Origin of the sequence: Bifidobacterium callitrichos DSM 23973 (genome assembly GCF_000741175.1) — a bacterium.
Lineage (GTDB): Bacteria > Actinomycetota > Actinomycetes > Actinomycetales > Bifidobacteriaceae > Bifidobacterium > Bifidobacterium callitrichos.
Window position 1 is genome coordinate 1 of sequence record NZ_JGYS01000022.1, and the last position, 57,671, is coordinate 57,671.

Here is a 57,671-nt window from a genome sequence, read left to right on the forward strand (position 1 = left end):
TCCCGCCTGCGACGCTCGTTGGCGACGACGCGCGCCGCCTCGGCCAGCTCCCGTTCGATCGAGGGCGATCCCCGCGGCGGCGCGGACGGGCGTTCTCACGCGCATGGTCGCGCGCCTCCTTGCGCTCGCCGGCGACGGAGCCGGGAGTCGGGAACCAGCGCAACTGCACGAGCGTCTGCGCGAGGTTCCATAGGTTGTTCATCATCCAGTAGAGCAGCACGCCGAACGGGAGCGTGAACCCGGAGATGACGTAGATCGCGGGGAACAGGAACGCGGTCATCCGCTGCGTGCGGAACTGCGGCGATTCCATCGTCTCGCGCGGCGTGTTGCGGTGGATGAGGATCCATTGCATCGCGAACATCGTCAGGCACATGATCGCGACGACCGTGACGATGACGGCGCGCGAGCCATCGCCCGACGCCGTGCCGAACGATTCGGACAGGCGTACGCCGGCGATCGACGACGATTCGACGTCGTCCGCGAGCGCCCGGTCGAGTCCGCCGAGCGGCTCGGACGCACCGGACGCGATGGCCGGCAGCGATTGCAGCACATAGTAGAGGGAGCACAGGATCGGCGCCTGGATGAGCGCCGGCATGCACGAGCCAAGCGGGTTGGCGCCGGACTCCTGCTGCAACGCCATGATCTCGCGCTGCATCGCCTCCTTGGAACGCGGGTCGCTGTGCGAGGCGTACTTGCGTTGGATGCGTTGGATCCTGGGCTGGATGGCCTGCATGGCGCGCATGCCGTGCATCTGTCGGACGAACAGCGGGATCAGGCATACGCGGATGACGACGACGAGGCACATGACCGCGAGACCCCATGCGGTGCCGGGGCCGTCGGGCATGCCGAGGGCGGTGAACAGGGTGTGGATGAGGGTGAGCAGCTGGGCGATGACCCATTCGATGGGTCGCAGCACCTGAAACAGGAAATTCATGGGATTCATGGGAAAACGCTTCTCCGATGCAAAGGACAAAAGGATCTGAACCGTTGGCGAACCGACGAAATGGGTCGGCGGGAATATGGCCTGTGCCGCGGCGCAAGCCATGCCGGGCAAGGCGAAAAATCACAGAGAAATGTTCAGATCCGAGGATCGGGAAGCGTATAGCGCGCCCAGCTGGGCACCCACTGCGGGCGCGACCATGAGCGCACGGCGTTCATCACGCGGGTGTCGAAGCGGAAATCACGCGGTAACGGCCGACGTGCGGCGATGGCGCCCGACGAAACGGACACGCATACGACGCGGCATACCGCAGCCGCGAGGACGGTGACGACACACGAGACCACCAGCGCGGCGATCAGGGTCAGACCGGAGGCATGCGGCGCAATCACACGGAAGGCGATCTCGAAGGCGACGGCGGGCAGCAGGAACACCGCGAAGACGGCGAACAGCATCAGGTACGCGGCATAGCCCAGCCGCGTGCTCACCCTGATGCCGTCCATGCCTGTCGTGCCCTCCATCCGATTGCCTGATTGTCCGACCACCCGATTCGATCGACGCCGCCCAGTATACGCCTACAGGTCGCGCGGGGCGTTGCGGAAGTCGAAGAGGACGCCGTCGGCGAGCTCGCAGATCTCGGGCCAGTCGGCGTCGGAGGAGTCGTCGTGCATGGCCCAGACCGTCATGCCGACGGACTTGGCGGAGCGGATGGCGACGAGCAGATCCTCGAAGACCGTGCAGTCGGCGGGTTCGACGCCGAGACGGCGTGCGGCGAGCAGGTAGACGTCCGGACGGTCCTTGCCGACGTCGTTGGCATCGTCGACGGAGACGATCTCGTCGAACAGGTCGAGCATGCCGACGTGGCCCAGCGCCGGTTCGCGCAGGCGCGGCGGCAGGGAGGTCGCGACTCCAAGGCGCACGCCGCGGGACTTGAGCTCCCTCAGGTAGTCGAGCGCGCCGGGCTTGGCCTCGACCTGCGTGGCGTAGGCGACGCGAGCCATCTCGTCCCACTCGTCCATGAGCTGCTCCGGCGTGTCGTTGAGACCAAACCGCGCGATCGTGTATTCGGCGATCTGCCGGAACTGCATCGGCGCGACCTTGGCCATGTAGTCGTCGGGCACGGGGATGCCGCGGCGGGCGAGGAAGTCGATGTCGACCTGATCCCATACGCCCATCGAGTCGAGGAGCGTGCCGTCCAGATCGAAGATCGCGGCCTTGCGCGATCCCCTGTTATCAGCAGTGGTCATAGATCGCTCTCCTTGAGCAGTTCGCGGGCGTGGTCGAGGGATGCCTCGGATTCGGAGCCGGAGAGCATGCGGGCGATCTCGCGCACGCGGGCATCGTCGCGCACCTCGGCGACGGTGGTGACGACGCCGATCGCGTCATCGTCGGCGTCCGGCGGCTCCTTGGTGACGACGAACTGCGCGTCCGCCCAGGAGGCGACCTGCGCCAGATGGGTGACGACGATGACCTGCGAGCTTGCGGCGAGACGGGCGAGGCGACGCCCCAGTTCGACGGCCGTCTTGCCGCCGACGCCGGCGTCGACCTCGTCGAAGATGAACGTCATGTCGGCGTTCGCCACGCCATCATGTCCGGCGCGCATGTCCGCGGCGGACAGCTCCATCGCGAGCATCAGACGGCTCAGCTCGCCGCCGGACGCGCTCTTGCCCATCGGCCTTTCGGGCGCGCCCTCGTACGCGGTGAACAGGAACGCGATGTCGTCGCCGCCGTTCGCGTCGAGCGGATCATCACCTTCACGCGGAGTGACGGCGATGCGCAGCGACGCGCCGTCCATCGCAAGCGAGGACAGCTCCCCAGTGACGCGCGAGGCGAGTTCGTCGGCGGCCGCTTGCCGCGCCCGTCCGAGCTCGCCGGCGGCCGCGAGCGCGGCATGGTAGAGCCGCGTGCGCTCGCCCTCCAGTTCGGCGAGCTTCTCCGGGGATGCGTCGAGGTCCTCGATGTCGAAGACGGCCTTGTCGCGCCATGCGATGACGTCCTCGATGGTCGGCCCCCAGCGGCGGGTGAGCTCGTCGAGGTCGTGGATGCGGGCGTTCAGCGTGTCGAGGTCGACGTCGCCGAGATCCTCGTCCAAATGGCCGGACAGGGAGAACACGACGTCCGCGAGGTCGGCGTTGAGCGATTCGAGCCGATCGGCGAGTTCGGTGAAATCGCCGGAGGCGTGGATGGCGCGCAGCGCCTGCGCGGCCTGCAGCAGCTGTTCGGAGGCGCCGACGGTTTCGGGGTCGCCGTCGAAGCCTACCTGTCCGGGGTCGAGGGCTGCGAGCGCACGGGAGACCCCTTCGGCGATGTCGGCGGCGTTCTCGATCCGATCGCGCTTGGCCTTGAGCTCCTCGATCTCGCCGGGGTGCGGGTCGGTCTCGTTGATGCGCGCGATGGATTCGCGCAGGTAGTCGGCCTGTTGCCGGGCGGAGGACTCCTGCGAGCGCAGGCGTTCGAGGCGGTCGTCCATGTCCGTCAGGGCGCCGAACGCCGTGCGGTAGGCCGCGAACTCCGCCTCGTCCGCGGCGACGTGGTCGAGGAACTCCCGCTGACGTGCCTGCGAGGCGATCCGCAGCTGTTCGGCCTGACCGTGGATGGTGACGAGGCGCCCGGCGACCTTCGCCAGTACGGAGCGCGGCACGGTCTTGCCGCCGAGTACGGCGCGGGAGCGGCCGTGGACCGGCACGGTGCGGGCGAGGAAGAGTTCGTCGTCCTCCGGTTCGACGCCGGCCTGACGTGCGATCGCCGCGGCGTCGAGCGAGTCGTCGTCCTCACCCTCCCCCGTGCCGTTCGCGGACGTGTCCCCGGACGGCGACAACGCGAAGATACCCTGCGCCCATGCCTTGTCGGCGCCGGGCGAGACGCGCTTGGCATCGGCCGGACCGCCGGAGATCAGCGAGAGGGCCGACAGCAGCATCGACTTGCCGGCACCGGTCTCGCCGGTGATCGCGGTCATGCCCGCGGCCGGCGCGATGATCGCGGAACGGATGGGGCCGAGCGAGCGGATGGAGAGCTCCTCAAGCATCAGCTGACATCCTCCGATCGGGTTTTCTGCCCGTGGGCGGCCTGTTCTCGCCATCCGACGACCGGCAGGTCGAACTTGGTGACGAGCCGGTCGGTGAACGGCGCGCCGGAGAGCCTCGCAAGCCGCAGCGTCCCGCGCGAGGCGCGCACGTCGACGCGCGTGCCCTTCGGCAGGGCGCGCTGGCGGCGGCCGTCGCAGCAGATCCAGCCGTCGGACATCGAATCGTCGAGGATGGTCATCGTGAACGTGGAGTCGGCGCCGATGATCAGGGGCCGCGCGAACAGGGCGTGCGCGGCGAGCGGCACGAGCTGGAGGGCCTTCACGTTCGGCCACATGATCGGCCCTCCCGCGGAGAACGCGTACGCGGTGGATCCGGTGGGCGTCGAGACGATGACGCCGTCGGCGCCGAACGAGCTCATCTCCACGCCGTCGACGCTGATGGACAGTTCGACCATCTTGCCGCGGTCGGCGCGTTCGAGCGTGATGTCGTTCAGCGCCCAGTTCTCGATCGGCCTGTCGGCGCCGGGCAGCCACACGTCCACGTGGGCGATCATGCGCTCGTCGATCGAATAGTCACGTTCGGCGATGCGTCGGATCGCCTCGTCCATCTGGAAGCTCTCGAACTCGGCGAGGAAGCCGACATGCCCCATGTTGACGCCGATGATGGGCGTGCGCGTGCAACGCACGAGTTCGGCGGCGCGCAGGATCGTGCCGTCACCGCCGAGCACGACGACGATCTCGGTGTCCTCCCCCACGACCGGCGGCTGCACGTCGAACGCGGGCGGCTCGAGGTTGTCGACGATTCTGACCTCGAAGCCGGCGTCGCGCAGCTGGCCGACCGCTTCGGACACCACCGTGCCGCTTTGACGCAATCTGGTGTGAGTCACCACCACCGCATGACGGACACCGGCCATCGCATCCCCTTTTCCCGTGAAGCACGTCAAGAATTCGGACAAATGTTTCAATACGCCTCAATCCTAACCGACGCGAGCGAAGAGCGGAACACGCTGGCCGGGATGTTGTTGCCTATCACCTCGCCGGCACCAGGCAGACGCAGCCAACGCACGGTGGGGAGCATGGGGCATACAATGCGAGGCGTAAGGAATCCGTTAGCAAGGTGCATCGCGCACGCCGCGCGAGAGGGAGACGAATGACGAACCCCGTCTTTGACGAATCCTCCTCGAACCGCGAATCCTCGCGCGGCTTCGCCTGGTGGTTCTCCGGCAATTCGTTCGCGAAGGCCGCCGACGAGGACCGGCGCACGCACGCACGCGGCTTCGTCCAGCACATGGTCTCCCGCCCGGGGCAGCTGACCATACTGTACTTCCTCGTGCTGGTGGTCGTCTCGACCACCCTGCTCATGATCCCGCCGTCCACGCCGAGGGGCGAGACGACGACGTTCTCGACCGCGCTGTTCACCGCCGTCTCCGCACTGTCGACATGCGGCATCTCGATCGTCAACTCGACGACGCACTGGACGCTGTTCGGACAGGCGGTGCTGCTCGTCTCCGTCCAGCTCGGCGGCATCGGCGTGATGACGTTCGCCTCGCTGATCACGCTGGCGATCAACCGGCATATGAAGGCGGCGCAGCGGCTGCTGACCGCCACCGAACTCGGCACCACGAAGCTCAGCGAGATCCGGGGCGTGCTGAGCGTGGTCCTCACCGTCTCCCTGATGATCGAGGCGATCACGTTCGTGGCGCTGTTCCCGGGCCTGCTCAACGTCAATTCGGGCGACTGGCGCAAGTCCCTGTGGGAGTCGCTGTTCTTCGCGGTCATGTCGTACAACAACGCGGGCTTCACGCCGGACAACGCGGGCCTGCACGTCAACAGCTGGGGCGTGGGACTGCCGATCATGATGTCCGCGTTCTGCGGCACGCTCGGCTTCCCGGTGATCCTCAACCTGATCCGCTGCGGCCGCAGTCATCTGCCGCCGCGCAAGTGGAGCCTGCACACGAAGATCACCCTGATGGGCACATTCCTGATCGTGGCGCTCTCCCTGACCTGGTTCCTCCTGGTCGAATGGGACAATCCGTTCCTGTTCAAGGACGCGGACGTCAACACGCGCATGCGGTACGCGATGGTCGCGGCCGTCATGCCCCGCTCCTCCGGATTCGACCTGACATGGGTGCCGCAGGTGAGCGAGCCGACGAAGGTGTTCATGAGCGCGATCATGTTCATCGGCGGCGGCAGCACGTCGACGGCCGGCGGCATCCGCGTGACGACGTTCGCGATCATCCTGCTCGTATGCCGCGCCTCGTTCACCGGGCGCAGGGACGTCAACGCGTTCCGCAGACGCATCCACACGCGCGTGGCGATGACGGCGGTGAGCATCACCACCACGTGTCTGATGCTGGTGTTCGTCTGCTCGCTGGCGCTGATGCTGGTCTCCGGCGCGTCGCTAACCGACGCGCTGTTCGACTCCTGCTCGGCGTTCGGGCTGGGCGGGTATACGGTGGGTGTTGCACGCGAGGACAATCCGGCGGCGCTGGCCATTCTCGCCGCCGCGATGGTCGTCGGCCGTCTGGGGCCGATGACGATCGCCTATTCGATCAGCCGTCCGCGATCGCCCGAGGCGATACGATATCCAAGCGAAACGGTGGTGGTCGGATGACGGACGACGGAACCTGGCTGACGAGACTGGTCGGAAGGATCCAAGGGACTTCAGGCAAGGCACAGGGCAAACCACGAGGAAAGGGGCAACCGATGGCGAAGACAGGCAAGAGCGTGCTGGTCGTGGGGCTGGGACGCTTCGGCAGCGCGGTGGCGACGACGCTTGACGCGGTGGGTCAGGACGTGCTCGCCGTGGACAAGGATCCGGAGCTGGTGGCACGCTGGTCGGCCCGCCTGCCCGTGATCCAGGCGGACATGACCGACGTGCAGGCCATCGAGCAGATCGACGCCTCCCAGTTCGACACGGCGGTCGTCGCGATCGGCGACAGCGTCGAGGCGTCGGTGATCACCACCGGCAACCTGCTCGACGCCGGCGTGATCGACCTGTGGGCGAAATCCGTGTCCGTGGAGCATGCGCGCATCCTGCAGCGCATCGGCGCCCGGCACATCATCAACGCCGAGACCGACGCCGGCAAGCGCGTGGGTCATCTGGTCTCCGGCAACTACCTCGACTACATCGAGATCGAGGGCGCGCACACGGTCGTCAAGATCCACACGCCCTCGCATGTGGCCGGCAAGTCGATCGAGGATGCGAAGGTGCACGAGCGCTACGGCATCACCGTGGTCGGCATCAAATCGCCGGGCAGGGAGTTCCAGTACGGCTCCAAGGAGCTCATCATGCACCGCAACGACGAGCTGGTGCTCATGGGCAAGGAGGATCAGATCGACAAGTTCATCCGGGGGTGACGACCGCTTTTTCACGCGGGGGCCGGCTCCCCTGACAAGGGGAGCCAAGGGAATACGTCCACTCTTGCAGGGACTATCCGACGGAGACGGCCTCCTGTGGGTAGTGGATGACGGTGTCGTCCTCGGAACGGGTCTTGTTGATCGCGTAGGCGATGGTCATCGGACCGATGCGGCCGAACGCCATCACCACGGCGAGGATGTAGAGCGACGTCGTGCTGCCGGCGTCGGCGACCCCCAGCGTGTATCCGCCGAGACTGAACGCGGAGCACGTCTCAAACAGCGTGTCGGTCAGCGATCGTCCGGTCACCTGCATCAGGGCGATCGAGGCGACGAGCACCACCGTCGCGCAGGACATCGTCACGCTCACCGCGGTTTTGAGCACTCGGTCCGGGATATGGCGGTGGAACGCGTTCACCTCGCCGCGTCCGCGGAACGTCGAGATCATCGTCATCACCAGCAGGACGAACGTGGTCACGCGGATGCCACCGGCCGTGGATGAGCTGCCGCCGCCGATGAACATGATCAGACACATGTACACCTTCGTGGTCTCGCTCACCTGCGGCACCCACGACAGGTCGAAGCCGGATGTGCGCGGCGCCACGGCCACGGACAGCGCGCCGCGCAGACGGGTGGGCACGTCCGCATTGCCGAACAGGAACGGGTTGTTCCACTCGTCGAGCAGGAACCACGCCAGCGAGACGCCGACGATGATGAACGTCGCCGACAGCGTGATCTTCGTGTTGAGCGTCCAGAACCGCGGACGGATCCGGTAGCGGAACGAACGCAGCAGATCGAGGATCACCGGGAAGCCGAGCGTGCCGCAGAAGGCGCTGATCAGAATCGGCAGGCCGACGCCCCAATGGTCGACGTGCAGACCGGCCGCATCCGGAGTGAACCCGGTGTTGTTGAACGCGGCGACCGCGTAGAAGAGCGATTCCCACGCCGTGCGCCGCCATCTAAAATCGTTGAGCTGCAGGAGCGGGGGGAACAGCACGAGGAAGGTGATGAACTCCATGAGGACCGTGGTGCCGAGCACGATGGACAGCACGCCGCGCGTCTCGCCGATCTTCGAGGTGCCGAGCTCGTGAGCCGTCACCAGCTGCTGGGAGACGCGCAGCCGCTGGTTGGTGACGATCATGATGAGGGATGCGAACGTCATCACGCCGATGCCGCCCATCTGGATGGCGATGAGGATGATGGCCTGACCGAAGATCGTCCAATGCTCGGTCATGTCGACCACCGGAATGCCGCAGGTCGACAACGCGGAGATCGCGGTGAAGAACGCCACATGAAACGAGGTCGATCCCTCCTGGCGAGAGGATGCGGGCAGGAGGAGCAGCATGGTGATGGTGAACGTCAGCAGACCGAAATAGCTGATGGTGAGGGTGCCGGGCCGCGCCAGCATCCGTTCGCGCAACGGCTCGCGGTGCTGCGAACGGCGGCTCCCCGCCCCGTCTGCCAATCCCAGGGACAATCCCGAGGAGAACCACCATGACAGTCCTCGGGATGTGTCGCCGTTCGCCTCGCTCTCATCGAAATCATGGTCGGACATGGCTCCATCGTGACTCGAGGCGTGGATGAAGAGGCCGGACCGGGGTTCGTCAGGAGCGGCAGACGGCGTAGAGCAGCCATTCGGCGTTGCCGTGGGTGCCTTCGATGGGGCTTGGGACCGTCGCCACGACGTCGAGCCCGTGTTCGCGCGCGCATGCGACGATGTCGTCGAGCGCCTGTCTGCGCAGGGCCTCGCTTTCGACGATGCCATGCCGGTCGAGTCCCTCGCGGCCGACCTCGAACTGCGGTTTGACGAGCAGCACGACGCGCGCACCCGGTGCGGCTATGCGGGCGATCACCGGAATCACGTACTTGAGGGAGATGAAGGAGACGTCGGAGACGATCATCGCCGGACGGTAGGGCAGGTCGTCGACCTCGACGTCGCGGATGTTGACGCCGCTCATCTCGATGACGCGCGCATCGCCTGCGACACGCGGGTCGAGCTGGCCGTGGCCGACGTCGAGCGCGATGACATGCGCGGCGCCGCGGCGCAACAGCACCTGTGTGAATCCGCCGGTGGATGCACCGATGTCAAGACAGTCGAGACCCGTGGGGTCGGCAAGGCCCTCGGCCGCGAACCGGTCGAAGGCGCCGACGAGCTTGTACGCGCCTCGCGAGACGTAGTCGTCGCCCTTGTCGACGACGATGCGCATGCGAGGCGTATCGCCGTCAGCGGACGACGTGTCGGCGCCACCAGCAGTGGCGGCGGCGCCGACCGCGAACGACGGCTTGGTCACGACCCTGCCGTCGACGGTGACCTTGCCGGCCCTGATGAGCCGCTGCGCCTTGGAGCGCGAGTCGACCACTCCCCCGGCGACGAGCCACAGGTCGAGTCGGTCGGGCATGTCGGGCATGTCGCCGGCCGGGCCGGACGCGTTGAATTCGACGTCACCCATGGTGCGCACCCCGCCCGTGGGACGCATCCGGACCGCTGCCGATCGCGTCGAGTTCGTGCTGCAGATCGTCGAGCACGCCGCGCAGCGCGTCGATGCGTCGATCGTCATCCATGCTTCCGATGTCGGCGAGCTGCGGGAACCGTTCGATCAGCGGATCCCGCAGCGACCGTTCGTCGTCGGGGTTGGCGGGAGTCACGCTCACAGCGAGAACTCCGGCAGGTCGATCGCGCTCATGTCCGTGCCCGAGTCGGCGGCCTGCCATGCGGCGCAGACGGCGGCGCGCAGCGCGTCGACCGAGGTCGCGTCGCAGACGGTGATCGTACCGGAGGCGGCGTCGAACGCGGCGCTCGCCTCGCCACACGTCCAGCGGCCGCCGCCCTGATCGACGGGCTCGGGCATGACCTCGCCCAGCGCACGCAGATCCGGCGCGATGTAGGTGGGGCGCAGATGCGCGGGGCGCGAGCATGAGCTCGTGCGGGTTGGTGACGCCGGTGAGTACCGCGAGCGAATCGTAGCCGCCGCGGTTGCCCGCCTCGATGTCGGTGTCGAGACGATCGCCGATCGCGATCGAATGCTCCTTGGGCACGAGATCGAAGCCCTCGGAGGCGTTGAGCTCGCGCGCCTCGTCGTACATGAACGATTCCGGCTTGCCGGCGGAGGCGACCGGTTCGACGCCGGTGGCGGCGATCACGGCGCGGATCATCGAACCGCAGCCCGGGGCGATGCCGAGCTCGCGCGGAATCGTCAGGTCGCGGTTGGTCACGAAGTACGTGGCGCCCGCCTCGACCGCAAACGCGGCGTTGGCCATCATCTGCCAGGTCATCTCCGGGAACCATCCCTGGATGACGGCGGTCGGATGCGCCTGCGGGTCGTCGGTGACGACGAGACCGGCGCGGGTGACCTCCTCGCGCAGGTGCTCGGCGCCGACGACCAGCACCGTGGAGCCGGCGGGCACGGCCTTGGCGACCATGCGCGCGGCCACCACGGACGAGGTGATGACCTGCCAGGGTTCGACGTCGAGGTCGAAGCCCCTGAGCTGTTCGGCGACGACCCTCTGGAAACGCGACGAGTTGTTCGTCGTGTACTCGATGGTCATGCCGGCACGTTCGGCCGCACGGATCGAGTCGGCGGCGTATTCGACCGGGTTCTTGCCACGGTAGACCACGCCGTCAAGGTCGAGCAGCGCAAGCTGGTAGGCCTCGGCGAGCGGCTTCGTGGTGCCTTTGAGCAATCGCGTCGTCATGCCGGTCTCGCTCACGCCTCGGTCTGCTCGGTCGACTCGGCCGGCTCGGCCGTCTCGGAGGATTCCGCCTCGGCGTGCTCCTCGACCTTCTCCGTCTCGTCGGATTCGGGCTCGTCGTCCGATTCGGCGCCGTCCACGGCCTCCTCGGCCGGGGCCTGCGTCTCGTCCTCGTCGGCGGATTCGCCGTCGACGCTCTCGGCCGACTCGTCGCCATGGTTGGCGTCGTCCTCGGACTCGTCCTCGGGCGCGTATTCGGCATCCTCCTCGGTGATGCCGAGCTTCTCGAGGATCTCCGGATCCTCCAGATGCTCCAGATCGTGGTCGATGACCACGTCGTCGCTCTCCTCGTCCTCGTCGAAGTCGGCGTACTGGTCCTCGAGCTTCTCAATGACCTGATCGAGGTCGATGGCCTCGTCGTTGCGTCCGGCCTCCTCGAGGAACAGCTGCTCGGCCTGCAGCGCACGCATGCGGTAGGCGCCCGGCAGACCCTTGGAACGGCCGAGGGTGTGCACGATCTCGATGGCCTTGTCCCACAGCTTCAGGTCGGCGAGCGCGCCGGCGTAGACGAGGAACATCTCGGCCTTGGACTCGCCGCGCAGCATCTTGGCGTCGTCGGAGGAGACGATCTCGATGGCCTTCTTCGGGTTGCCGAGACCGCGCTCGCAGTCGGCGATGAACGGCAGGTAGTCGGTGAAGCCGTTCATGCGATACGCGGTGCGGAACTCGCGCAGGGCGAGCTTGTAGTCGCCCTTGCGGTAGGCGATGAAGGCGAGCGTCTCGCGTGCGAAGTCGATGCGGGAGGCCTGCTTGGCGGCCCACTGGGCGTGCTCGAGCGCGGCTTCCGGATCGTCCTCGATGAGCGTGTAGGCGGCCAGGATGTGCAGGCCGATGTTCTCGGCGTGCTCCTTGGACAGGCCGCGCAGACGCTCGCGCTCGTCCTTGGAGAGCATGGCCCACACGAGGCCCTTCGGCATCTTCGGCTCGTTCGGACGACGATCGGTGTACGGGTTCTGCGAGGGGAAGCTCATCGTGCCGTCGGAGTTGCGGCGCGGACGGCTCATGTACTCGGTGCGCTTGTGCTCGCGGTATTCGCGCTTCTCCTCGTCGGTGAACGAACGGCGCTCGGCGTTCTGCTGGTCGCGGTTGCCGCGATCGTCGCGACGGTCGTCGCGCTGGTAGCGCGGGTTGCCGTTGTCGCGACGCGGTCCCTTGCGGAAACCGCCATCCTTGCGGAAACCGCCCTCCTTGCGCGGGCCCTTGTGGAACTCGCGACGCTCGCCGCCCTCACCGGCACCCTCACGACGATCATCACGACGGAAATCGCGATCGCCATCCTTGCGGAAACCGCCCTTGCCGCCGTCACGGCGGAAGCCGCCGCGATCGCCGTCGCGGCGCGGGCCCTTGCGGAAACCGCCCTCCTTGTGGAAGCCGCCGTCCTGGCGCGGACCCTTATGGAACTCGCGACGCTCCTCACCCTCACCGGCACCCTGACGATCCTCACGACGGAAATCGCGATCGCCATCCTTGCGGAAACCGCCGGACTTGTGGAAGTCCTTGCGGAAACCGCCCTTGTGGAAGCCGCCCTCGCCGCCGTCGCGGCCGCCGGACTTGCCGTAGCCGCCGCGGGAGCCGCCGAACGACTTGCCGCCGTTGCCGCGCGGCTTGAAGCCCTTGCCGCCGCGGCCGGACGGACGGCCGGAACCGGAACCTCCGTGACCATAGCCGCCCTTGCGTCCGCCGAACGACTTGCCGGAACGCTCGTTGCCTTCTGCCATGTGTATGCCTTTCCTCGTGTGGATCCGTAATCGAAGAGGGGATCCCCAAACAATCAAATGAAAAACGGTTATGCGGGAAGCGCCATGCAACCGCCGTGGAAGGCGATGCCGCGTCCCCGCATGCAGGCGGTCCCCGATGTTCCACCGGGGACCGCGTATCGGATCAGTGCTTCTCGACGGCGCCGAGGGCCTTCTTGCCTCGGCGGATCAGCGCGAAGCGCCCCTGGAGGAAGTCGCCCTCGCCGAGCACGGCCTCCTCGTCCTCGACGCGCTCGTTGTTGAGGTAGACGCCGCCGGACTTGATCGCGCGGCGCGCCTCGGACGCGGTCTTGAACAGGCCGGCGCTCTGGGCGGCGTCGATCACGCGATCGCCTGCCGCCGCGGACGGGAAGACGTGCTCGCCGTTCTCGTCGACGACCTTGAAGCCGTCGAGCACGGATTCGAGCGTGTCCTCGTCGATCGTGTTCAGGTCGCCGCCGCGGCCGAACAGTGCGGAGGAGGCGTCGATCGCGGCCTGCGTCGCGGCCTCGCCGTGCACGAAGCTGGTGACCTCCCAGGCGAGCGCCTTCTGCGCCTCGCGCTTGCCCGGATTGGTCTTCGACTCCTCGACCAGTCGTTCGATCTCGGCCTTCGGCAGGAAGGTGAACGCCTTGAGCAGGCTCTCCATCTCCACGTCCGGGCGGTTGATCCAGAACTGGTAGAACTTGTACGGCGAGAGCATCGTCGGATCGATCCACACGGCGTTGCCCTCGGACTTGCCGAACTTCTTGCCCTGCGCGTCGGTGATGATCGGGCTGGTGAACACGTTGACGTCCACGCCGCGCACCTTGTGGATCAGGTCCAGACCGGAGGTGAGGTTGCCCCACTGGTCGGAGCCGCCCAGCTCGAGCGTGCAGTGGTATTCGTCGTACAGGTGGAGGAAGTCGTTGCCCTGCAGCACCTGGTAGCTGAACTCGGTGAAGGAGATGCCGTCCTCCGAGTTGAGACGACGGGCCACGGTGTCCTTGGCGAGCATCGTGCCGAGTCGGAAGTTCTTGCCGACATCACGCAGGAAGTCGATGACGTTCATCTGCGCGGTCCAGTCGTAGTTGGACACGAAGCGCACCGGGTTGTCGCCGTCGGTGACGAGGATGCCGCCGATCTGCTTCTTCAGTCTCTCGGCCCAGCCGGCCACCACGTCCTTCGGGTTGAGCGTGCGCTCGCCCGACTGGCGCGGATCGCCGATCAGACCGGTGGCGCCGCCGACCAGGGCGATCGGGTGGTGGCCCGCCGCCTGCAGGTGACGCATGTTGATGAGCTGGACGAGGTTGCCGATGTGCAGGGACGCGGCCGTCGGGTCGAACCCGCAATAATAGGTGATCGGCTCTCCGTTCAATGCCGTCGCGAGTCGATCCCGGTCCGTGGACTGGGAAATCAAACCGCGCCATTCCAGTTCATCGAGCAGGGTGTCGAATCCCGCCTCTTTGAAGTCGATGACGTGAGCCATAACCTTTGTCTCCCTATCGAATTGTGGGCATAATGCGTCTTACAGTGTCGCAGAACAGGCCGACAGCTCCTCGTCAGAGAGACCCGAAAATGTGACGCTACCTGCTGCCCCCGCCGCGACGCAGCTGCCTGAACGCCTCGCGCAGCTGCTCGAGCGTCTCGTTGTTGCGCATGGTGCGCAGCTTCGGGAACGAGGCGATCATACGACGCTGCTGACGGTTGAACACGGAGTCGGCGGTCTCGCGAAGACGCACCATGAATTCGGACGACATCTGCCGGCCGGAGCGCAGGGATTCGCCGACCTTCTCGCCGAACCTGCCCGGCACGCCGTTGAACGCGTCGCCGAATGCATCGGACGCCGCCGACACGACACCGGTGGCGACGCCACCGGCCATGTCTGCCACACCGGACGCGCCGTCGACCATATCGCCGACCTTCTCGCGCATCGCGCCGCTGTACTTGGCGGCAGCCGCTTTGAACCGTTCGAGGCTGTCCTCAAGGTCGATGATGCCGACCACGGTGATGATCGTGTCGGCCACGGTCAGTGCGAACAGCGTGACGAACAGCCAGTGGATCACCATGATCGGGATCATGGCGGTGACGCGCGCGACCTCCGGCTGGACCACGTCGACGATCACCACTCCCCCGACGCCGAAGATCAGCGCGCCGTACAGGCAGATGCGTCCGTTGAGATTGAACGGGAAGTTCGAGTAGTCCCACCAGCGCGCGTGGAACAGCAGCTCCATCGCCCACGAGGTCACGTATTCGAGCAGGCACGCGCCGACGGCCGAGATGACGAACAGGAGGATCGGATTGCGGACCCCGCCGAGCACGACGACGCCCAGCACCGCACCGGTGCCGTAGATCGGGCACAGCGGCCCGTTGAGGAAGCCGCGGTTGACGGGGCGACGCTCCTGAACGGACACGAGGATCGACTCGTACACCCAGCCGCAGAAGCTGTAGAACAGGAACCACAGGAACAGGTATTCGACCGTGAGGATCACGCAGGCACCTCGCCCTTGTTGAACCGATCGAGCGAAAGCGTCTCGCGCGTGGCCGAGAGCTTGTCGGCGATCGTGACGAGATACCCCTCGACGTACCGCGGGGGCGTCGGAGTCATCGGGAACATGTGATTGGCGATCGAATCGCGTTCGATCGCGTTGAGACGGAAGTCCCGCAGTGCGTTGCGCAGGGCGGCGCCACCATGGGTGAAGCCATGCAGGCGGTGTTCGCCGTCGTCCCAATCGTGCCAGTCGTACAGGAAGTAGTCGTGCAGCAGGGCGGCGCGGATCAGTGATTTCAGGTCGACGCGACGCCACAGATGCGCACGGTCGGCGATCCACACCGCAAGGCACGCCACGCGGATCGAATGGGCGAACGTGGAGACGTTGCCATGCTGGAAGCAGCGCCGTTCGATCTGCATGTGCCTGTGTTCGATGACTTCACGGCCGTGTACGGCCACCAGTTCCTGAATCTGCGTACGTGTGAGCAGACGTGCCACGGTTCGGTCCTTTGCGGTTTTGCGATGTGCGGGGATTGCGCGGTCGCTCGACAGTCATATGGAACATGTCGAGCGATGTCAGGACCGATTGTAGGGTCGTCCCGTGGCTCGGGCTTTCATCCCTCGGAACGATTTCCACCGGGCCTTCACCATTTGCGTTCGTGTTGCCCGAAGTCGCCATTCACCGGCGATCGCCCCGCGAGTCGCTTTACGCCAGTCCGTGCGACTCGGCGTATTCGCGGTAGGCGCGGAACCCGCCTTCGAGGCTCGCCACGTCGTAACCGCGGTCGGCGAGGATCTCGGCGACCTCCTCGCTCCACCAGCCCTCGGTGCAGTAGACGACAACCGTGCGCGTCTTCGGCACGGTCCTGAGCACCTTGGCCAGCGGGTCGAGGGGCGCGTTGATGGCCCCCTCGATCGGGCAGGCGGCCACGTCGGCCGGTTCGCGCAGGTCAAGCAGCGTGACGGGTTCTCCTTCTCCCGTCGTTCCCGAGGTGACGATCACGGCGAATTCGGCCGGGCCGATGCGCCGGAACGCCGGTTCGGCGTCCGCCGTATCGACGGCATCGGCATCATTCGCATGCAGCTGCAACGCAATGGACATGTGCTGTTCTTCTTCCCCTTCGTATGGATTCATCCGAAACGTTCGGATCTCAGATCGCGCAGGCCGGCTGGATGTAGTTGTCCGGGTCGAGCGTGGTGATGGTCGGCCTGTCGCCGCACACCGGACAGTCGGGCACGTGATCCGGAAGCGGGACGCGCCGGATGTTCATCGTCAGCGCGTCGACGGTGAGCATGCGTCCGACCAGCGGCTCGCCCACGCCGATGATGAGCTTGAGCGCCTCGGTGGCCTCAAGGCTGCCGATCACGCCGACGACCGCGCCGAGCACGCCCGCCTCGCGGCAGGTCGGCACCTCGCCGGCGGCCGGCATGTCGCCGAAGATGCATCGGTAGCAGGGGCCATGCCCCGGCACGACGGTCATCACCTGACCGGCGAACCCGACGACGCCCGCATGGATGAACGGCCTGCCCGCCAGCACGCAGGCGTCGTTGATGAGGAACTTGGCCGAGAAGTTGTCGGTCGCGTCGATCACCAGATCGTAACGGGCGACGAGATCGGCGATGTTGCCGGCGTCGACCGGCTCGTCGTAGGTCTTGACGGTCACGTCCGGGTTGATCGCGTGAACCGAGGCGGCGGCCGACTCCGCCTTCGGTTCGCCGACGTTCGCGGTGGTGTGGATGATCTGGCGCTGCAGGTTGCTCAGGTCGACCGTATCGCCGTCGACGATGCCGATTCGTCCGACGCCGGCTGCCGCCAGATAGAGCGCGACCGGCGAGCCGAGCCCGCCCGCGCCGACGATGAGGACGCTTGCGGCGAGCAGCCGCTTCTGCCCTGCGACGCCGACGCCGCGCAATATCAGATGACGGGAATACCGTTCGAGCTGTTCGTCCGAGAACGCCATGCCAGATGCCTCCTAATTAATTCGGCTCTCTCAGTGCAGGTAGCCGGTGGTCGGGCTGGACGGCACGGCGTGGCCTTCGGTCACCTTGCCGAGGCCCGACAGGTAGGCCGCACGGCCGGCATCAATCGCATGCTTGAACGCCTCGGCCATGAGCGGGATGTTGCCCGCGGAGGCGACGGCCGTGTACGCCATGACCGCGTCCGCGCCCATCTCCATCGCGTCGCACGCCTGGCTGGGGCGGCCGATGCCGGCGTCGATGATGACCGGCACATGGGCGTTCGCGATGATGATCTCGATGAAGTCGCGCATGCGCAGACCCATGTTGGAGCCGATCAGCGAGCCGAGCGGCATGACCGCGGCGGCGCCGGCCTCCTCGAGCTGACGCGCGGCGATCGGATCGGGGAACATGTACGGCATGACCACGAATCCCTCCTTCGCGAGCATCTCGGTGGCGCGGATCGTCTCGGCGTTGTCCGGCAGGAGGTACTTGGTCTCGTGTTCGATCTCGACCTTGACGAAGTCGGTGTGGCACACCTCGCGGGCGAGGCGGGCGATGCGCACGGCCTCCTCGGCGTTGCGCGCGCCGGACGTGTTCGGCAGGAGCGTGATGCCTTCGGGGATGTAGTCGAGGACGCTGTTCTCGGTGGTGGTCGCGCGGCGCAGCGCCATCGTGACGATCTGCGTGCCGGCGTGCTCGACGGTGGCCTTGATGAGGTTCAGGTCGTAGCGGCCGGAACCGAGGATGAATCGGGACTGGAACTCGTGGCCGCCGAGGTTCAGCGGCTTGTCCTCGACGGGCAGGATCGGCGCGGAGGTGCCGACCGGGTTGACGACCGCCGGCTGCGGCGGCAGTGGCGTAGCTTCGACGGATGCCTCGGTGACCGGATTGATGTTGCTCATGATGTTTCCCTTCATTGCTTTCATTGCCTTCATTGGTGTATTGATATGGTTGCGAGACGCTCTACGCTCATCCGCCCTGGACGAACTGCACGATCTCCATGACGCACTGGTCGTCGAGCATCGTCTCCTCGCGACGCTCGCGCGGGATGATCTCCCCGTTGAGTTCGATGGCCACGCGGCCCGCCCGGTATCCGTGCGCGTCGAGGTATTCGGCGACGCTGACCGGCGCCTCCAACGTGACCTGCTCCCCGTTGACCTGCATATGCTCCACCCCTTTCGGTGTTCGTAGGGCATGCCCTCCATATCTCCTGCGGCAGCCATGCGTGGCACGGCGACCGCATGAGCCGGTATGACCGGTATGAAAAAGGGCGCACGAATGTAAGCCGTACCCTAAGTGGTGCGCCCATCCATGTGCCCTGACATGCGACCATGCGTGCGCCGGATTCGCAGCCGGACGAGTAACGACCGCGGATCCCGCGCTCGCATGGCTAGATTATGAGTTGTTCAGTTATGGGTCTTTCGGCGAACGATCCGCGTTCCGACTGAGTCGAGGAACCGGCCCCGTATGATCGGATGCACGGCAGGAAATCATGAACAACGATTCCTTACGGCGGCATGACCCGCGTCAAGTTCCCCGGTCGAAGCTTCGCACTTCCTCTCAGCCTTTCGGCTCCCGTTCGTTATGAGGCCCAGTCTAGATGGCGACGATGACAACCGTCAGAACGTGCCCGGAGTCTTGTAGGACGGGCCGTCGGAGGTGGAGTCGGCGAAGACCCTGAGCTCCTCCAGCTCGCGCTTGGCGTCGACGATCTGCTCGCGCACACGGCCGTAGGCGGTGCCGCCCTTGCCGTTGCGGGAGTCGACCGAACCGTGGCTGGAGAGCACCTCGCGCACGCCCGGCGCCTTGTCCGCGGGCAGGAACGCCGCGAAGGTGGAGATGAAGTCCTCGTCGGTCAGATCCCACAGCTCCTGGCCGCGGCCCTCGGCGATCTTCACGCATGCGCCGGAGAGCTCGTGGGCGTGGCGGAACGGCACGCCGTTCTTGACGAGCCATTCGGCGATGTCCGTGGCGAGCGCGAAGCCGGTTGGCGCCTCGGCCTCGAGACGGTCGGCGTCGAAGCGCATGGTACGCACCATGCCGGTGAACGCGGGCAGCAGCACCTCGAGTGTGTCGACCTGGTCGAACACGGCCTCCTTGTCCTCCTGCAGATCGCGCGCGTACGCGGTGGGCAGGCCCTTCAAGGTGGCGAGCAGTCCGGTCAGATCGCCGATCAGTCGTCCGGACTTGCCGCGCGCCAGCTCGGCGATGTCCGGGTTCTTCTTCTGCGGCATGATCGAGGAGCCGGTGGAGTAGGCGTCGTCGAGCTTGACGAAGGCGAACTCCTGCGTGTTCCAGATGATGATCTCCTCGCTCAGCCGGGAGATGTCGACGCCGGTCATCGCGGCGACGAACGCGAATTCGGCGACGAGATCACGCGAGGCGGTGCCGTCGATCGAGTTGTCGGTCACGCGGGAGAAGCCGAGCTCGCGGGCGACGGCCTCCGGATCGGTGCCGAGCGTGTTGCCGGCGAGCGCGCCGGAGCCGTACGGGGAGGCGTTGATGCGCTTGTCCCAGTCGACGAGGCGTTCGACGTCGCGCAGCAGCGGCCAGGCGTGGGCCATGAGCTGGTGGGCGAGCAGCACGGGCTGGGCGTGCTGCATGTGGGTGCGGCCGGGCATGACGGTGCGTCCGGCCTTCTCGCTCTGGGCGATGAGGGCGTTGACGAGGTCGAGCAGGAGCTTCGCGATGACGCGCGAGTGGCGGCGCAGCCACATGCGGATCAGGCAGGCGATCTGGTCGTTGCGGGAGCGTCCGGCCCTGAGCTTGCCGCCGAGCTCGTCGCCGGCGATGTCGATGAGGCCGCGCTCCAGTGCGGTGGCCTCGTCCTCGTCGTCCTCGATCGGGGCGAAGCTGCCGTCGTCGACGTGGCGCTGGAGGGTGTCGAGCGCGTCCTCCATGCGCTTGAGCTCCTCGTCGGTGAGGAGTCCGGCGCGGCCGAGCGCGCGGGCGTGGGCGCGCGAGCCGGCGATGTCGTCGTCCGCGAGTCGCCAGTCGAACTGGGTGGACTTGGACAGACGGGCGAGCTCGGCGGACGGACCGGAGGTGAAGCGGCCGCCCCACAGGGCGAGATGTTCGGTGTTTTCGGCCATATGCTGCTCCTTTACGATGCTGGTTGCTTGGGTTGCTATGCGTTTTCGACCGTATGCCAGCCTATCAGCGTTGCGCTACATAGCGTCGGGGATTCATGGGGATGAATCTGAATCCGTTTGCGATGGATATCCGCGGATATCCTATTGAGTGTATCGATGAGTGTATCGATGTATCGCATAAGGGAGGCCGTCATGCCGTTGCGACTGGTTCGCCAGGACATCACACGCTTGGATGTGGACGCCGTCGTCAACGCGGCGAACACCGCGCTGCGCATGGGAGGCGGCGTGTGCGGAGCGATCTTCCGCGCGGCAGGCGCGTCACGCATGCAGGAGGCGTGCGATCGCCTCTCCCCCATCCGCACCGGGCAGGCCGTGGCGACTGCGGGCTTCGACCTGCCTGCGCGGTACGTGATCCACACGGCCGGGCCGGTCTGGCAGGGCGGCGATCATGGTGAGGAGACGCTCCTGCGCGCCTGCTACCGCAACTCGCTGACTCTGGCGGTGCGTCTCAAGTGCGGCAGCATCGCGTTCCCCCTGATTTCGAGCGGCATCTACGGCTATCCGAAGGCTCAGGCGCTCGACGTCGCCGTCGACGAGATCCGGCGCTTCCTGGACTCTTCAGAGGAGACGCCGAAGCGGGATGATCCGGACCATGGCGACGATCCGGCCGATCGAGCGGACCTCGACGTATACCTATGCGTATTCGACAAGGAGGCCTTCGCCGCGGGAACCGCATTCGACCGGCAGCTGCGGGCATACATCGACGATCATTACGTAGCCGGCCACACCGACAGTCGACGCAGCCGCATGATGGAGATGCGCGAACTCGGCCATCCGAGCGAGAACATCGTCAACGACGACGAATCGGAACTGCGTCTGGAATCACCGACGCCCTTGACGCAATCCGTGACGAGCCTGAGTCCGACACCACGATCGGCCGCACCGGTAAGCGCCCCCCACTATTCGCAACGCGATGTGCTTGCCGATCTGGACGAACCGTTCAACGTGATTCTCCTGCGGCTCATCGACTCCAAGGGATTCAGTGATGTGGATGTGTACAAACGAGCCAACATCAGCAGGAAACTGTTTTCGAAAATACGATGCGGCAATGGGTACATGCCCGGCAAGAAGACGGTGCTCGCACTGGCGATCGCGCTGCGGCTCGATCTCGACGAAACTGATGATCTGCTGGCATGCGCCGGTTACGCGCTATCCCACAGCGTGAAATTCGACGTGATCGTCGAATTCTTCATCACCCATGGCGTGTTCGATGTGCTCACCATCAACGAGGTCCTGTTCCGGTACGACCAGCCGCTGCTTGGACAGTGACAGTCGGCGGTCGTCGGACATCGCGTCGGACATCGCGTCACTGCGATGTCGCCTGCAAAGCGACCCGTTCCCTCCTCCATGATGCGATGCTCGTCTCATCACCGGCAAAGCGCCGGAGATGAACGAAAGGAACGCATCATCATGGAACAGCTGAAAACCGACGCCACCCACAGCGGATCGGAACGAACGGAACTGGTATTCATGGTGGATCGCAGCGGATCGATGTCCGGGCTCGAATCGGATACCATCGGCGGGTTCAACGCCATGCTTGCCAAGCAACGAGCCATCGCCGGGAAATGCACGGTGACGACCGTGCTGTTCGACAATCGTCTGGAGACGTTGCACGATCACATCGACCTGCATGCGGTGAAGGACCTGACACCCCACGACTACTGGGCGCGAGGCAGCACCGCTTTGCTTGACGCGATCGGCTCGACCATCGACCGCGTCGTCGCCGTGCAACGACACACCGCGGAGCCTTTCCGCGCCGATCATGTGCTGTTCGTCATCATCACCGACGGGTACGAGAATGCGAGCCGTCGGTATTCTCTGCGACAGGTGCGCAGCATGATCGAACTGGAACGCGCCCGATATCACTGGGAGTTCGTATTCCTCGGCGCCAACATCGACGCCGTGCAAACGGCGGATGATTTCGGCATCGCGCCCCAATGCGCCGCCGATTTCCATGCCGATGGGCAAGGGGTCGAATCATCGTTCGCTGCCGTGTCACGCGCCGCGACGGCCGTACGAGGAGGCGTAAGGCTCGAAGCGGCCTCCGCCACCGCCGTATTCCAGGACGTACGCGAGGACTACCGGTCGAGGCGACAGTCGAAGCATCACTGAGGACCGTGCCGGGATCGTATTGCCGTCATCAGCCCGAAACCTCTCGCTGAACAAGGCATGACGAGATGCCACTGCCGTCATCCGATGGATACCTCTCGCGAAGCGCCCGCTCGACGAGAGGTATCCATAGTTAGGCAGTTAGGCAGCCTTTGTACCGGATTTGACGCTGTTCATGATTTCCGCGTCGACGTCGAAACCACCTTCGAGCACAAAGCGACGCAGCAGGGTACGCACGGTCCTGTTCACCTTTGGCTGCGATATGGCCGTGTGCAGGTATGCCTCGAGTGTGTTCCTCGAACGTTTCTTGTCGACCGAGTTGAACAGTGCGTCCAGTCGTCCGAACTCGTTGATGTTCGTTTCGTTGACGAGTTTGCCAGTGAACTCCTCCACCAGCGAACGCTCAACACCGAATCGGTCGACAAGCTTGCCTATCTGTTCGTCTTTCTCCTGGCGAGAATATCGGGTGATGTAGTCACGCAGCGTCATGCCGTCCTCCACGGCCACATCGCCACGTTCCACGTCGTGCAGGAACAGTTCCGCCAGTCGCTGCTCGTCTGCGGACAACGTGGCGAACGACCGATGCAGCAGTTCGGATGCCTGTTCCAGCTCGGAGCTGTCCTCGCGCAGCGCCTTGAGCCATTTGGTGAAGTTGGCGTTCATGTAGTCCGTGTCGATCGGACCGGTGTCGATGGCGGTCAGATAGCCGTCCAGTTCGTACGGCGCCTCCATATCACCGCCACCGGTCTCATTGCCATCGGAACCACCCTCGAACAGTTCCTTATAACGTTTCGCCAAAATGAGATAGGTGCGCTCGTCGAGCTCGGGGCACACGATCGTCTGGCTGCCGTCCTCGTCCGTAATCGCGTACGACTCCTTGTCCCAATCGAACCCTTGTACCTTCGCCGATTCCAAGAACCGGTTCAATGCGATGAATTCCTTGGCGAACTTGCGTTTGGCCTCCTCCGATTCTGGCAGATGGCGCAGGTCTCCGTGCCCGGATGAGGAGAACACGTCGAGGATCTCCTTGTAGCGGGCATCCATGGCCGCCACGTTCTGCGGCAGTTTCTGCACGAACAGGTCGAGCGGACGATCGCCGGAATAGAGCTTGACCGCGCGTTCGATGTTGCGGCGCATGGTATGCGGCTTGCGGTAGTAGCGGATGACACCGAACGGCTTGTCCGGTCCGAACAACCGGTTGGTGCGGCTGAACGCCTGGATGATGCTCTCGTATTCGATGACCTTGTCCAGATACAGCGTGTTCACCCATTTCGAGTCGAACCCGGTGAGCATCTGGTCCACGACGATGAGCAGATCAAGACGCTGATCGCGTTTCGCGTCGATTCCGCCGTATGGTGTCTTGTGCGACAGGCGCGTCGAGATGTCCTTCTTCATGGCCGGCCATGTCGGGATGGTGAATTCCTTGCCGTATGCCGTGTTGTAGTCGCCAATGATCTCGGACAGAGCATCCTCTTTCACGGTCGCCCCAGCGTTGTTGTCGATGTTCGGGTCGAACAACGCGGTGATACGCAGCTGAGGCGCACGTTCCTTGAAGAGGCGATAGTAGCTGATCGCCTCGGGGATGGAGCTGGTGGCAAGTATCGCGTGGAACTTGTTCGCGTGGCTCAGCACGGGGAACTGTTCGAGGATGTCCGCAACCACCATGTCCTCGTGTTCACTGCCAATACCGTACTGGTCGTTCCCGAGGAAATCCTCGATGCCGGTGATCTTCCGTCCACCGTTATCGGTCAAGGAAGCCATCGGCACCTCGTTCTTGTTCATGTAGCGCTCATAGACCTCGGCCTTGGTGAGGTCAGCGAGCGCCTCCTCGACGCTGTCGGCCTTGGCCTGATCCAGAGCCACGGCCTTTCGTACGTCCGAATCCTTGTAGGTGGCAACCATGGTCGGGTCGAACCCGAGCACATTATGATCGCGGATGCCGTCGGCGATGCTGTACCGGTGCAAACATCCACCGAAAATCATGGACGTGGTGGAGTTCTTCTTCTGGTTCTCATCGAGGATCGGCGTTCCAGTGAACCCGAAGTACAGCGCGTTGGGGAAGGACCTGCGAATGTCCTGCAACATGTCGCCGAAGGTGGAACGGTGACATTCGTCCACGATGAAGACGATGCGCTTGGCCGCCATGCGGTCGAGCTCGGCTTGGGTGATGCCGCCTTCTCCCGGTTTGATGTTGCTCATCTTCTGGATGGAGGTGACAATGAGCGTGTTCTTGGGATCGGTACTGGTGAGGCGATCCCGCAGCACACCAGTGTTCTCGGTGCCTTGCACATCATCCTCGTCGTCAGCGAAGCTGCGGTATTCCTTGAGCGACTGCGTACCCAGTTCGATGCGGTCCATCAGGAACACGACCTTGTCCGCATCCTTCGAATCGGCGATGAGCTGCGCCGATTTGAAGCTGGTCATGGTCTTGCCCGAACCTGTGGTATGCCATACGTAGCCGCCACGTCGCCCAGGCGTCTCGGGGCGAGACTCCCAATCACAGGTGCGCACACGGTCGGATATGGCGTTCGCGGCGATGTACTGGTAGCTGCGCAGCACCTTGAGGCAGCCGTCCGAGGAGTCGGCGACGGTGTAGAAGCCAATGAGCTGATGGGCCATCGGGATGGACAGCAGGCCGGCTGTGCCCGATGTGCCGCCGATGAACCGCTTCCATTCGTCGGTGCCGGGTTTGTTGCCTCCGCAGATGGGCTCGTTGTTGAAATCAGCCCAGTGGAAGTAGTAGCTCGGGTTGAATCGGTCGACTCCAGGATTGGCGAAGTACACGGCGTCGTCCGGGGTCATACCCACGAAGATCTGCACGAGTCGGAACAATCCGGTGAACACGCCTTCATGCGCGTATTTCTCGATCTGCCAGGTCGCCTGACTGATCGGGATGCCGCTGCGCTTCAGTTCGATGTGGATGAGCGGCATGCCGTTGATGAGCAAGGTGATGTCGCCGCGCCGCGAGTCGAGCATCTTGTTCCTAGCCGGGTAGACCGGCTGCTGGGCGATCTGGTAGACGCTTTTGCCGCCGGCGATCTCCCTGCGGTCGTAGATGTAGAGACTGACCTCCTTGCCGAAGTGCGCGGTATCCTCCTTGTTGTCACGCATGATGGAGATGGTCCGCCCGTTGACGAACGAGTTAAGGGCGAGCGGTGTGCGCAGCGTCTCGATCTGTTCGAGGATCTGCGCCATCTCGCCGTCAGTCAGAGGATACTGTCCGAGACAATCCACACCGCAGTTGTTGCGGTAGAGGATGCCCCTCCAGTTCTCGAGCAGATCCTTCTCGGTCGGATAGCGCAGCACACCGTCCGTCCAGCCGTGTTGTTTGAGCACCGAGATGACGCTTTCCTCGAATTCCGATTCCCTGTCGAAGATCATCGCCCCGTTCCTCCTTGAATCTCCCAGTGACCCGATTTGCGCGACCCGACCCGTTTGAGCAGACCAGCCGCGACCAGAACGTCGACGTCCCTGCGCACAGTGGCCGATGACACACCCACAGCGTGGGAAAGCTCATCATACGTAATGTCCGGCTGCGCAGTGATGGTGTCCATCACCGTTGTCTGACGACTGGTTATCTGCTCACCGGATGTGCTTATCTGCTCGTTTATCTGCTCATCCGATACGTTTATCTGCTCACCGGATGTGCTTATCTGCTCGTTTATCTGCTCATTATTCGTCACTGGAATGAGCTCAAGCGTGAGCGTCGTTCGCTCCGCCTCACCGAACGTCTCCTCGATCTGCGGTTCGGGGAGTCCCGCCTCCGCCCATGTGGCGAAGACATCGGGTATGCCGGTGCCGGCCCGCTCCCCTACATCGATGAGCCCGAACATCCTCATGATGCCGGCGTTGCGCGGATCGGACATGCCTCCCAGACGCATCTGCTCGACGCCCGTTCGCACGTTCCCCGGATTCTCGAAGACGAGACGCGACGGTTCACATCGCACCACCACGCCACGCACGCCGTAGTAGTCGGCGTTGAACAGGCAGTTCGCCAAGGCCTCACGGACCGCCTTGTGCATGGGTGTGTCATCCACGCGGAGAATACCGTCGAGCTTGAACGGCACCTTGAGCACCGACGTGAGCTTGCGGCTCACTTGGAAGAAGAAGTCGAAGACGTTGCCCGACCATAATCCGTCACCAGAATGTACCCGGTCGGTCCAGCGTATCGACGGGTCGAGCGCCTCACGGTAATCGAGGAAATAGTTCGGACATTCCCGGAGGATGTCATAGTCGTTGCCGAACATGAGCATGCCGGCAAGGGTGGGGTGCAGCCTGCCGTCCTCACGACTGACGGCTGCGGCGCCGATGGCCCGCAAGAACAGTTCGGTTCCAAGGGGATTCCACGAACTCTGCGCATGCGCCGTCTGGAAACGCATGCGATAACCCCTGATGCTTTCGGCGTTGAGATCCGAGACGGAGAACTCGTCAAGCACCTTGCCGTCCATTCCTTCGGACGCCTGATCGCGCACCATGGATACGATCTCACTTCTTGTGCAGCGGTAGTCACCCTCACCTCTTCTGCGATAGGTGCCGTTGTAGAGATCGTTGTTGATGTGGACGGGACGCTCCTCGCGTGGGGCGCGGGGAACATGGATGGCAACGACCGCGCCTCCCTCGTCTTCGAGCAGTTCGACTTCGGACTCGATGGGCAGCACGGCGCTCACCTTGGAACGGTTGCTCACCGTGTTCCAGAAATCCTGACGCAAATGCTCAGCTTCGGGCCGTGTGAGTCCTACCGTCTCGAACGTGCCATCGTCGCGTTCTTTGACACCGAGCAGGATGATTCCGCCGTAGGTATTGGCGAACGCGGAGTAGGTCTCCCACATGCTGCGTGGCAATCCGCCCTTCGCGGCTTTCGCTCGATTCGGTTGTTCTCCCGGTACGAATCAAGCCGTGCGATATCGAATGTGTCCATGATCATCTCCCGTCACACAAACATCTTGTCAAGCAGCGATTTTTTGATGTTCCGCAGCAATTCCAACTTACGCTGATGAAGGGTGATGAGGTCGTCAAGGCGGGAGAAGAAGTTGCCGACCTTTTGTTGCTCGGCAGCCGATGGTGGAACTGATAACGTCGTTTCGAAGAAATCATCAGGCGCAATATTGAGCAACCCATGATTCCTAGCCCCTTCAGCCGCGATCATCTGGACAGCCTTGTACCAGCGGTTGGTTTCGTAATATGTCACAAGATAATCTGGATCAGCGCCGAGCAGCTCAAAGCATATGTATAACGTTGAAACACAGCCCTTCTCGTACTGTGTCAGACGCTTGATCGCACCCCATGGGCTATCCACGGAAGTGCTCTTGTTATATGCAAACTCGCCTTTCCGGAGCAGATAGTAACCACTCATATCTTTGCTTGCCACTTGACTATTGAAGAACAGCCTCTGATCAATCAACCCGTACTGCGCGGAGATGGTTAATGGAAGATCAGACTCGTTATCCGAATTCTTCCGAGTTATACGCTGGACTAGTTCCCCCAACTTACGCTGTTCCCAAGCGGATGCGCTGAATGGGTTGTCTGGCGTATCATGGCTACACGGCTACGACGGAGATGGAAGTGGATAATGGCAATTCCCAGATACGACGAGTTCTTCGGTCCGGTGCTCCGATTCCTTTCCGATGGCAAGGTTCACGGGTCCGGCGAGATGTTGGCGGCGCTCGCCGACGAGTTCAAGGTGACTGAGGAGGAACGTCGTCAGCTTCTTCCCAGCGGAGGCTCGCGGGTGCTCAATGGGCGTATTGGCTGGGCCAGAACGTACCTCAAGAAAGCCGGGCTTATGGAGAGTCCCAAGCGTGGCGCTTATCGCATCACCGAAGAGGGAAGGAAGGCCCTTGTCTCGGGGGAGCCTATCGATAACGAATACCTGAACCGATATGAATCATTCCGTGATTTCGTGAGCGGCGACAGCGGCGACGGCACTTCCGAACCGGCTCCCGGATCAACTCGATCCGGTCGGACGCCGGATGCATCAAGCCATATGGGATCAGGGAAAGAGGAACCATCGGAAGAAACCCCCGACGAGGCCCTTGACCGCGCGTTCGCTTCGATCTCCATGCGTCTTGCCGACGATCTGCTGACGGAGGTCCTCAAACTCTCGCCGGTGGCGTTCGAGCGCTTCGTGCTCGATCTGATGGCGAAGATGGGATATGGCGCCTTCGACTCGGCGAATCAGATGACGCCGATCACCGGGGACGAGGGCATCGACGGCATCATCATGGAGGACAAGCTCGGCTTTGATCTGATCTACGTGCAGGCCAAGCGTTACGCCGAGGATCAGACCGTGGGGAGGCCGGCTATTCAGGCCTTCGTCGGTGCCATCGCAGGGCGCGGCGGTAGGGGATTGTTCGTCACCACCGCGAAATTCAGCAGGCAGGCGATCGACTATGCGAAGCTTCAGCACATCATCCTTGTAGATGGGCACAAGCTCGCGCAATTGATGATCGAGCATGATTTTGGTGTCAGCACCCGCAGGACCTACGAGATCAAGGCCGTGGACAGCGACATTTTCAACGAATACACGGACGAAGAATAAGAAAAACAATAGCAGGAGAACCACAACGACCATGAACAAGCAGCAGCTCGCCTCCAGGATATGGGAGTCCGCGAACAGGATGCGTTCGAAGATAGAGGCCAACGAGTACAAGGATTACATTCTCGGCTTCATCTTCTACAAGTTCCTCTCCGAGACTCTGGTGACCCGTCTCCGTGCGGATGACTGGACCGATGAGGATCTATCGGATCTGGTCGAGGACGACCCCGAGCTCGTTCGAGATGTGCGCAACCTGTGTGGCTATTTCATCTCCTACGACAATCTGTTCACCACATGGATTAACAAGGGCGCCGATTTCGAGATCGCGGACGTGCGCACGGCGCTTTCGGCGTTCGAGCGCAACATCAATCCGGTGCACAAGCGCGTGTTTGCTGGCATCTTCGACACATTGCAGACGGGCCTGTCCAAGCTTGGCACCGATGAGCGGAGTCGTTCCAAGGCCTCCCGCGACCTGATCTACCTGATCAAGGACATTCCGATGGACAGCCGTCAGGGGTATGACACCCTCGGCTACATCTACGAGTACCTGATCGACAAGTTCGCCTCCAACGCGGGCAAGAAGGCTGGCGAATTCTACACGCCGAGCGAGGTCTCCCAGCTGATGAGCGAGATCGTGGCCTGGCACCTGCGCGGACGCAAGGAGATCACGATCTATGATCCTACGTCCGGTTCCGGTTCGCTGCTCATCCACATCGGTCAGGCCGTAGCCCGCCGTAATGGCAATCCGAACGACATCAAGTACTATGCGCAGGAGCTCAAGGAGAACACCTACAACCTCACGCGCATGAACTTGGTGATGCGCGGCATCCTGCCGGACAACATCGTGGCCCGCAATGGCGACACGCTCAAGTCCGACTGGCCTTGGTTCGACACGGACGAGACCAAGGACGAGACCTATGAGCCGCTGTTCGTTGACTCCGTGGTTTCGAACCCGCCGTATTCGCAGAATTGGGAGCCGCCGGAGGTGGGGACCGATCTGCGCTTCGAATACGGCATCGCCCCCAAGTCGAAGGCCGATTACGCCTTCCTGCTACATGACCTCTACCATCTGCGTGACGACGGCATCATGTGCATCGTCCTACCTCATGGTGTGTTATTCCGCGGTGGTGAGGAAGGCGCGATCCGCAAGAACCTCGTGGAACACCACCATATTCAGGCCGTCATCGGTCTGCCAGCGAACATTTTCTTCGGCACGGGTATCCCCACCATCGTGATGGTGTTGCGCAAGCACCGCGACGACGATCATGTGCTTGTTGTCGATGCGTCCAAGCATTTCATAAAGGACGGCAAGAACAACAAGCTGCGTGCCTGCGATGTCCGTCGAATCGTTGACGTGGTGACCGGCGCGAAGGACGTGGACAAGTTCAGCCGTCTGGTCGGCATCGACGAGATCCGGGCGAACGACTACAACCTCAACATCCCTCGCTACGTCGACTCGTCCGAGCCGGCCGAAAGCTGGGACGTCTACGCCACCATGTTCGGCGGCGCGCCTACGCATGAGATCGACGCGATGCAACGGTTCTGGGACGTGTTCCCAAGTCTCAAGTCGCAGCTATTCGAGACGAGGAACGGCCATATCGCAAAGGTCGCCGGCGGCTCGGTTCGTGAGACGGTGTATGGCAATGCCGAAGTCAAGGACTATATCGATCGGTACAAGCGCGTGTTCGCCGATTACCCGATGCTGTTGCGCCGGGAATTGGTGGATGATTGTGCATCCGTGAACGTCGCCGCCAAGGAGACTGAGTTGGCGGACGAGTTGTTCCGTCGGCTGGCCGATACGCCTCTGGTGGATCCGTACTCCGCCTATCAGGTACTTGACGACAGTTGGCAGCAGGTATCGATTGACCTTGAGACCATACAGAACGACGGGCTCGACGCCGTACGTGCGGTGGATCCCAACATGGTCATCAAGAAGAAAGGCGGCAAAGACGTCGGGGTCCAGGAAGGCTGGACGGGGCGTGTGTTGCCATTCGACCTCGTGCAGGAGCGTTTGCTGTCCGCCGACCTCGCCGAGATCGAATCACAGGAGCATCGCCTGACCGAGATCGGGCAGGAGCTGAGTGCCCTGCTGGAGAATCTGGACGAGGAGGACAAGGATTCCGACGCGATCAACGAGGAGGGCGATGCGTTCGTCTCCGCCGAGTTGAAGAAGGAAGTGAAACGCATCGGCAAGGCTCCACAGACTGCTTTGGATCGTGTGCTCGTGAGCGCGAACAAGCTGCTCGATGAGGAACGCAAGATCAAGAAGTCCGTCAAGGACCTGCGCGTGGCACTTGAGGACAAGACTGCGACGGTCATCAGGGAGCTGGACGATACGCAGGTCTCCGATCTGCTGAGCGCCAAGTGGATTGATCCGCTGCAGCGCAAGCTGGAAGCGTTGCCGGTCGCCGTACTCGACGAACTGGTGTCCAAGGTGACGGCGTTGGATGACAAGTATGCGACCACCTATGCCGATGTATGCGGCCAGATCAGGATTGCGGAGTCCGAATTGGGAGCAATGCTCGATCGGCTGACCGGCGATGAATTCGATATGGCCGGCATCGCTGAGCTTAAGAGTCTGCTGGGAGGCGAATGATGACGGAAAATTCGAACATTCCTTCGATTCGTTTTGCTGGTTTTACTGACTCTTGGGAACAGCGTAAGTTGGGGGAGATCGCTTCTTTTACGAAGGGGAATGGGTATTCAAAGGCGGATATCCGAGAATCGGGTGTGCCTCTTTTCCTCTATGGCCGTATGTACACGCAGTATGAAGCAAAGGTGGAATTTGTAAATACGTACGCAGAACCGAAGCAGGGCACTCTTTACAGTAAAGGGGCTGAGGTCGTTGTTCCAGCTTCGGGAGAGAGTGCTGAAGACATAGCTCGAGCGTCGGCGATCACTAAGGCCGGCATTGCGCTGGGCGGCGATCTCAACGTTATATATCCGCATCCTGTAGCCGTTCCCTTATTTCTTGCTTATGGGTTGTCTCACGGTTCCAGCCAGCAACTACTCGCTCAACGAGCTCAGGGGAAAACGGTTGTTCATATACATGCAAGTGATCTTGAGGGTTTGAACATCAGTCTTCCTTCCACTGTTGAGCAGCAGGCCATCGGCCGGTTCTTCTCCCGCCTCGACGACCTCATCACCCTTCATCAGCGTAAGCATGACAAGCTTGTTGTCTTCAAGAAGGCGATGCTCGAACAAATGTTCCCTCAGGAGGGTGAGACTGTTCCGAAGGTTCGTTTTGCTGGTTTTACTGACCCTTGGGAACAGCGTAAGTTGGGAGAACTAGTCCAGCGTATAACTCGGAAGAATTCGGATAACGAGTCTGATCTTCCATTAACCATCTCCGCGCAGTACGGGTTGATTGATCAGAGGCTGTTCTTCAATAGTCAAGTGGCAAGCAAAGATATGAGTGGTTACTATCTGCTCCGGAAAGGCGAGTTTGCATATAACAAGAGCACTTCCGTGGATAGCCCATGGGGTGCGATCAAGCGTCTGACACAGTACGAGAAGGGCTGTGTTTCAACGTTATACATATGCTTTGAGCTGCTCGGCGCTGATCCAGATTATCTTGTGACATATTACGAAACCAACCGCTGGTACAAGGCTGTCCAGATGATCGCGGCTGAAGGGGCTAGGAATCATGGGTTGCTCAATATTGCGCCTGATGATTTCTTCGAAACGACGTTATCAGTTCCACCATCGGCTGCCGAGCAACAAAAGGTCGGCAACTTCTTCTCCCGCCTCGACGACCTCATCACCCTTCATCAGCGTAAGCACCGGTGCTTGATGTGGGTTATATGAGGGTGGAGAGCGCTCGCATCACGATGTCGACATCCTTGTTCTCCAATTCGCGGATGACATGCAGATAGGTGTCTTGGGTGGTGTTCATACTCGCGTGTCCGAGTCGTTTAGACACGCTTGCGATGGAGACGCCGGCGTACAGCAGCAGTGAAGCGTGAGTATGCCGCAGACCATGAATCGAAATCACGGGGACCTCAGCATGCGCGCAATGCCGTGCCAGAACGCCGTTCACCGTTGAGTTGTATACCTTGCCCTTCACGAAGATAGGCTCCGATTCGGGTAAGTCCTTCAGCAGCGCTGACAGTTGCATGATCAATTGCCAATCGAGCTGTACTTTGCGCATTGATGAAGCGTTTTTGGTCGGAACAAAACCTCCCCCCTGCTTGTAGTCCCATGTCTTGTTGACCGACAAGGTTTGATGAACGAAGTCAAAGTCGCTCGGAGTGAGTCCTAGCGCTTCGGAAAACCTCAATCCGGTTTTCGCAACGAGCAGTATCAGCCAATCCCAACTCGGCTTCGGCCCGAGTTCCAGATCGGCGAGGACCGCATGCAATTCGAACTGATTCAGGTACTTCGTTTTCTTGACCCGTGGTGGCCGGCCTTTGATGATTGCCTTGCGAGTAGGATCTCGTGGGATCAGCCCCTCGTCCACAGCGTCGAGAATCGCTCCTTTCAGTTGGTGGTGGAAATCCATTGTTGTTTGACGCTCGTGGTGCTCGGCATATCCATTGATCAGTTTCTGGTAATTCACACGGTCCATGTCGGCAAGCCTGAGAGCCGGGATGAGCTTGTTAAGCCACATCTGGGTGAGTGCGTATTTCTTCATCGTCACTTCTCGGATCGCGCCTTCCTTGTAGACGCTGACCCATTGTGCGTAATAGTCGCAGAACGTCATTTCCGAGTTGTCCTTGCTAATGGACATGTAAGGTCTCCTTTGCAGATAGACAGGCGCTTACGTTGATGACGGATACATCCAGACAAGCACATGGAACAGTGATTAGGTTTAGTGGCGTGGCTCAGGTGCTTACGCTGATGAAGGGTGATGAGGTCGTCGAGGCGGGAGAAGAACCGGCCGATGGCCTGCTGCTCAGCAAGAGACGGCAACAACACCGACATGTCCAGAAACGTATCCTCATGAATTCGCTTCGCCTTGCGGCTACCGTTTGCGATCATCCCATTCCGAAGATAGAAATCCTGCTGCGTAACCCTGTTCAGCAGGAATAAGCCGTCAATTCCGGACATGTCAAAGGCCGGAGAATCAAGTGTTGACTCGTATCCATCAAGTTTCTCGGGAACAATTCCGAATGCAGCATGGAGAAAGTCAAGCTTACCATACATGAACTGGCCAGCATGACGAATGAAATATTGTGTACTTGCGCTTCCGCCGTAGGAGTCAGTTTTTTCAACGACTCCTTTGCCCCATAACTTAACCGTGAGTTTCCTCGCGTTTAAGCCCGTATGACCAACTACACGGCTTAGAGTGAGATAATTCCCCAACTTACGCTGTTCCCAAGCGGATGCATCATTCCCATAATGCTGCCGGCTGACAAGTCGTTTCCCGTTCATCAACAACTACGTATCCCGTCGCGATCCGTCTCAGACAGAGATCGCCATCGACGATTGACTCGCACCTCTCATCAGTCGGCGTCTTAGCGAGAGGTCTCTGTCCGGCTGTGCCAAGAACGTCTCGCAGAACGGCCACTAGCGAGATATCACTGCCATGTTCTGACACGGACCTCTCACTGACCGGGGGTTCCGCGAGAGATTGCCGTTGCGGCGTGGCGGTGATCTCTCGCTGAACGGCACCCAGCGGGAGATCCTTGCATATCGATGGCGCGTATCTCTCGCTGAGTGCACTCTTAGCGAGAGATACGCGCCACGAAGTGATGAAAACGGCTCGCATCATGCTGCGCCGCCCTATACCGCGCCGCCCAATGACGTCAGACTCCGCCTTGTTTCGGCACATACGCACAAGGCCTTCCTCCCGGAACGGATCCGAGAGGAAGGCCTTGAGGAAATGGAGTTGATCGTTGCTGACCTGCGACGGTCGACCGACGCGTCAGTAAGACAACCAACCAGCCGGATCAGAGCCAGTCGGCAGCAACCGACCGATCGCGTCAGCCCGTTGTCACTCGACGGTGTTGGACGGCACCTCGATGCCGTTGCCGAACTTGACGTCGCGGGCGGCGGCCACGCGGCTCGGCAGGCCGTAGATGTCGATGAAGCCGTTGGAGGACTTCGAGTCGAAGCTGTCGCCGGAGTCGTAGGTGGCGAGGTTGTAGTCGTACAGCGAGGAGTCGGAGCGACGGCCGGTGACGACCGCGCGACCGCCGTGCAGGGTCATGCGGATCTCGCCGGAGACGTGCTTCTGAGTGTCCTCGATGAACGCGTTGAGGGACTGGGTGGCCGGGGAGAACCACTGCGCATCGTAGACGAGCTCGCCCCAGCGCTTGTCGATGTCGCGCTTGATGCGGTGCTGCTCGCGCTCGAGGCAGCAGTTCTCGAGCTCCTGGTGCGCGGTGATGAGGGCCACGGCGCCCGGGGCCTCGTACAGCTCGCGGGACTTGATGCCGACCAGACGATCCTCGATCAGGTCGATGCGGCCGATGCCCTGTGCGCCGGCGCGGCGGTTCATCTCCTCGATGGCCTGCAGCGGGGTGACGTCGCGGCCGTCGATCTTGATCGGGATGCCCTGCTTGAACTCGATGACGACCTCGTCCTCGACCGGCGGGAACGCCGGGTCGTCGGTGTAGGAGTAGCAGTCCTTGGTCGGGCCGTTCCACGGGTCCTCGAGGAAGCCGGTCTCGATGGCGCGGCCCCACACGTTCTGGTCGATGGAGTACGGGGACTTCTCGGTCTGGGTGATCGGCAGCTTGTGCTCCTTGGCGAACGCGATCTCGACGTCGCGGGTCAGGGCCAGATCACGGATCGGGCTGATGGCCTTGAGCGTCGGGTCGATGGAGGCGATGGACACCTCGAAGCGAACCTGATCGTTGCCCTTGCCGGTGCAGCCGTGGGAGATCGTGTCGGCGCCGAACTGGTGGGCGGCGCGCACGAGGTGCTTGGAGATCAGCGGGCGGGAGATGGCGGAGACGAGCGGGTAGACGCCTTCGTACATGGCGTTGGCCTTGAGGGCCTTCATGCAGTACTCGTTGGCGAACTCGTCTCGCGCGTCGACGACGTACGCCTCGACGGCGCCGCAGGCGAGGGCGCGCTCCTTGATGGTCTCGAGGCTTTCGCCGCCCTGACCGACGTCGAGGGAGACGGCGACGACGTCCTTGCCGGTGCGCTCCTTGAGGTACGAGATCGCGACGGAGGTGTCAAGGCCGCCGGAGTAGGCCAGTACGAGTCGATTGTTGTCTGCCATGGAATGCCTTTCTTCAAAAACAAACTGATGAAAGTATATACATAAGTCCGTATATTTATGCACCACCGGTGTGGCGCGTCTTACGATGCGGACGTGATGCGAGCGAATGCAGCCGGTGCAGCCTGCGGCGCCCGACGCTATTTCGATGCGAGCGCGAGCAGCCAGTCGGCACGTGCCTCCGCACTCCCCTCGTCAGGGCAGATCACCATCACGGTGTCGTCCCCGGCGATCGTGCCGAGCACCCCCTCCACCGGCTGCTTGTCGATGACGGACGCCACGTACTGCGCCGCGCCCGACGGCGTATGCACGACGATGAGGTTCCGAGCGGCGGCCACGGAGGTGACCAGCCCGCTCAGCACGCGCGACATCTGCGTCTCGGCCTTCGTCATGTCGGGGTGCTCGTCGTCGGCGATATGCCCGACGGCATAGGCCATCGTGCCGTCGGGCAGGCGCTTCTTGAACGCGTTCATCTCGTCCAGATCGCGGCTCAGCGTCGCCTGCGTGACGGCGATGCCTTGATCGGCGAGGATCGCCGACAGCTGCGACTGCGACGTGACGACATGGTTCGTCAGTGCCTCCTCGATGGCGCTCAGTCGCGCCGTACGGGTCGTCGGACGCTGCAGGGAGCTGGATTCGCTCATGCGAGCAGGCTTTCGTCGCCGCGCGCCTTGCCGGTCAGCCAGGTCAGCAACGCCTTCTGCGCGTGCAGACGGTTCTCCGCCTCGTCCCACACCACGGACTGCGGGCCGTCGATCACCGAGGCGGTGACCTCCTTGCCGCGGTAGGCGGGCAGGCAGTGCTGGAACAGCGCGTCGGGCTTGGCGAGGGCCATGAGCTCGTCGTTGACCTGGTAGTGCCAGAACGGCTTGGAGCGGATCGCGTACTCGGCCTCCTCGCCCATCGACACCCACGTGTCGGTGAACACGCAGTCGGCGTCCCTGACGGCCTCCTTCGCATCGGTGGTCACGAGGATGGAGCCGCCGTTCTCGGCTGCGAGCGCCTCCGCGTCAGCGACGATGTCCGGACGGGGCAGGTAGCCCTGCGTGCCGGCCACGCGCACGTTCATGCCGGCGACGGCGCCGCCGAGCAGGTACGAGTTGGACATGTTGTTGGCCGCGTCGCCCACGTAGGCGATGGTCTGGTTCTTCAGGTTGTCGACGCCGCCGCGGTGCTCGGCGATCGTCTGGAAGTCGGCGAGGATCTGGCAGGGGTGGAAGTCGTCGGTCAGCGCGTTGACCACCGGGTGGGTGGAGTACTTCGCCATCTCCTCGACGCGATCCTGGCCGAAGGTGCGCCACACCACGCCGTAGGCCATGCGGTCGAGCACGCGGGCGGTGTCGGCGACCGGCTCGCCGCGGCCCAGCTGGGATCCGGACTTGTCGATGACCAGCGGATAGCCGCCGAGTTCGGCCACGCCGATGGAGAAGCTGGATCGCGTGCGGGTCGACGGCTTGTCGAACAGCACCGCGATGGCCTGGGGGCCGGCGAACGGCTGCTTGTAGAAACGGTCCTTGTGGAACTTGATGGCGAGTTCGAGGACCTGCTTCTGCTCCTCGTGGTTCAGGTCGTCGTCACGCAGCATGTGGCGAAGTTCGGGGGTCATGATGGTTGCTCTCTTTCAAAAGACGAATGACGAATGGTTCTGGGACGGACCGTGCGCCGACGTCGGCCGGTCAGTCGTTGGGAAGGTCCGTCGGAACGGCCTTGAGGATGGCCAGCGCATCGTCCACGTCCTGTTCGGAGACGATGAGCGGCGGCGCGAAGCGCAGGGCGTCGGCGCGTACGGCGTTGACGATGAGACCGTGCTCAAGGCACCAGTTCATCGCCGCGTGCGCGCACGGGTGGGACAGTTCGACCGCGTCCAGCAGGCCCCGGCCGCGTACGGAGACGTACAGCGGGTTACCGGTGGCCATGAGGCCCTCGCGCAGCTGACGTCCACGCTCCTCGGCGTTGGCGACGAGCCCGTCCTGCTCGATCACGGACAGCGTGGCGAGCGCGGCGGCCGCGCCGAGCGGGTTGCCGGCGAAGGTCGAGCCGTGCGATCCGGGGGTGAACAGCGCGGAGAGCTTGGAGCCGAAGGCGATCATGCCACCCATCGGGAAGCCTCCGGCGACGCCCTTGGCGAACGTGACGATGTCCGGGGTGATGCCGCCGGAAAGGTCCTCGCGCTGGAATGCGAACCAGGATCCGGTGCGGCCGATGCCGGTCTGCACCTCGTCGATGATGAGCAGCGCGTTGTGGATGTCGCACATCTGACGCACCTGCTTGACGTAGTCGGCGCCCAGAGGCTTGACGCCGGCCTCGCCCTGGATGAGTTCCATGATGACGGCGGCGACCGGACCCTTGCCGTAGTGGCCGACACCGGTCTCGGCGAACGCCTCGTAGAGGGCGAACGGGTCGCCGGCGCGCACGAACTGGATGCTCGGCACGAGCGGCTCGAACGGCTTGCGGATGGCGGGCTTCCACGTCGCGGACAGCGCGCCCAGAGTACGGCCGTGGAAGCCGTTGGTCAGGGCGATGATGCGCGCGGGCTTGCCGCCCATCGCGGGCGAGGCTCCGGGCAGCGTGCGCCCGTAGAGCTTGGCAAGCTTCAGGCGGCCTCGTTGCCTTCGGCGCCGGAGTTGCCGAAGTACACGTGGGAGCCTTCGGGGGCGCCGGCGAGTTCGATGAGCTTGGCGGCGAGCCTGATCTGCGGCTCGGTGGCGAAGTAGTTGCTCGTGTGGGCGACCTTCGCGGCCTGCTCGGAGACGGCCTCGACCCACTTGGGGTGCGCATAGCCGAGCGAGTTGACGGCGATGCCGGCGAGGAAGTCGAGGTATTCGTTGCCGTCGATGTCCCACACGCGCGTACCCTTGCCGTGGTCCATCACGCGCAGCGGGGTGCCGAACACGTTCATGTGGACCTGGGAGTACTCCCCCAGCCACTTCTCATCGTTCGGGCCGAGCGTCTCGCCGCCCGCGGGGACGTTGGCGTTGCTGACATCAATGGACTCAGTAGACATAGGAGCTCCTCATCTCGATGCCGTCCTCGGGCACGACCATGGTGCCGATGCCGGCGGTGGTGAATATCTCGTTCAGGATGGAGTGCGGCTTGCGGCCGTCGATGATGTGCGCCTGGGGAACGCCGCCGTCGATGGCGCGCACGCAGGCCTCCATCTTCGGGCGCATGCCGGATTCCAGATCGGGCAGCATGTCTCGCAGGTTCTCCACGCCGATGCGGCCGATCAGCGAGTTGCGATCCGGCCAGTCGGCGTACAGGCCGTCGACGTCGGTGAGGATCACGAGCTTACGCGCGCCGACGGCGGCGGCGAGCGCGGCGGCCGCGGAGTCGGCGTTCACGTTGAGCACCTCGGTGGCGTCGTCCTCGTTCGGGGCGACCGACGAGACGACCGGGATGCGCCCGGCGGCCACGAGGTCCTCGACGGCGGACGCGTCGACGGAGACCACGTCGCCGACCAGTCCGATGTCGGTGGCCTTGCCGTCGATGACGGGCTTGCGCTGCATGGCGGAGAACAGTCCGCCGTCCTCGCCGGACAGGCCGACGGCGAACGGGCCGTGCGCGTTGATGAGGCCGACGAGCTCACGAGAGACCTTGCCGGTCAGGACCATGCGCACCACGTCCATCGCCTCGGGGGTCGTGACCCTCAGGCCCCCCTTGAATTCGGATTTGATGCCGAGGGCCTTCAACATGCGCGAGATCTGCGGGCCGCCGCCGTGCACGACGATCGGGTGCAGTCCCACCTGACGCAGGAACACCATGTCCTCGGCGAAGCACTGCTTCAAGTGCTCGTCGACCATCGCGTTGCCGCCGTATTTGACGACGATGCGCTGCCCGGCGAACTCCTCGAGCCACGGCAGCGCCTCGATGAGCACCTCCGCCTTCTGATCGGCGCGCAGATCGGTGTGCACGTCGAAATGGAACCCAGGTCCCTTTAATTCTGTAGCCATAGTCTTCTTTCTAATCCCAGCGTTGTCCGGGATGGGCGTCGGTTTTCGTCATCCGACACGCTCCGGGCCGCTCTGGCCAAGTCTTTACGGTCTGACGACGAAAACCGACGCCCATCCCTCCGTCCCGGCGAAACGTGACGGCATCCACCCCGGAACCCGCCGGAACTTCAGCTTTCGTAGTCGGCGTTGATGTGGACGTATTCGTGGGTGAGGTCGTCGGTCCAGACGGTGGCCTCGGCGTCGCCTGCGTTCAGGTCGATGTCGATGTGGACCTCGCGCGAGGTCATGTCGACCTCGCTGCGGTCGCGTCCGGCGCCGCCGTTCTCGCAGATGCGCACGCCGTTGACGTCGACGGTCACCTTCTCGGAGTCGTACGGGGCGACTTCGGGCGGAACGGTGCCGAGCGAGGAGACGATGCGCCCCCAGTTGGGGTCGTTGCCGCTGATCGCGCATTTGAGCAGGTTGGAGGCGGCGACCGCGCGGCCGCAGGCGAGGGCCGCGTCCTCGCTGGTGGCGCCGGTGACGGTGATGCGGATGTCGTGGCTGGCGCCCTCGCCGTCGCCGATGATCTGGCGGGCGAGCGAGGCGCAGGCGTCCTTGACGAGCCTGTTGAACTCGTCCTTGTCGGGTTCGACGCCGGAGGCGCCGGAGGCGAGCAGGAGCACCGTGTCGTTGGTGGACATGCAGCCGTCCACATCGATGCGGTTGAACGAATGCTCGGTGGCGACGGCCAGTGCGGCCTGCATCTGGCCGGCGGTGACGACCGCGTCGGTGGTGATGACGCACAGCATGGTGGCCAGCTGCGGGGCGATCATGCCCGATCCCTTGACCATGCCGCCGATCCTCCAGCCGTTGGAGCCCTCGAGTTCGACGGTCTTCGGCTTGGTGTCGGTGGTCATGATGGCGTGGGATGCGTCCGCGCCGGCCTCGGGGGTGGCCGCGAGCGCCTGGTAGGCGGTCTCGGCGCCGGCGAGCACGTTGTCGAGCGGCAGCAGTTCGCCGATCAGGCCGGTGGAGCAGACCGCCACGTCCTGCGGTTTGGTGCCGACGAGGGCCGCGACCTTCTCGGCGGTGGCCTGTGACTGCGCGTAGCCGGCCGCGCCGGTGCACGCGTTGGCGCCGCCGGAGTTCAGGATCACGGCCTTGACGTGGCCGTCGGCGACCTGCTTGCGCGACCATTGGACGGGGGCTGCGCAGAAGCGGTTCGAGGTGAACACGCCCGCGGCCGCGTCCAGCGGTCCGTTGTTGACGATGAGGGCGAGGTCCTTCTTGTCTTCGACCGACGAAATGCCCGCCGCGACTCCGGCGGCGGAGAATCCCTGTGCGAATGTGACGCTCACGGTGCGACTCCGATCTTGGTAAGTCCCTGATCCTCGGGCAGACCAAGGGCGATGTTCAGTGACTGGACAGCCTGACCGGCGGTGCCGCGGTTGAGGTTGTCGATGGCGGCGAACGCGATGATGCGCCCGGCGTGACGGTCGGTGACGACCTGCAGGTGGGCGGCGTTCGAGCCGATGATGTTGCCGGTGGCGGGCAGGGAGCCCTCGGGTAGCAGGACCATGAAGTCCTGTCCCTCGTAGGCCTTGGCCCACACCTGGCGGATCTCCTCGTCGCTCATCGAGGCGGCCTTGTCGGTCATCTTCGCGGAGACGGTGGCGAGGATGCCTCGCGACATGGGGGCGAGCACCGGGGTGAATCCGAGCGTGAACTCGTCGGCGGCCGAGGCGGGCTTGCCGGCGGCGTGGGCGAGGTTCTGCAGGATCTCGGGGATGTGGCGATGCGTGCCGCCCACGCCGTAGGGCAGGGCGGAGCCGAGCGCCTCGGCGGCGAGCAGGTTGGTGCGCTTCAGGTTCTTGCCGGCGCCGGAGTAGCCGACGACGAGATCGGCGACGAGGTCCTTGGGTTCGACGAGTCCCTCGGCGACGCCCGGCTGCATGGCCAGGGTGGTGGCGGTCACGTTGCAGCCGGGGCCCGCGATGCGCTTGACGCCGGGCAGGTTCGCACGCTGGCGCGTGTAGCCGCCGTGGGCGTCGTGCCCGGTGATGAGCTCGGGCATGCCGTAAGTCCAGTGCTCGTAGAAGTCGCCGCCGTAGAACTCGTCCCACGCGCTTTTCTCCTCGAGGCGATGGTCGGCGCCAAGGTCGACGACGACCGCGTCCGGATCGAGCTTGGAGGCAAGGGCCCCGGATGCGCCGTGCGGCAGCGCCAGAATGATCACGTCATGGCCGTTGAGCACCTCGGGGGTGGTGTCCTCGACGGTCAGATCGGCCAGCTGCGGGATGTGGGGCATATGCCTGCCGAGCTTGTCCCCCACCGAGGAATGGCCGGCGACGCACGTCACCTCGAAATCCGGGTGGGCCGCCAGAATGCGCAATGCCTCACCGCCCGCATAGCCCGTGGCACCCGCCACGGCCACCGTATACTTCGCCATATCACGTCCTTATCCAACAAGACAACAAGCACGAGTATACGACTTATGCGGACTATTGCATAATTATGCAACGATGTGTTTCACAATTTGACTCCGGAGCATGGGCCCGTGCACGATTCTTCACGCACGACTCTTGAAATAGCGGAACAGGTCCCGCTCGTGTATCGTCACGCCTCCGAACATCGTGCCGAGCACGACTCCCACCGGAATGCACAGCGTCTCATAGCAGGCCACTTGGATCAGCTGCATGACCTCGGGAGCATGAGACATTATCAGAACGACCGACATGCCGATCAGGGACACGAACACCGCCATCACTGTGGGAACGAACTGCTCCACGATCAGTTGCACCATCTGCGCAGCTTTATCGCATCCCGCATGAAGGTTGCCGGACAGCTCGAGCTTTCGTCTGCGGACGCATCCATATGCCAGCAGCAATGCGAGCAAACCGCTCACGGGCATGGCGAACCGCGACGATCTGGTAGAAAACAGACGATGACCGTCCACCCAATCACCCTTCGCGTAGTTCAACTGCCCGACCTGCACCTCGGCAAGTCCGGCATCGTAGGACACCGCATACCTCAGCAGAGAGGCGATCTCCTCTCTAGACGTGGACGTCCGAGCCCAGCATTCATCGAAGCTGCCGGAATCGGCCACCGGGACGATTATCGCGTACCCCATTCTGGCGTCACGCCCGTCCTCTGGCCACGCGTAAATGCCGGCGACATGCAGCTCACCGCGGTCCGTGGCGATATCGGATCCGACCGCCAACCCCAGATTGGTCGCCATCTGTCTAGGCACCCACACCCCGCCCCGGGAAACTCGCGCGGGGATGATCGGCGGGATTTCCGACGTCACCTCGAATGTCGGAATCGGATTGTGCGGCAACGCAGTCAGAGAGACATCACCGGCGGCGCGCAGCGCCCCCGCGGATTCGACGGACCCGGAACGAGTCATTCCCATGCACGCTTCGCCGTTAATACCTTTCTCCTTGACCACCATTGCGATGTTCGACCCGGTGTCTCTGTATTCGATGACCCGGTGCTCAATGGCGATGATCTGCATCAGGTCGAATCCGATCAGACAGCATGTCAACGATGAGATCCCGACGAACAGCAGCAGTGATCTGCCCATGCCCGATACCATGTCACGCCACGACTCGCGGAGCAGTTCACGTAGCCTCATCGCCACTGCCCTCCTCGACGGAATACGTATCAAGATCGATCACACGATCACATGACTCTCTGGTACGCCGGTCATGGGTGGCTATCAGGACTGCGGCTCCCCTGCCTGCCAACGCGACGAGCTTGTCATCCACCACGAGCGCCGTCTTCGAATCCAGCTGTGCCGTCGGCTCATCCACCAGCAGTATATCCGGCTTCGAGTTGATCGCGCGTACGAGCATCAGCCGCTGCGCCTCGCCGCCGGATAGTTCTGCAAACAGGCGGTCCCGTAGTTCATCGAGACCGAACTCCGCCAACACACGCAACGCCTCGGCATCAGCCTCTGCACGCCTCCATCCACGCGTAATCAACGGATATGCAGCTATGTCAAGCACCGTGCGGTACACCGCACCATACGGATTCTGGAAAACCCAGCTCACACGAGCCTTATCGGGACTTCTCACCTCGCCCTCCGTGGGTGAAAACCATCCGGCGACGATGGACAGTAAAGTCGATTTGCCGCATCCGGATCTGCCGCATAATGCGATGGTCTGACCGCGTCGCACGGAGAAGGTCACATGTCTCCACAGGAACGGCATGGTTCCGAATCGCTGACCAAGGTCGCGAACGTCCACACAGATCTCGTCGTTCATCCCGTCGCCCCCCTACCGAGCCTGCATGGAGACCGAGCACTGCATCGCGACGCGGACGGGAACCTGCACGGAGGACAATCGCCCCTTCGGACCAACCATCGCGAATCCGTTGTCGGAACCGTACAGGTCCACTACGACCGAGTGCTCTCCATTACGGACACAGGCACGATGACCGTTGATTCCGAACACCGCTCCGGCGGGAACCTTCGTGGCATCCAAGGCATGCTCCAGCCGAATTGTCGAGCTCAATCCTCCTGCACGCTGTTCCTCACCCGCTGCCGACCATTGAACAAATGCATCGGTTTTCACCAGTGCATCCAGAAAGACTCGATCCGTAACGACGCCGTCAGATGGCAATTTGGTCTCGACTCCATTGATGTCGACGACTCGCGCCCCCGGGTATAGACCGTCCGGCACATTGATTTTCAGGGCAGACACCGTCATCGCTGTTCGGCCAAGTTCCTGCGGCGCCGACTGTCCCAACACCAGAGATGATGAGGCAAGCGTGATCGACTGTCCGGGAAGCCATACGCAATCTGTCAGATGGAGTGCACCTGTACGAGCGGCTCCAATGTGCTTCTGCAGCCCGATCAGGGAAAGCCGCAGCGATCGGTCAAACGTGTTGTGAAGGCGCTGAACCGTGTCGCCTCCGAAACCCAGACGCACCAATTCGTCGCGTAAAGCGCCCACATCCTCTCCGGCCATACCAGCATACAGATCCCGGTACAACGGCACGGACGTATGCAGCGCGACGATCGGCTTGCCATCCACGGAAAACGGGGACTCGCCTGACGACAGTATTGATTGCGACCCGACTCCGAGTTTCGTCACGATGTCACCGCCGGTCCAGGCGATGGACTGACCCTCCGTCACGTCGAGCTGTGCCTTCACGGTGCGGGAATCGTCGAAACTTTCCCGGACCACCGGAATCTCCTCGCTGACGGGCGTCTGGCGGAGATTCGAAGGAACCGGGCCGGGCACGACGAATACACCTACCGCAAGTCCAAAGGAGATGCAGCACAGGCAGATCAGCAAAATAAACATCCGTCTATTCCGGTTGATGGACGCGCTTTTCCCCGACCGAGACCATGGCATACGCATAGTGATCACCCCTCGGAATCGAAGTCTCCCGATAGCGAAAGACCACCCAAAGACAGGCAGTAGATGACTTGGCTATCGGAGCCGCTCACGGGGAAGGCGAACGCATCCTGCGGATTCGCTCCTGCAGCCACTTCCTTGACCGACTTGTTGAACTCTGCGGCGGTATAATCCTTGTCTACCTTACCTGCGTCACGAAGACACTGGACGGCTACGATGCCTGGATCCTTATATCTGTCCGGGTTGTCCTGTTGATCGCGGAAGTCAGCCTCGATGACCCGCGTCGTCCCCTCCGAACACTCCACAGACTTGTCGAAGTAATTGGCATCAGTGACGGAATCGTCAGACAGCTTGTACAATCCGTCAGGCATTTTGTTGTATTTCAGTTGGTCATACCCCGCCGCGGTCATACACTGCAGATATTTGGCATGTGCCTGTTCATAGTCGTTCTGATCGATACGACCGGTCTTGACCGCCCGCTCCAGTACAGACCGCTCGAACTCACTGAGATCGTGCCCGGCAAGTTCCTCTCTCCAAATATCAGTCAACGGAGCTATCTTTTCGGCGGAGTTCTTCTCACTCTCGAAGGTTTTGCCGGCAATTCCGCATGCGGCGACCGAGAAGAACACACCTATCGTGATTGTCAATGCAGAATATCTCATCCACATTTTAAAAACCCGTTTTACCATAAGAACAGCACCACCCTAAGGAATTAAGGCAGCTGCTTGCATATGACTTGAGTCATATGCAAGCAGCCGCCAGAGATAATGATTTCAATTTACTTGATGTAGTAGTCATGCTTAATCGGATTAGCCGAAGGAGAACCATACGCGCGCGCCGTCCGTGTGGCCTTACGGAACCAACTGGTATCGCTCTTCGCCGACCCTACCTGAGCAAAGGCCTTACCCTGAGTGCTCCCCAAGCATTAACCCAAGCCCAAGCTTCGTTTTTCACCGGAGAATGAAGGGTCGTTCCGGAGTTGGCCTCCCAACCAGCATACGCTACCTGAGTTCCGGCGATCGCGAGACACGCAGACAAAGCAAAGGCACAAGATGCCTTGACACCTTACCTTTCATGAGAACCACCTATCTTTTATCTTATCTGGAACGTCGTTATCCTAAAAGGGAGACGGATTCTACACCATTGATAATTATCCGCCTCATGTAGTGCTACAACACTTTGGTCAAGATACAACGCAGGAAGCGTTATGTACGTTATGTATTAAACTACACTACTTGTCACTCTCATACCAGAACAATACAGATAACTGTATTTCTGCAAAAGACGGCGCGTCATCGCATGAAACAATGTATAATACGCTGTACTGATTAAGAGGTGATGAGCGTGACTACACGAATAGGAATAGTAGACAATGACTACATTGTTACGGAATATCTGAAAAAATTCATCACGAGAATATCCGCCACATGGACATCACCGGTCAGCATCTGGACGAGCAATGATCCTTCCGATGCGATTCAATACTGCTGCTTTGAACAACCGAAAACTGATGTGCTGTTTCTTGATATGGCGCTTTCAGATCTCAGTGGACCTCAGATTTGCAGTTCGATTCGGATGATGAATTCACATACAACAATCATTGGAATGACCTCATACAATCTGGATATCTATCGCACCGCACTACAGAATTCCGGTGCCCAAATGCTAATCGACAAAGCAAATATTCAAGCAACCGTATCAAAAATAATGGAGTACCTTAAAAACGGAAAACCTATTCTACGGGAGGTAGGCTTTCCCAACACAACAAGTTCTCCCTTATCGATTCAAACACAGGATGATCATTCCACACTAACACAAGTAGAGCAACTCGTGGTAGAAAAAAGTCTTGGAGGTTTCAGTTGCAAGCAGATAGCAAGAGAGCTCCATATCACTGTCAACACCGTTTATGCGCACAGAAGAAACATAAGAAACAAGCTCCATGCCCGCACTTGGCAGGAAGTCATCATCAACTATCAACGCCAACAGACTATATAGACACATGAAAACAAAACACATATACCCGTATATATTAATTACACTATTTGCATTAACGCCGATTGTTGACTCTTCGTTATATCTCTTCACCTCTCATTTTGCTTACTCATCAATACTGTATCTTATCACCTGTTTATGTTCATACCTGTTTCTCATCATCAAGCCATTGGCTGGATCATGGTTCACTGTCATCGTTTTCTCTATATTGCCAATTCTTCCCTTTGAAATAAGTGTATCACATTTCTTTTATTTCCTTATCGCCTTATCAATCATATCCTTTTATTCCAAGAAAACAATACTGCCATTATATTTCTTTATTATTGCCTCCAATGTGATAACTACGATTATTTATACGCCAAACCACAGCATCTTCTCTATTTTGATGAACACAGTAATATACGCATCATTGCTTATACTGCCGATACTGTGCGGACTGTTTCTGAGATACCAACTCGACACAAAAGACAGGGAGTTTTTACTTAAATCACAACAAAGCAACCTCAAGCTTGCAAGATACCTGCATGACTATACTTCTAACAATCTTTGCGACATCATACTATTGACTGATAATCTACTCAAAAAACAATCATCAGAAAATACCGAAAGCATCAAAACAATCAGACAGCTCGCTTTTTCATCTCTTGAACAAATCAGATCCATATCAAATAAGTTGGATACTGAAACAATTGAAAATGAATCAACAATTGACAATTATATGATAGAACTCTCGAAATTATGCAATAAGAATCAGACTGTTCTCAGCAACTTGGGAATCAAAGGAACAATCCTATTCCCCAAAATACTCCCATCTATGTCATCTAATGAACAACATCTAATTTTAGATATCATTCAAGAACTCTGCGGCAACATATCCAAACACGCAGACAAGCAATCCGGGTACGCAATCACTGTCACCGCTCATGATGATTCAATAGCCATTACCAGTATTAATGCAACGGCATCTCACCAATCCAAACTGTCAAATGGAAGCGGCATGCAAAAAATAAGAGAACGCATTGAACTCCTGCATGGAATTCTTACCGTTACGGATTCTGCAAGGATACACAAGGTGTTCATTTCACTGCCCATTTATCCAGCATAGCCATTTCGGTATCCAAGGCGGACAAAACTTCTGCATGATTGAAATTGGATAGTATATTTCTTGTTGTTGCGGCATTATGATTGACCCAGCCATAGATCCCGACAGAACAAACGTCATAATGCAGCATATCGTCTTATGCACAATGCCACTTCCACAAATCACATTCATAACATGAATGTTGCCAGCGCTTCGCTTGTTTGGCGCGTTGAATACAGATATCTGCATTCGACGCGCTGAAAGTCAGTTCATAGTTCATATGGCCGAAGAGCCCACCGGACGAGTATGGAGAGATTCACGCGGACAAAGAGTCGTCGCTGGAGCCGGAACCACCACCGAGGCCGTATGCGTTGAGCAGCTGGGCGTAGAGGTCGTTCATGCTGATGCCGTTGAGCCACATCCACACCTGCACGCCGGTGGTGATGACGTTGATGATGATCGCGGCGATCGCGAAGCCGCGTCCCTTCATGTGGAACGTCTTGGTGCGCCACAGCGAAGCGACGCCCATGATCGCCGGCAGGAGAGGCACGGAGAAGATCAACGCGAACACGAAGGCGATGATCGCGTAGGAGTCCCATCTGCCGTAGAGCGGGTTCTGATTGGGGTCGTTGACGTCGATGCCGTAGATGTAGCGCGGCGTATGCCCGTCGGCGGGGCGATTCGGGTTGTTGCCGGCGTACGGGTTGGCGCCGTTCGGGTTGTACGGATTGTACGGTCCGCCCTGTTGCCCCGGATAGCCGTATGGATTGTATGCGGCGTTCTGCGGGTAGCCCTGCGGGGGTTGCATGTTCTGCCCGTTCTGCTGCACGCCGTCGCCGTTGCCGCTCTTGGGATCGGGATCGGGGGCGCCGTAGAGGTACGGGTTGTAGTTCGGGCCGAACTGGCTGCGCATCGCGCCGTAGTCGAGGTTCGCGTACTGGCCGTACTGCGGCTGCGGCTGCGCAGGAGTCTGCGTTGGCTGCTGTGCAGCGGACGTGCCCTGATCCGATGCGTTCCCCGGGGCGGCCGTGTTCCCCCCGTTCGGCTCGATGGGGTTGTTCGGCTGCTGTTCGGGTGCGGTCATCAGGTTCCTTTCCTACAGGGTCGCGGGGTGGTCGATCACTCCCTAGCTTACGCGAAAGGGGACGTCTTTCGACGTCCCCTGATCACGGTTCACGCCAAGCGCGAAGCACGCTCGGTCACGCTGTGACGCATATCACGCACGTCACACGGGATCACGCGCGCAGCTGCGCTCCAAGCTCGGCGGCCTTGTCGATGATCGCCTTGCGGATCGCCTCGCTGTCCTCGGCGGACAGGGTCTTGTCCGGGGAGCGGAAGACCACGGCGAACGCGAGCGACTTCTTGCCCTCGCCGAGTGCATCGCCGGTGAACACGTCGAACAGTTCGATCGACTCGAGGTTCGCGCCGGCGGCCTCGCGCACCACGGCCTCGAGCTGGGCGGCGGTCACCGTGTCATCCACGGTGAAGGCGAGGTCCTGCTTGACGGGCGGGAACGTGGAGATCGGCTGGGCCTGCACCGGCTTGCCGTCCAGCGTGGAGAACAGCGCGGTCAGGTTGAGCTCGAACGCGGCGGAGTGCTCGGGGAAGCCAAGCTCCTCGTTGACGTGCGGGTGCAGTTCGCCGACGAGGCCGACGAACAGGTCGCCGACCTTGACGTTGGCGAAACGGCCCGGATGCCACTGGGCGGGCACGTCCTCGGCGGCCGGCTGCTCGAGCGAGATTCTCGCACCGAGACGGTCGGCGATGCGATGCACGGCCTCGACGGCGTCGGACCAGTCGACCGGACGCTTGCCGCCCAGCCAGCCGGAGTCCTCGGCAAGGCCCGTCAGGATGCCGGCCACGTGGTCGGGCTGATCCGGCAGGCCGGCGTCGAGCGCGGCGAGCTGCTCGTCGGTCGGCTTCACGCCGCCGGGCAGGGCCGGGATCGCGGGCGCATCCGGGTTCCACAGGTAGACGTGGCCAAGCTCGTAGAGCGAGACGTTCTCGATGCCGCGTCGGATGTTGCGCTGCACGGTGCCGGCGAGGGTCGGCAGGATGTGGCGGCGCAGGAACGGACGGTCGCCGTAGAGCGGGTTGGCGATCTCGACGCTGACCTTCTTGGTGGCCTCCGCGTCGTAGCCGAACGCCTTGTAGTCGGCGTCGCCGACGAACGGGTAGCTCAGCGCCTCCACCATGCCGTACTCGGCGAGCTCGTCGGCCACGCGGCGACGACGCAGCTGGTCCGGAGTGAGCCCCACAAGGCCCTCGACCGGTGCTGGCGGCACGGTGACGGGGATCTCGTCGTAGCCGACGAGGCGCGCGACCTCCTCGACCAGATCGCACGGCTCGTTCAAGTCCGGACGCCAGGTCGGCGGGGTGACGACGAACTCGCCGTTGCCGCCGCCGGCCACCTTGCAGCCGATGTCGGTGAGGATGTCGGAGATCTCGTTGACCGGGGTGTCGAGGCCGGCGACGCGCCTGACCTCGGACGCCTTGAAGTGGATGGCCTTGCGGTGGGCGGTATGGTTCACGTCGGTCGGGTGCTCGCTCGGCTCGCCGTCGCCGTACTTGACGAGCAGATCGACGGCCATCTGCGCGGCGGCCGGCTGCAGCTCGTAGTCGACGCCGCGTTCGAAGCGGCGGGACGCCTCGGACGGGATCTTGTGGCGGCGGGCGGAACGGGCGATCGTCACCTGGTCGAAGTGCGCGGCCTCGAGCAGGATGTTCTTCGTCTCGGCCGTGACCTCGCCGTACAGGCCGCCCATCACGCCGGCCAGACCGATGATGCGGGAGGCGCGTTCGCCGTTCGGCGAATCGGTGATGAGCAGGTCCTCGACGCTCAGCTCATGCTCCTTGCCGTCGAGCGTGGTGAGCTTCTCGCCCTCCTTGGCGCGACGCACGACGATCGGCGCCTCGAGCTTGTCGAGGTCGTAGGCGTGCATCGGCTGGCCCAGGTCGAGCATCACGTAGTTGGTGACGTCGACGGCCAGGGAGATGGAGCGCATGCCGGCGCGGATCAGGCGGCGGCGCATCCAGTTGGGCGTGTGCGAGTTCGGGTCGAAGCCGCGGATGACGCGCGCGTAGTAACGATCGCATCCGGGCACGCCGTGGATCGGGTTGTCGTCCTCGATCTCGACCTGCACGTCCGGCACGGTGCCGGAGGCCTCGCCTGCCGGCTCGGGCACCTTGGCGTTGAGCTCGACGACCGGATCGGTGTACGCGGCGCCGGTGGAGTGGTGGAATTCGCGGGCCACGCCACGGTAGGAGAGCGTGTAGCCGCGATCCGGGGTGATGTTGATCTCCAGCAGCGGCTGGTCGAGGTGCAGCAGGTGCATCGCGTCGTCGCCGGGCTTCAGGGCCTCGTACTCCTCGGTGGTGAAGCCGTAGTGGCGCAGCAGGATGATGCCGTTGTGGTCGTCGCCGAGACCGAGCTCGCGCTCGGAGGCGCACATGCCGTTGGAGATGTGACCGTAGGTCTTGCGCGGCTCGATCCTGAAATCGCCCGGCAGGACGGCGCCGGGAAGCGTCACGACGACCTTCTCGCCGGCGGCCATGTTCGGCGCGCCGCAGATGATGCCGCGCGGCACCTTGTTGCCGTTCTCGTCGGTCTCGTTGTATTCGGGTCCGACGTCGACGTGGCACCAGTTGATGACCTTGCCGTTCTTCTGCGGCTCCGGGGTGGCGTCGACGACGTAGCCGACGACGATCGGGCCGGTGACCTGGGAGGCGTGGATCTGCTCCTCCTCGAGGCCGACCTTGACGAGGTCCTTGGCCAGCTGCTCGTAGGTGAGGCCCTCCGGGACCTCGACGTGTTCCTTGAGCCAATCGATATCAACCATAGGCATGGGCAATCACTCCCCCATCACAAACTGTTCGGCGAAACGCACGTCGCCTTCGACGAGGTCGTGCATGTCGTTGATGTCGGAACGCAGCAGCAGCGTGCGCTCCATGCCCACGCCGAATGCGAAGCCGGTGTACTCGTTCGGGTCCAGGCCCGCGGACTTGAGGACGTTCGGGTTGACCATGCCGCAGCCACCCCATTCGAGCCAGCCCGGGCCGCCCTTCTTGTCGGGGAACCACAGGTCGAGCTCGGCGGAGGGCTCGGTGAACGGGAAGTAGCTCGGACGCAGGCGCGTCTTGGCCTCCGGTCCGAACATGGCAACGGCGAGCTTGTCCAGCACGCCCTTGAGGTCGGCCATGGTCAGGTTCCTGTCGACGGCGAGCGCCTCGCACTGGTGGAACACCGGGGTGTGGGTGGCGTCGAGCTCGTCGGTGCGGAACACGCGGCCCGGGGAGGCGATGTACAGCGGCACGCCACGGCCGATCAGGGCGCGCACCTGATCGGAGGAGGTCTGCGTGCGCACGACCATGTTGGAGCCGACGAAGCCGGCGGCGTCCTTGGCCTGGTTGCCCTTGACGTAGAAGGTGTCCTGCATCTGACGGGCCGGATGGTCCGGGCCGAAGTTCAGGGCGTCGAAGTTGTACCATTCGGCCTCCACCTCGGGGCCGGAGGAGATCTGCCAGCCCATCGAGATGAAGAAGTCCTCGACGTCCTCCATGAGCTTGGCGAGCGGGTGGCGGGCGCCGAGCGGCTTGCGGTTCACGGGCAGCGTCATGTCGACGGTCTCGGCGGCGAGCGCGGCCTTCTCCGCGGCCTCCTTAAGTTCGGCCTCCTTGGGGCCGAAGGCGCGGCCGAAGTCGGCGCGCAGCTTGCCCATGAGCTTGCCGGCTTCCTTCTTCTGATCCTTGGGCAGGGATCCGATCGCCTTGCTGGCGAGGGTCATCGCCGACTCGGCACCGGCGTATTGCGTTCTGATGGCTTTCAATTCCTCCAGCGTGGAGGCGTTCTGGATTTTGGCGATGCCTTCGGCGACCGCATCGGTCACCGCTTGCGCATCGAATAGCGCTTCTGCCACGAGCACCCTTTCCTTTGTTGCTTCATTGACGTGAAAACACGTGGGAAACCGCGCGAAAACACGCGTTTCCCCAAGCTTTGTCCAACATCACATTGTCACTATACGACTCGACATGGGGCCGTCCGCTCATCAGGCGGTCGCACGGCCGCCGGCCCTTGCTGTGCGATCAGCGGTCGGCCATCGCCAGGCTCATGAGCATCACGGCGGCGGAGGTGCCGAGGTTGAGCGATTCGGCCTTGCCGTAGAGCGGGATCGAGACGATGCGGTCCATGCGCGTGAGGATCTCGGGAGGCAGTCCCCTCGCCTCGTTGCCGAAGAGCACGGCCTCGCCGGGGCGTGCGGCTTCGGCCTCGCCGTCGTCACCGCGTGCGTCCGCGCGTTCGGCGAGCAGCGCGGGCAGCGATTCGGGGCGGCGGTCGGGCGTGCCGTACACGTCGGCCGCGATGGTCGTGAGATTGTGTTCGGCGCAGTAGGCGAGGAAGCCCTCGACGTCCATCTCAAGGACCGGGATATGGAACAGCGATCCGGCGGTGGAGCGTACGACCTTGGGGTTCAACGGGTCGACGCATTCGTCGACGAGGATGACCGCGTCGCATCCGGCGGCGTCGGCCGCACGGATCACGGTGCCGGCGTTGCCCGGATCGCGCACCTGCCAGAACGCGGCGATGCGCGGCGTGCGCTCCCCCGCGGCCGGCAGGGCCACCGACTCGGGTTCGACGTGCATCGCGTTCATGTTGCCCACGGCGAGGATGCCCTGCGCGTCCTTGCTGATCCGTTCGATCACCTCGCGCGTGGCGCGGTGCACGTAGATGGTGGCGTCCTGCGAGGTCTCGACGATTCTTGCGAGCGTGTCCGAGGCGTAGCGCACGCGGCCCAGGGTGTCGTCGACGGCGACGTAGAGGTCCTGGACCACGTCCGGACGCCAGGTGACGGCCTCGCGCACCGACTGAGGCCCTTCGATGAGGAACCTGCCGGAGCGTTCGCGCCCCTTGGCGCGCGCGAGGTCGGCGACGCGGCGCACACGGTCGGACTTCGGGTTATCGAGCAAAGCTTGGTTGATCGGCATGGCCACCAGACTACCGCACGACCTTGCATCTTCACATATCGCGTACCGGCCGTCAACCGAAGAGATCGTCGTGGGAGCCGGTGCGCTGGAAGATGGCGAGGTCGTCGGTGGTGCACCAGATGAGCAGCCAGTCGCCGGCGTTGGCGACATGACATTCGTCGGAACCCTTCCACTCGCCGGACAGCGTGTGCATGTTGTGGCGACGTTTCAGTTCCTCGATGGATTCGACGGTGTCGTCGAGGATGAGTTGCATGACTTCATCGAGTGGCTTGAGATCGATATGACGCTTCCTGAGTCGATTGAGATCACGCGCGTATTTCGACGTAGGCGCGGGCCTGAGCATCAGATTCCCAAACTCTTGTACATCTCATCGAGGTTGGCGTACGAAGGGCCACCGTTTTTGATGATCTCCTCGGTCTCGCGAATGGCCTCGCGACTCTCCTCGTTCGGCTTCTCCGATTCGAAGGTCAGCGGGATGCTGCGGGTTCGGGCCATCTGCGTCCAGAAGGCGCGAGTGGCTGAGGCGAGGGTGAGTCCGTACTCCTCGGCCACCTCCGACGCCTGGGCGATGATCCGCTTGTCGGCCCTGATGGCCTTGGATTCCGTAGCGTTGACGGAAGACGTCGTTGCGGCCATGGCAACCCCCTTGATGTGCACAGATGTGGCATAGTCTACCACAAGGGTGCACATCAAGGAATGTGCCCGGGCGCCTACAGAACCGGCGTCACGCGCCTTGGAAGGAGAAGCGCCAGTAGCCGGTCATGACGGCGACGGTCAGGGCGATGAACGGGATGGCGATGCTGATCGCGAAGAACACCCAGTCGACCGGGTGCAGGCGTGAGGTGCGCGCCTGGCTGCGCGGGGCGCTGCCGCCGAAGCCACGCGCCTCCATCGCGGTGGCGAGTTTCGTGGCGCGTCTGATCGACAGGACCAGCAGGCCGAACGCCTGTGACAGGGCGCGGCCAATCGCGTTGCCGTCGCCCAAGCCCCGAGAGCGGCGGGACAGGCCGAGCGCCCGCCAGTCCTCCTGCAGGAGCGTGAACATGCGCATGCCGGCGAGTCCGCCGTAGACGAAGCGCGGCGAGAGGTGCAGGATCTGCACCAGTCCGTCGGCGAGGTCGGTCGGATCCATGCCGAGGGCGAGGATCACGCCGGGTACGGCGATCGCCCCGACCCTCAGGAACGTGGCGCACGCCAGATAGACGGAGCCTTCCGAGACGACGATCCAGCCGGCGGACCACAGGATCTCGCCGGAGGTGCGACCGTACAGAAGCACGGAGATGAAGCCGCCGGTCGCGGCGATCCACACCGGCCAGGTGCTGCGGCACACGCGGATCGGATTGATGCCGCCGATCCACAGCAACGCGAACTCGATGCCGAGCGCGACGGACGCGGAGACCACGTCGAGGCTGAAGAACATCGGGATGCACAGGAGCAGCGCTCCGATGATGCGCGCCACCGGGTTCACCTTGGCGATGAACCACGAGGGCGAGGCCGGGCGCGCCGGTTCCCTGCGTTCGGTCGGCGGCGTGACGAGGACGGTGTCGACACGCGCCTCGTTATGTTTCACGGATTGTTCCACGACATGCTCCATGCGTTCCACGGGATGTTTCACGGTGCCGACCGCAGTGACGGTCCTCTCTGCAACGGCTGCGGTCATCGCGCCGCACCTCCGTTTCCCCTATCGTCACCGGCGAATCCGAACATGATGCGCCGCGCGTCCAGCGCCTTCACGAGCGGCTCATCGTGCGTGACGACGATGACCGCGGACCCCTGATCGCGCACGGCGGCGATGAGGTCGACCATCTCGGTCCATGTGGTGAAGTCCTGTCCGAAGGTCGGCTCGTCCATGACGAGGATCCTCGGCGCGCCGGCGAGCATCGAGGCGACGGACAGGCGTCGCTTCTCGCCTCCGGACAGCGTGTACGGATTGGCTTCGGCGAACCGGGAGAGGTTCATACGCTTCAGCATGCGGTCGGCGATCGCGTACGCCTCCTCCTGGCTCGCGCCGCGCGACTTGGGGCCGATGGCGACTTCGTCGCGTACGAGAGGGGCGGCGAACTGGTGCTCAGGCTCTTGGAAGACCATGCCGATGCGCCCCAGAAGCTCGCGGCTCCTCCATTGTGACGGCTCGTCGCCGCGGGCGCCCTCGGCGATGTCGGCGCGGACGCGCACATGCCCGGCGATCGGCGGCAGAAGTCCGGCGAGCGTCAAGGCGAGTGTGGATTTGCCGGCGCCGTTCGGCCCCATCAGGGCCGTGACCTCGCCGGCGAAGAACTGAAGATCGATGTGCGAGCCGAGCGCGGTGCCGCGTCCGAAGCTCAGGTCCTCGGTGACGAGCGCGGGTTGCACGGATGTCCCGGACGGCGCAGACGCACCGGACTCCCCCGGTTCGGCGATGACGACGTCGCCGTGACGCCCCGGACCGCGGTCCGGGATCGCGCGCCCCGGCACCCACGCGCCGCCGGCGGCGAGCATGTCGCCGAATCGCCCGAACACCTCGTCCGGTGTGCCGTCGGCGACGATTCCGCCGACGCGCGAGTCGGGATCGGGGTGTCCGATGACGATCACGCGGTCGATGAGATCGAGCCAGACATCGATATGGTGTTCGACGACGACCATGGTCTGGCCGGTCGTCTCGAGCACGTGCCGTACCGCGTCATGCACCTCGCGCACCCCTTCGGGGTCGAGGTTCGCGGTCGGCTCGTCAAGCAGCAGAAGACCCGGGCGCATGGCGAGCACGCCGGCCAGCGCAAGGCGCTGGCGCTGCCCGCCGGACAGGTGCCGGGTGGAACGTTCGAAATCGATGTCCTGCAATCCGACCAGATCGAGGGATTCGCGCACGCGCGTCCACGTCTCCTCGCGCGGCACGCCGAGGTTCTCGCAGCCGAAGGCCGCGTCGTCGCCCACGCGTTCGAGGATGATCTGCGAATCGGGGTCCTGCAGGACGAGTCCGACCTTGCCGCGCACGACGGACGGTTCGACGCCGTCGACGGTGAGGGTTCCCTCCTGGTCGCCCTCCTCGGAGCCGCCGAGCACGCCGGCGAGCGCGGCCATGAACGTCGATTTGCCGGCGCCGGAAGCGCCGAGGAGCAGCACGTGCTCCCCGGGGCGGATGGT

Annotated in this window: 48 protein-coding genes and 3 pseudogenes (1 of these 51 running past the window's edge); 9 read left to right on the top strand and 42 right to left on the bottom strand. The window is 62.6% G+C overall.

Annotation, left to right across the window (positions count from 1 at the left end; translation table 11 throughout):
• The 5 genes from yidC to BCAL_RS10005 form a co-directional block, all read right to left on the bottom strand.
• The coding region (gene yidC / locus BCAL_RS09985) for a membrane protein insertase YidC (protein ID WP_238549686.1) at window positions 1-934 on the bottom strand (934 nt) is incomplete at its 3' end.
• A gap of 143 nt (window positions 935-1,077) precedes the next feature.
• Window positions 1,078-1,440 (bottom strand): hypothetical protein, encoded by a 363-nt coding sequence (locus BCAL_RS09990; RefSeq protein ID WP_043165443.1) that lies wholly within the window; start codon window positions 1,438-1,440, stop codon window positions 1,078-1,080.
• Window positions 1,441-1,512: 72 nt separating this feature from the next.
• On the bottom strand, window positions 1,513-2,184 hold the full coding sequence (locus tag BCAL_RS09995) for an HAD family hydrolase (protein WP_043165445.1): 672 nt from the start codon (window positions 2,182-2,184) through the stop codon (window positions 1,513-1,515).
• Window positions 2,181-3,962, bottom strand: coding sequence for a DNA repair protein RecN (gene recN / locus BCAL_RS13510; protein WP_043165446.1), 1,782 nt, complete (start codon window positions 3,960-3,962; stop codon window positions 2,181-2,183). Before recN ends, BCAL_RS09995 begins: the two co-directional genes overlap by 4 nt.
• Window positions 3,962-4,876 carry an NAD kinase gene (locus BCAL_RS10005; protein WP_052119097.1) on the bottom strand — a complete coding sequence of 305 codons (915 nt, stop codon included), beginning with the start codon at window positions 4,874-4,876 and terminating at the stop codon, window positions 3,962-3,964. The genes recN and BCAL_RS10005 overlap by 1 nt, the downstream gene beginning before the upstream one ends.
• 236 nt (window positions 4,877-5,112) lie before the next feature.
• Between BCAL_RS10005 and BCAL_RS10010 the strand changes: the two genes are divergently transcribed.
• Window positions 5,113-6,576: a TrkH family potassium uptake protein gene (locus BCAL_RS10010; RefSeq protein ID WP_043165448.1), complete on the top strand. Its 1,464-nt coding sequence runs from the start codon at window positions 5,113-5,115 to the stop codon at window positions 6,574-6,576.
• 92 nt (window positions 6,577-6,668) lie between these two features.
• Window positions 6,669-7,322 (top strand): potassium channel family protein, encoded by a 654-nt coding sequence (locus BCAL_RS10015; protein ID WP_043165450.1) that lies wholly within the window; start codon window positions 6,669-6,671, stop codon window positions 7,320-7,322.
• Window positions 7,323-7,395: 73 nt separating this feature from the next.
• Here BCAL_RS10015 and BCAL_RS10020 read toward each other — a convergent pair whose 3' ends face one another.
• From BCAL_RS10020 to argH, 13 genes and pseudogenes are all read right to left on the bottom strand, one after another.
• Complete coding sequence (locus BCAL_RS10020; protein ID WP_043165452.1) at window positions 7,396-8,874, bottom strand: TrkH family potassium uptake protein; 1,479 nt, start codon at window positions 8,872-8,874, stop codon at window positions 7,396-7,398.
• A gap of 49 nt (window positions 8,875-8,923) precedes the next feature.
• On the bottom strand, window positions 8,924-9,769 hold the full coding sequence (locus BCAL_RS10025) for a TlyA family RNA methyltransferase (RefSeq protein ID WP_420796830.1): 846 nt from the start codon (window positions 9,767-9,769) through the stop codon (window positions 8,924-8,926).
• Window positions 9,762-9,971 carry a hypothetical protein gene (locus BCAL_RS13810; protein WP_043260107.1) on the bottom strand — a complete coding sequence of 70 codons (210 nt, stop codon included), beginning with the start codon at window positions 9,969-9,971 and terminating at the stop codon, window positions 9,762-9,764. Before BCAL_RS13810 ends, BCAL_RS10025 begins: the two co-directional genes overlap by 8 nt.
• Window positions 9,968-11,012 (bottom strand): annotated as a pseudogene (locus BCAL_RS10035) (HAD-IIA family hydrolase). The gene BCAL_RS13810 and the pseudogene BCAL_RS10035 overlap by 4 nt, the downstream one beginning before the upstream one ends.
• A gap of 11 nt (window positions 11,013-11,023) precedes the next feature.
• Window positions 11,024-12,787, bottom strand: a complete 1,764-nt coding sequence (locus BCAL_RS12395) for a tetratricopeptide repeat protein (RefSeq protein ID WP_052119098.1) — start codon at window positions 12,785-12,787, stop codon at window positions 11,024-11,026.
• Window positions 12,788-12,950: 163 nt separating this feature from the next.
• Entirely contained in the window at window positions 12,951-14,273 is a 1,323-nt protein-coding gene (tyrS, locus tag BCAL_RS10045; RefSeq protein WP_043165456.1) for a tyrosine--tRNA ligase, read from the bottom strand.
• A 97-nt stretch (window positions 14,274-14,370) separates the two neighbouring features.
• The gene (locus BCAL_RS10050; RefSeq protein ID WP_193350935.1) at window positions 14,371-15,276 is read right to left on the bottom strand and encodes a putative ABC transporter permease; all 906 of its coding nucleotides are present in this window, start codon (window positions 15,274-15,276) and stop codon (window positions 14,371-14,373) included.
• Complete coding sequence (locus tag BCAL_RS10055) at window positions 15,273-15,773, bottom strand: HD domain-containing protein (protein WP_140444436.1); 501 nt, start codon at window positions 15,771-15,773, stop codon at window positions 15,273-15,275. Before BCAL_RS10055 ends, BCAL_RS10050 begins: the two co-directional genes overlap by 4 nt.
• Window positions 15,774-15,981: 208 nt before the next feature.
• Entirely contained in the window at window positions 15,982-16,377 is a 396-nt protein-coding gene (locus tag BCAL_RS10060; RefSeq protein ID WP_043165458.1) for a rhodanese-like domain-containing protein, read from the bottom strand.
• A gap of 49 nt (window positions 16,378-16,426) precedes the next feature.
• A complete protein-coding gene (gene thiF, locus BCAL_RS10065; RefSeq protein ID WP_043165459.1) occupies window positions 16,427-17,236 on the bottom strand; it encodes a thiazole biosynthesis adenylyltransferase ThiF in 810 nt (269 codons plus the stop codon).
• Between the two features lie 30 nt (window positions 17,237-17,266).
• Window positions 17,267-18,136, bottom strand: a complete 870-nt coding sequence (locus BCAL_RS10070) for a thiazole synthase (protein ID WP_081887440.1) — start codon at window positions 18,134-18,136, stop codon at window positions 17,267-17,269.
• A gap of 67 nt (window positions 18,137-18,203) precedes the next feature.
• A complete protein-coding gene (gene thiS, locus BCAL_RS10075) occupies window positions 18,204-18,398 on the bottom strand; it encodes a sulfur carrier protein ThiS (protein ID WP_043165460.1) in 195 nt (64 codons plus the stop codon).
• 455 nt (window positions 18,399-18,853) lie between these two features.
• Window positions 18,854-20,326, bottom strand: coding sequence for an argininosuccinate lyase (gene argH, locus BCAL_RS10080; RefSeq protein ID WP_043165461.1), 1,473 nt, complete (start codon window positions 20,324-20,326; stop codon window positions 18,854-18,856).
• Window positions 20,327-20,518: 192 nt separating this feature from the next.
• On the opposite strand from argH, the gene BCAL_RS10085 reads away from it, so the two are divergent.
• Window positions 20,519-21,655: a macro domain-containing protein gene (locus BCAL_RS10085; RefSeq protein ID WP_043165462.1), complete on the top strand. Its 1,137-nt coding sequence runs from the start codon at window positions 20,519-20,521 to the stop codon at window positions 21,653-21,655.
• 141 nt (window positions 21,656-21,796) lie between these two features.
• Window positions 21,797-22,498: a vWA domain-containing protein gene (locus tag BCAL_RS10090; protein ID WP_043165463.1), complete on the top strand. Its 702-nt coding sequence runs from the start codon at window positions 21,797-21,799 to the stop codon at window positions 22,496-22,498.
• A gap of 138 nt (window positions 22,499-22,636) precedes the next feature.
• Here the strand turns inward: BCAL_RS10090 and BCAL_RS10095 are convergent, their stop codons facing one another.
• The 3 genes and pseudogenes from BCAL_RS10095 to BCAL_RS10105 all read right to left on the bottom strand — a co-directional run bounded on the left by BCAL_RS10095 (window position 22,637) and on the right by BCAL_RS10105 (window position 27,848).
• Window positions 22,637-25,876, bottom strand: coding sequence for a type I restriction endonuclease subunit R, EcoR124 family (locus tag BCAL_RS10095; RefSeq protein ID WP_043165464.1), 3,240 nt, complete (start codon window positions 25,874-25,876; stop codon window positions 22,637-22,639).
• Window positions 25,873-27,413: pseudogene (locus BCAL_RS10100) on the bottom strand (RNA-binding domain-containing protein). The gene BCAL_RS10095 and the pseudogene BCAL_RS10100 overlap by 4 nt, the downstream one beginning before the upstream one ends.
• A 12-nt stretch (window positions 27,414-27,425) precedes the next feature.
• The gene (locus BCAL_RS10105) at window positions 27,426-27,848 is read right to left on the bottom strand and encodes a restriction endonuclease subunit S domain-containing protein (protein WP_338010559.1); all 423 of its coding nucleotides are present in this window, start codon (window positions 27,846-27,848) and stop codon (window positions 27,426-27,428) included.
• A 216-nt stretch (window positions 27,849-28,064) separates the two neighbouring features.
• On the opposite strand from BCAL_RS10105, the gene BCAL_RS10110 reads away from it, so the two are divergent.
• Genes BCAL_RS10110 through BCAL_RS10120 form a run of 3 tightly spaced genes read left to right on the top strand, consistent with a single transcriptional unit; the run spans window position 28,065 to window position 32,837 of the window.
• On the top strand, window positions 28,065-29,033 hold the full coding sequence (locus tag BCAL_RS10110; RefSeq protein WP_043167871.1) for a restriction endonuclease: 969 nt from the start codon (window positions 28,065-28,067) through the stop codon (window positions 29,031-29,033).
• Between the two features lie 31 nt (window positions 29,034-29,064).
• Window positions 29,065-31,626, top strand: coding sequence for a type I restriction-modification system subunit M (locus tag BCAL_RS10115; protein ID WP_043167869.1), 2,562 nt, complete (start codon window positions 29,065-29,067; stop codon window positions 31,624-31,626).
• A complete protein-coding gene (locus tag BCAL_RS10120) occupies window positions 31,623-32,837 on the top strand; it encodes a restriction endonuclease subunit S (protein ID WP_202961961.1) in 1,215 nt (404 codons plus the stop codon). Before BCAL_RS10115 ends, BCAL_RS10120 begins: the two co-directional genes overlap by 4 nt.
• On the opposite strand, the gene BCAL_RS10125 is transcribed toward BCAL_RS10120, so the two are convergent.
• The 13 genes and pseudogenes from BCAL_RS10125 to BCAL_RS12400 form a co-directional block, all read right to left on the bottom strand.
• Window positions 32,830-33,759 (bottom strand): site-specific integrase, encoded by a 930-nt coding sequence (locus tag BCAL_RS10125; protein ID WP_043167936.1) that lies wholly within the window; start codon window positions 33,757-33,759, stop codon window positions 32,830-32,832. The genes BCAL_RS10120 and BCAL_RS10125 overlap by 8 nt on opposite strands.
• A complete protein-coding gene (locus BCAL_RS13815) occupies window positions 33,729-34,403 on the bottom strand; it encodes a restriction endonuclease subunit S domain-containing protein (RefSeq protein ID WP_156101982.1) in 675 nt (224 codons plus the stop codon). The genes BCAL_RS10125 and BCAL_RS13815 overlap by 31 nt, the downstream gene beginning before the upstream one ends.
• 562 nt (window positions 34,404-34,965) lie before the next feature.
• A complete protein-coding gene (locus tag BCAL_RS10135) occupies window positions 34,966-36,204 on the bottom strand; it encodes an argininosuccinate synthase (protein ID WP_043167845.1) in 1,239 nt (412 codons plus the stop codon).
• Window positions 36,205-36,341: 137 nt separating this feature from the next.
• Entirely contained in the window at window positions 36,342-36,845 is a 504-nt protein-coding gene (gene argR / locus BCAL_RS10140; protein WP_043167847.1) for an arginine repressor, read from the bottom strand.
• Window positions 36,842-37,807 carry an ornithine carbamoyltransferase gene (argF, locus tag BCAL_RS10145; RefSeq protein ID WP_043167849.1) on the bottom strand — a complete coding sequence of 322 codons (966 nt, stop codon included), beginning with the start codon at window positions 37,805-37,807 and terminating at the stop codon, window positions 36,842-36,844. The genes argR and argF overlap by 4 nt, the downstream gene beginning before the upstream one ends.
• Window positions 37,808-37,877: 70 nt before the next feature.
• A pseudogene (locus BCAL_RS10150) lies at window positions 37,878-39,100 on the bottom strand (acetylornithine transaminase).
• 94 nt (window positions 39,101-39,194) lie between these two features.
• Window positions 39,195-40,151, bottom strand: a complete 957-nt coding sequence (gene argB / locus BCAL_RS10155; protein ID WP_043167853.1) for an acetylglutamate kinase — start codon at window positions 40,149-40,151, stop codon at window positions 39,195-39,197.
• A 167-nt stretch (window positions 40,152-40,318) separates the two neighbouring features.
• Window positions 40,319-41,491, bottom strand: a complete 1,173-nt coding sequence (gene argJ, locus BCAL_RS10160) for a bifunctional glutamate N-acetyltransferase/amino-acid acetyltransferase ArgJ (RefSeq protein ID WP_043166398.1) — start codon at window positions 41,489-41,491, stop codon at window positions 40,319-40,321.
• Window positions 41,488-42,582 carry an N-acetyl-gamma-glutamyl-phosphate reductase gene (gene argC, locus BCAL_RS10165; protein WP_043166397.1) on the bottom strand — a complete coding sequence of 365 codons (1,095 nt, stop codon included), beginning with the start codon at window positions 42,580-42,582 and terminating at the stop codon, window positions 41,488-41,490. Before argC ends, argJ begins: the two co-directional genes overlap by 4 nt.
• 120 nt (window positions 42,583-42,702) lie before the next feature.
• A complete protein-coding gene (locus BCAL_RS10170) occupies window positions 42,703-43,716 on the bottom strand; it encodes a hypothetical protein (protein WP_152600377.1) in 1,014 nt (337 codons plus the stop codon).
• Window positions 43,717-43,753: 37 nt separating this feature from the next.
• Window positions 43,754-44,398, bottom strand: coding sequence for an ATP-binding cassette domain-containing protein (locus tag BCAL_RS10175; RefSeq protein WP_043166394.1), 645 nt, complete (start codon window positions 44,396-44,398; stop codon window positions 43,754-43,756).
• A gap of 12 nt (window positions 44,399-44,410) precedes the next feature.
• Window positions 44,411-45,442, bottom strand: a complete 1,032-nt coding sequence (locus tag BCAL_RS10180) for a hypothetical protein (protein WP_043260111.1) — start codon at window positions 45,440-45,442, stop codon at window positions 44,411-44,413.
• A gap of 62 nt (window positions 45,443-45,504) precedes the next feature.
• A complete protein-coding gene (locus BCAL_RS12400; protein WP_152600376.1) occupies window positions 45,505-46,185 on the bottom strand; it encodes a hypothetical protein in 681 nt (226 codons plus the stop codon).
• A gap of 649 nt (window positions 46,186-46,834) precedes the next feature.
• Here BCAL_RS12400 and BCAL_RS12885 point away from each other — a divergent pair.
• A complete protein-coding gene (locus BCAL_RS12885) occupies window positions 46,835-47,491 on the top strand; it encodes a DNA-binding response regulator (RefSeq protein ID WP_081887424.1) in 657 nt (218 codons plus the stop codon).
• Window positions 47,492-47,657: 166 nt separating this feature from the next.
• Window positions 47,658-48,593 carry a sensor histidine kinase gene (locus tag BCAL_RS13315; protein ID WP_152600375.1) on the top strand — a complete coding sequence of 312 codons (936 nt, stop codon included), beginning with the start codon at window positions 47,658-47,660 and terminating at the stop codon, window positions 48,591-48,593.
• A gap of 292 nt (window positions 48,594-48,885) precedes the next feature.
• Here BCAL_RS13315 and BCAL_RS10190 read toward each other — a convergent pair whose 3' ends face one another.
• The 8 genes from BCAL_RS10190 to BCAL_RS10225 all read right to left on the bottom strand — a co-directional run.
• Window positions 48,886-49,653 (bottom strand): hypothetical protein, encoded by a 768-nt coding sequence (locus BCAL_RS10190; RefSeq protein WP_043166390.1) that lies wholly within the window; start codon window positions 49,651-49,653, stop codon window positions 48,886-48,888.
• Window positions 49,654-49,804: 151 nt separating this feature from the next.
• Complete coding sequence (pheT, locus tag BCAL_RS10195) at window positions 49,805-52,414, bottom strand: phenylalanine--tRNA ligase subunit beta (protein WP_043166389.1); 2,610 nt, start codon at window positions 52,412-52,414, stop codon at window positions 49,805-49,807.
• Window positions 52,415-52,420: 6 nt separating this feature from the next.
• Window positions 52,421-53,485, bottom strand: a complete 1,065-nt coding sequence (pheS, locus tag BCAL_RS10200; protein ID WP_043166436.1) for a phenylalanine--tRNA ligase subunit alpha — start codon at window positions 53,483-53,485, stop codon at window positions 52,421-52,423.
• A 166-nt stretch (window positions 53,486-53,651) separates the two neighbouring features.
• The gene (locus BCAL_RS10205; RefSeq protein WP_043166434.1) at window positions 53,652-54,551 is read right to left on the bottom strand and encodes a TrmH family RNA methyltransferase; all 900 of its coding nucleotides are present in this window, start codon (window positions 54,549-54,551) and stop codon (window positions 53,652-53,654) included.
• Window positions 54,552-54,603: 52 nt separating this feature from the next.
• The gene (locus BCAL_RS10210) at window positions 54,604-54,894 is read right to left on the bottom strand and encodes a type II toxin-antitoxin system RelE/ParE family toxin (protein WP_043166387.1); all 291 of its coding nucleotides are present in this window, start codon (window positions 54,892-54,894) and stop codon (window positions 54,604-54,606) included.
• Complete coding sequence (locus tag BCAL_RS10215) at window positions 54,894-55,187, bottom strand: type II toxin-antitoxin system RelB/DinJ family antitoxin (RefSeq protein WP_052119212.1); 294 nt, start codon at window positions 55,185-55,187, stop codon at window positions 54,894-54,896. The genes BCAL_RS10210 and BCAL_RS10215 overlap by 1 nt, the downstream gene beginning before the upstream one ends.
• A gap of 88 nt (window positions 55,188-55,275) precedes the next feature.
• A complete protein-coding gene (locus BCAL_RS10220; RefSeq protein ID WP_052119215.1) occupies window positions 55,276-56,145 on the bottom strand; it encodes an energy-coupling factor transporter transmembrane component T family protein in 870 nt (289 codons plus the stop codon).
• A 62-nt stretch (window positions 56,146-56,207) separates the two neighbouring features.
• Window positions 56,208-57,671 carry the 3' portion of an ABC transporter ATP-binding protein gene (locus tag BCAL_RS10225; protein WP_052119211.1) on the bottom strand. 90 nt of this gene lie beyond the right edge of the window, so the window shows 1,464 of its 1,554 coding nt (coding positions 91-1,554); its start codon lies off the right edge, out of view — the gene reads right to left on this strand; its stop codon occupies window positions 56,208-56,210.

Bases quoted from the DNA above. Each gene is read 5' to 3' on its own strand.
- argC (WP_043166397.1), bottom strand. From the start codon at position 42,582: ATGGCGAAGTATACGGTGGCCGTGGCGGGTGCCACGGGCTATGCGGGC.
- BCAL_RS10190 (WP_043166390.1), bottom strand. From the start codon at position 49,653: ATGACCGCACCCGAACAGCAGCCGAACAACCCCATCGAGCCGAACGGG.
- BCAL_RS10105 (WP_338010559.1), bottom strand. From the start codon at position 27,848: ATGAGTGGTTACTATCTGCTCCGGAAAGGCGAGTTTGCATATAACAAG.
- thiS (WP_043165460.1), bottom strand. From the start codon at position 18,398: ATGCAGGTCAACGGGGAGCAGGTCACGTTGGAGGCGCCGGTCAGCGTC.
- BCAL_RS09995 (WP_043165445.1), bottom strand. From the start codon at position 2,184: ATGACCACTGCTGATAACAGGGGATCGCGCAAGGCCGCGATCTTCGAT.
- BCAL_RS10175 (WP_043166394.1), bottom strand. From the start codon at position 44,398: ATGAACGACGAGATCTGTGTGGACGTTCGCGACCTTGGTCAGCGATTC.
- BCAL_RS10210 (WP_043166387.1), bottom strand. From the start codon at position 54,894: ATGCTCAGGCCCGCGCCTACGTCGAAATACGCGCGTGATCTCAATCGA.
- BCAL_RS10120 (WP_202961961.1), top strand. From the start codon at position 31,623: ATGATGACGGAAAATTCGAACATTCCTTCGATTCGTTTTGCTGGTTTT.
- BCAL_RS10060 (WP_043165458.1), bottom strand. From the start codon at position 16,377: ATGTCCATTGCGTTGCAGCTGCATGCGAATGATGCCGATGCCGTCGAT.
- BCAL_RS10215 (WP_052119212.1), bottom strand. From the start codon at position 55,187: ATGGCCGCAACGACGTCTTCCGTCAACGCTACGGAATCCAAGGCCATC.
- BCAL_RS10010 (WP_043165448.1), top strand. From the start codon at position 5,113: ATGACGAACCCCGTCTTTGACGAATCCTCCTCGAACCGCGAATCCTCG.
- BCAL_RS10025 (WP_420796830.1), bottom strand. From the start codon at position 9,769: ATGGGTGACGTCGAATTCAACGCGTCCGGCCCGGCCGGCGACATGCCC.
- pheT (WP_043166389.1), bottom strand. From the start codon at position 52,414: ATGCCTATGGTTGATATCGATTGGCTCAAGGAACACGTCGAGGTCCCG.
- BCAL_RS10020 (WP_043165452.1), bottom strand. From the start codon at position 8,874: ATGTCCGACCATGATTTCGATGAGAGCGAGGCGAACGGCGACACATCC.
- tyrS (WP_043165456.1), bottom strand. From the start codon at position 14,273: ATGGCTCACGTCATCGACTTCAAAGAGGCGGGATTCGACACCCTGCTC.
- BCAL_RS10005 (WP_052119097.1), bottom strand. From the start codon at position 4,876: ATGGCCGGTGTCCGTCATGCGGTGGTGGTGACTCACACCAGATTGCGT.
- BCAL_RS10110 (WP_043167871.1), top strand. From the start codon at position 28,065: ATGGCAATTCCCAGATACGACGAGTTCTTCGGTCCGGTGCTCCGATTC.
- BCAL_RS10205 (WP_043166434.1), bottom strand. From the start codon at position 54,551: ATGCCGATCAACCAAGCTTTGCTCGATAACCCGAAGTCCGACCGTGTG.
- BCAL_RS10090 (WP_043165463.1), top strand. From the start codon at position 21,797: ATGGAACAGCTGAAAACCGACGCCACCCACAGCGGATCGGAACGAACG.
- BCAL_RS12395 (WP_052119098.1), bottom strand. From the start codon at position 12,787: ATGGCAGAAGGCAACGAGCGTTCCGGCAAGTCGTTCGGCGGACGCAAG.
- BCAL_RS10085 (WP_043165462.1), top strand. From the start codon at position 20,519: ATGCCGTTGCGACTGGTTCGCCAGGACATCACACGCTTGGATGTGGAC.
- argR (WP_043167847.1), bottom strand. From the start codon at position 36,845: ATGAGCGAATCCAGCTCCCTGCAGCGTCCGACGACCCGTACGGCGCGA.
- recN (WP_043165446.1), bottom strand. From the start codon at position 3,962: ATGCTTGAGGAGCTCTCCATCCGCTCGCTCGGCCCCATCCGTTCCGCG.
- argF (WP_043167849.1), bottom strand. From the start codon at position 37,807: ATGACCCCCGAACTTCGCCACATGCTGCGTGACGACGACCTGAACCAC.
- BCAL_RS13815 (WP_156101982.1), bottom strand. From the start codon at position 34,403: ATGAACGGGAAACGACTTGTCAGCCGGCAGCATTATGGGAATGATGCA.
- BCAL_RS10180 (WP_043260111.1), bottom strand. From the start codon at position 45,442: ATGTTTATTTTGCTGATCTGCCTGTGCTGCATCTCCTTTGGACTTGCG.
- BCAL_RS10095 (WP_043165464.1), bottom strand. From the start codon at position 25,876: ATGATCTTCGACAGGGAATCGGAATTCGAGGAAAGCGTCATCTCGGTG.
- argH (WP_043165461.1), bottom strand. From the start codon at position 20,326: ATGGCCGAAAACACCGAACATCTCGCCCTGTGGGGCGGCCGCTTCACC.
- thiF (WP_043165459.1), bottom strand. From the start codon at position 17,236: ATGGCGTTCTCGGACGAACAGCTCGAACGGTATTCCCGTCATCTGATA.
- BCAL_RS09990 (WP_043165443.1), bottom strand. From the start codon at position 1,440: ATGGACGGCATCAGGGTGAGCACGCGGCTGGGCTATGCCGCGTACCTG.
- BCAL_RS10135 (WP_043167845.1), bottom strand. From the start codon at position 36,204: ATGGCAGACAACAATCGACTCGTACTGGCCTACTCCGGCGGCCTTGAC.
- BCAL_RS10070 (WP_081887440.1), bottom strand. From the start codon at position 18,136: ATGAGCAACATCAATCCGGTCACCGAGGCATCCGTCGAAGCTACGCCA.
- BCAL_RS12400 (WP_152600376.1), bottom strand. From the start codon at position 46,185: ATGGTAAAACGGGTTTTTAAAATGTGGATGAGATATTCTGCATTGACA.
- BCAL_RS10015 (WP_043165450.1), top strand. From the start codon at position 6,669: ATGGCGAAGACAGGCAAGAGCGTGCTGGTCGTGGGGCTGGGACGCTTC.
- BCAL_RS12885 (WP_081887424.1), top strand. From the start codon at position 46,835: ATGAGCGTGACTACACGAATAGGAATAGTAGACAATGACTACATTGTT.
- BCAL_RS10220 (WP_052119215.1), bottom strand. From the start codon at position 56,145: ATGGAGCATGTCGTGGAACAATCCGTGAAACATAACGAGGCGCGTGTC.
- BCAL_RS10115 (WP_043167869.1), top strand. From the start codon at position 29,065: ATGAACAAGCAGCAGCTCGCCTCCAGGATATGGGAGTCCGCGAACAGG.
- argB (WP_043167853.1), bottom strand. From the start codon at position 40,151: ATGGCTACAGAATTAAAGGGACCTGGGTTCCATTTCGACGTGCACACC.
- BCAL_RS10125 (WP_043167936.1), bottom strand. From the start codon at position 33,759: ATGTCCATTAGCAAGGACAACTCGGAAATGACGTTCTGCGACTATTAC.
- BCAL_RS10170 (WP_152600377.1), bottom strand. From the start codon at position 43,716: ATGGGCAGATCACTGCTGCTGTTCGTCGGGATCTCATCGTTGACATGC.